48 protein-coding genes, 1 tRNA gene and 1 pseudogene are annotated in these 57,671 nt (G+C 52.3%); 25 read left to right on the top strand and 25 right to left on the bottom strand.

Annotated elements, in window-relative coordinates:
• The first annotated feature begins 254 nt into the window (after nucleotides 1-254).
• Complete coding sequence (locus tag CSE01S_RS21940; protein WP_052406283.1) at nucleotides 255-3,248, top strand: autotransporter outer membrane beta-barrel domain-containing protein; 2,994 nt, start codon at nucleotides 255-257, stop codon at nucleotides 3,246-3,248.
• Nucleotides 3,249-3,400: 152 nt separating this feature from the next.
• Here the strand turns inward: CSE01S_RS21940 and CSE01S_RS09020 are convergent, their stop codons facing one another.
• The 4 genes and pseudogenes from CSE01S_RS09020 to CSE01S_RS09010 all read right to left on the bottom strand — a co-directional run bounded on the left by CSE01S_RS09020 (nucleotide 3,401) and on the right by CSE01S_RS09010 (nucleotide 8,207).
• Nucleotides 3,401-6,247 carry an autotransporter outer membrane beta-barrel domain-containing protein gene (locus CSE01S_RS09020; RefSeq protein ID WP_233422696.1) on the bottom strand — a complete coding sequence of 949 codons (2,847 nt, stop codon included), beginning with the start codon at nucleotides 6,245-6,247 and terminating at the stop codon, nucleotides 3,401-3,403.
• 183 nt (nucleotides 6,248-6,430) lie between these two features.
• Nucleotides 6,431-6,976: a hypothetical protein gene (locus CSE01S_RS09015; RefSeq protein WP_042287095.1), complete on the bottom strand. Its 546-nt coding sequence runs from the start codon at nucleotides 6,974-6,976 to the stop codon at nucleotides 6,431-6,433.
• A gap of 700 nt (nucleotides 6,977-7,676) precedes the next feature.
• A pseudogene (locus tag CSE01S_RS22740) lies at nucleotides 7,677-7,814 on the bottom strand (Arm DNA-binding domain-containing protein); the annotation flags it as partial.
• A 298-nt stretch (nucleotides 7,815-8,112) separates the two neighbouring features.
• Nucleotides 8,113-8,207 (bottom strand) — tRNA-Sec (locus tag CSE01S_RS09010).
• A 278-nt stretch (nucleotides 8,208-8,485) separates the two neighbouring features.
• Between CSE01S_RS09010 and CSE01S_RS09005 the strand changes: the two genes are divergently transcribed.
• Together CSE01S_RS09005 and yicI are read left to right on the top strand one after the other, a co-directional pair.
• A complete protein-coding gene (locus tag CSE01S_RS09005; RefSeq protein ID WP_042287092.1) occupies nucleotides 8,486-9,877 on the top strand; it encodes a glycoside-pentoside-hexuronide family transporter in 1,392 nt (463 codons plus the stop codon).
• 2 nt (nucleotides 9,878-9,879) lie between these two features.
• On the top strand, nucleotides 9,880-12,198 hold the full coding sequence (gene yicI, locus CSE01S_RS09000) for an alpha-xylosidase (RefSeq protein ID WP_042287089.1): 2,319 nt from the start codon (nucleotides 9,880-9,882) through the stop codon (nucleotides 12,196-12,198).
• A gap of 48 nt (nucleotides 12,199-12,246) precedes the next feature.
• Here the strand turns inward: yicI and CSE01S_RS08995 are convergent, their stop codons facing one another.
• Nucleotides 12,247-13,935 carry an AsmA family protein gene (locus CSE01S_RS08995; protein ID WP_042287086.1) on the bottom strand — a complete coding sequence of 563 codons (1,689 nt, stop codon included), beginning with the start codon at nucleotides 13,933-13,935 and terminating at the stop codon, nucleotides 12,247-12,249.
• Between the two features lie 120 nt (nucleotides 13,936-14,055).
• Nucleotides 14,056-15,447, bottom strand: coding sequence for a xanthine/proton symporter XanP (xanP, locus tag CSE01S_RS08990; RefSeq protein WP_042287083.1), 1,392 nt, complete (start codon nucleotides 15,445-15,447; stop codon nucleotides 14,056-14,058).
• A 220-nt stretch (nucleotides 15,448-15,667) separates the two neighbouring features.
• On the opposite strand from xanP, the gene gltS reads away from it, so the two are divergent.
• The gene (gene gltS / locus CSE01S_RS08985) at nucleotides 15,668-16,873 is read left to right on the top strand and encodes a sodium/glutamate symporter (RefSeq protein WP_042287081.1); all 1,206 of its coding nucleotides are present in this window, start codon (nucleotides 15,668-15,670) and stop codon (nucleotides 16,871-16,873) included.
• 40 nt (nucleotides 16,874-16,913) lie between these two features.
• Here the strand turns inward: gltS and recG are convergent, their stop codons facing one another.
• Genes recG through gmk form a run of 5 tightly spaced genes read right to left on the bottom strand, consistent with a single transcriptional unit; the run spans nucleotide 16,914 to nucleotide 22,784 of the window.
• Complete coding sequence (gene recG, locus CSE01S_RS08980) at nucleotides 16,914-18,995, bottom strand: ATP-dependent DNA helicase RecG (RefSeq protein ID WP_042287078.1); 2,082 nt, start codon at nucleotides 18,993-18,995, stop codon at nucleotides 16,914-16,916.
• Nucleotides 18,996-19,000: 5 nt separating this feature from the next.
• Nucleotides 19,001-19,690 carry a tRNA (guanosine(18)-2'-O)-methyltransferase TrmH gene (gene trmH, locus CSE01S_RS08975; protein ID WP_042287075.1) on the bottom strand — a complete coding sequence of 230 codons (690 nt, stop codon included), beginning with the start codon at nucleotides 19,688-19,690 and terminating at the stop codon, nucleotides 19,001-19,003.
• A 4-nt stretch (nucleotides 19,691-19,694) separates the two neighbouring features.
• Nucleotides 19,695-21,812: a bifunctional GTP diphosphokinase/guanosine-3',5'-bis pyrophosphate 3'-pyrophosphohydrolase gene (gene spoT, locus CSE01S_RS08970; protein ID WP_042287072.1), complete on the bottom strand. Its 2,118-nt coding sequence runs from the start codon at nucleotides 21,810-21,812 to the stop codon at nucleotides 19,695-19,697.
• 18 nt (nucleotides 21,813-21,830) lie between these two features.
• Entirely contained in the window at nucleotides 21,831-22,106 is a 276-nt protein-coding gene (gene rpoZ / locus CSE01S_RS08965; protein WP_000135058.1) for a DNA-directed RNA polymerase subunit omega, read from the bottom strand.
• Between the two features lie 54 nt (nucleotides 22,107-22,160).
• A complete protein-coding gene (gmk, locus tag CSE01S_RS08960) occupies nucleotides 22,161-22,784 on the bottom strand; it encodes a guanylate kinase (protein WP_042287070.1) in 624 nt (207 codons plus the stop codon).
• Between the two features lie 255 nt (nucleotides 22,785-23,039).
• Here gmk and ligB point away from each other — a divergent pair, with 255 nt between their 5' ends.
• Complete coding sequence (gene ligB, locus CSE01S_RS08955) at nucleotides 23,040-24,725, top strand: NAD-dependent DNA ligase LigB (protein WP_042287066.1); 1,686 nt, start codon at nucleotides 23,040-23,042, stop codon at nucleotides 24,723-24,725.
• Here the strand turns inward: ligB and CSE01S_RS08950 are convergent.
• Entirely contained in the window at nucleotides 24,719-25,336 is a 618-nt protein-coding gene (locus CSE01S_RS08950; protein WP_042287064.1) for a trimeric intracellular cation channel family protein, read from the bottom strand. The two genes, ligB and CSE01S_RS08950, sit on opposite strands and share 7 nt — an antisense overlap.
• A 251-nt stretch (nucleotides 25,337-25,587) precedes the next feature.
• On the bottom strand, nucleotides 25,588-26,451 hold the full coding sequence (locus CSE01S_RS08945) for a YicC/YloC family endoribonuclease (RefSeq protein ID WP_042287061.1): 864 nt from the start codon (nucleotides 26,449-26,451) through the stop codon (nucleotides 25,588-25,590).
• A gap of 125 nt (nucleotides 26,452-26,576) precedes the next feature.
• Between CSE01S_RS08945 and rph the strand changes: the two genes are divergently transcribed.
• Both rph and pyrE read left to right on the top strand, forming a co-directional pair.
• Entirely contained in the window at nucleotides 26,577-27,293 is a 717-nt protein-coding gene (gene rph / locus CSE01S_RS08940) for a ribonuclease PH (protein ID WP_042287059.1), read from the top strand.
• A gap of 89 nt (nucleotides 27,294-27,382) precedes the next feature.
• Nucleotides 27,383-28,024, top strand: coding sequence for an orotate phosphoribosyltransferase (pyrE, locus tag CSE01S_RS08935; protein ID WP_042287057.1), 642 nt, complete (start codon nucleotides 27,383-27,385; stop codon nucleotides 28,022-28,024).
• A gap of 86 nt (nucleotides 28,025-28,110) precedes the next feature.
• On the opposite strand, the gene slmA is transcribed toward pyrE, so the two are convergent.
• From slmA to coaBC, 3 genes are all read right to left on the bottom strand, one after another.
• Complete coding sequence (gene slmA / locus CSE01S_RS08930) at nucleotides 28,111-28,707, bottom strand: nucleoid occlusion factor SlmA (RefSeq protein WP_042287055.1); 597 nt, start codon at nucleotides 28,705-28,707, stop codon at nucleotides 28,111-28,113.
• A gap of 108 nt (nucleotides 28,708-28,815) precedes the next feature.
• The gene (dut, locus tag CSE01S_RS08925; RefSeq protein WP_042287053.1) at nucleotides 28,816-29,274 is read right to left on the bottom strand and encodes a dUTP diphosphatase; all 459 of its coding nucleotides are present in this window, start codon (nucleotides 29,272-29,274) and stop codon (nucleotides 28,816-28,818) included.
• Nucleotides 29,252-30,472 carry a bifunctional phosphopantothenoylcysteine decarboxylase/phosphopantothenate--cysteine ligase CoaBC gene (gene coaBC / locus CSE01S_RS08920; protein ID WP_167333854.1) on the bottom strand — a complete coding sequence of 407 codons (1,221 nt, stop codon included), beginning with the start codon at nucleotides 30,470-30,472 and terminating at the stop codon, nucleotides 29,252-29,254. Before coaBC ends, dut begins: the two co-directional genes overlap by 23 nt.
• Nucleotides 30,473-30,644: 172 nt before the next feature.
• Here coaBC and radC point away from each other — a divergent pair, with 172 nt between their 5' ends.
• The 4 genes from radC to mutM all read left to right on the top strand — a co-directional run bounded on the left by radC (nucleotide 30,645) and on the right by mutM (nucleotide 32,862).
• Complete coding sequence (gene radC / locus CSE01S_RS08915; RefSeq protein WP_042287048.1) at nucleotides 30,645-31,310, top strand: RadC family protein; 666 nt, start codon at nucleotides 30,645-30,647, stop codon at nucleotides 31,308-31,310.
• A gap of 217 nt (nucleotides 31,311-31,527) precedes the next feature.
• Entirely contained in the window at nucleotides 31,528-31,764 is a 237-nt protein-coding gene (rpmB, locus tag CSE01S_RS08910) for a 50S ribosomal protein L28 (RefSeq protein WP_003024071.1), read from the top strand.
• Nucleotides 31,765-31,786: 22 nt separating this feature from the next.
• Nucleotides 31,787-31,954 (top strand): 50S ribosomal protein L33, encoded by a 168-nt coding sequence (gene rpmG, locus CSE01S_RS08905; protein ID WP_001051798.1) that lies wholly within the window; start codon nucleotides 31,787-31,789, stop codon nucleotides 31,952-31,954.
• Nucleotides 31,955-32,052: 98 nt separating this feature from the next.
• On the top strand, nucleotides 32,053-32,862 hold the full coding sequence (gene mutM, locus CSE01S_RS08900) for a bifunctional DNA-formamidopyrimidine glycosylase/DNA-(apurinic or apyrimidinic site) lyase (protein WP_042287044.1): 810 nt from the start codon (nucleotides 32,053-32,055) through the stop codon (nucleotides 32,860-32,862).
• A gap of 40 nt (nucleotides 32,863-32,902) precedes the next feature.
• On the opposite strand, the gene coaD is transcribed toward mutM, so the two are convergent.
• Nucleotides 32,903-33,382 (bottom strand): pantetheine-phosphate adenylyltransferase, encoded by a 480-nt coding sequence (coaD, locus tag CSE01S_RS08895; RefSeq protein ID WP_042287041.1) that lies wholly within the window; start codon nucleotides 33,380-33,382, stop codon nucleotides 32,903-32,905.
• Between the two features lie 8 nt (nucleotides 33,383-33,390).
• Nucleotides 33,391-34,668 carry a lipid IV(A) 3-deoxy-D-manno-octulosonic acid transferase gene (gene waaA / locus CSE01S_RS08890; RefSeq protein ID WP_042287039.1) on the bottom strand — a complete coding sequence of 426 codons (1,278 nt, stop codon included), beginning with the start codon at nucleotides 34,666-34,668 and terminating at the stop codon, nucleotides 33,391-33,393.
• A 410-nt stretch (nucleotides 34,669-35,078) separates the two neighbouring features.
• Here waaA and rfaQ point away from each other — a divergent pair, with 410 nt between their 5' ends.
• The 10 genes from rfaQ to CSE01S_RS08840 all read left to right on the top strand — a co-directional run bounded on the left by rfaQ (nucleotide 35,079) and on the right by CSE01S_RS08840 (nucleotide 45,065).
• Nucleotides 35,079-36,149, top strand: coding sequence for a lipopolysaccharide core heptosyltransferase RfaQ (gene rfaQ / locus CSE01S_RS08885; RefSeq protein ID WP_072014975.1), 1,071 nt, complete (start codon nucleotides 35,079-35,081; stop codon nucleotides 36,147-36,149).
• Nucleotides 36,146-37,270, top strand: coding sequence for a glycosyltransferase family 4 protein (locus CSE01S_RS08880; RefSeq protein WP_042287037.1), 1,125 nt, complete (start codon nucleotides 36,146-36,148; stop codon nucleotides 37,268-37,270). The genes rfaQ and CSE01S_RS08880 overlap by 4 nt, the downstream gene beginning before the upstream one ends.
• Nucleotides 37,263-38,060, top strand: coding sequence for a lipopolysaccharide core heptose(I) kinase RfaP (gene rfaP, locus CSE01S_RS08875; RefSeq protein WP_042287032.1), 798 nt, complete (start codon nucleotides 37,263-37,265; stop codon nucleotides 38,058-38,060). The genes CSE01S_RS08880 and rfaP overlap by 8 nt, the downstream gene beginning before the upstream one ends.
• Nucleotides 38,061-38,095: 35 nt before the next feature.
• Nucleotides 38,096-39,031 carry a WaaS/CpsH family glycosyltransferase gene (locus CSE01S_RS08870; RefSeq protein ID WP_042287030.1) on the top strand — a complete coding sequence of 312 codons (936 nt, stop codon included), beginning with the start codon at nucleotides 38,096-38,098 and terminating at the stop codon, nucleotides 39,029-39,031.
• A gap of 39 nt (nucleotides 39,032-39,070) precedes the next feature.
• Complete coding sequence (gene waaB, locus CSE01S_RS08865) at nucleotides 39,071-40,150, top strand: lipopolysaccharide 1,6-galactosyltransferase (protein WP_042287027.1); 1,080 nt, start codon at nucleotides 39,071-39,073, stop codon at nucleotides 40,148-40,150.
• Between the two features lie 5 nt (nucleotides 40,151-40,155).
• Entirely contained in the window at nucleotides 40,156-41,169 is a 1,014-nt protein-coding gene (waaO, locus tag CSE01S_RS08860; protein ID WP_042287024.1) for a lipopolysaccharide 3-alpha-galactosyltransferase, read from the top strand.
• Nucleotides 41,170-41,189: 20 nt separating this feature from the next.
• Complete coding sequence (locus tag CSE01S_RS08855; protein ID WP_042287021.1) at nucleotides 41,190-42,206, top strand: glycosyltransferase family 8 protein; 1,017 nt, start codon at nucleotides 41,190-41,192, stop codon at nucleotides 42,204-42,206.
• A 13-nt stretch (nucleotides 42,207-42,219) separates the two neighbouring features.
• Nucleotides 42,220-42,918: a lipopolysaccharide core heptose(II) kinase RfaY gene (rfaY, locus tag CSE01S_RS08850; protein ID WP_042287017.1), complete on the top strand. Its 699-nt coding sequence runs from the start codon at nucleotides 42,220-42,222 to the stop codon at nucleotides 42,916-42,918.
• A 178-nt stretch (nucleotides 42,919-43,096) separates the two neighbouring features.
• Entirely contained in the window at nucleotides 43,097-43,951 is an 855-nt protein-coding gene (gene waaZ, locus CSE01S_RS08845; RefSeq protein WP_042287014.1) for a 3-deoxy-D-manno-oct-2-ulosonate III transferase WaaZ, read from the top strand.
• A 37-nt stretch (nucleotides 43,952-43,988) separates the two neighbouring features.
• Nucleotides 43,989-45,065, top strand: a complete 1,077-nt coding sequence (locus CSE01S_RS08840) for a glycosyltransferase family 9 protein (protein WP_042287009.1) — start codon at nucleotides 43,989-43,991, stop codon at nucleotides 45,063-45,065.
• Nucleotides 45,066-45,097: 32 nt separating this feature from the next.
• Here the strand turns inward: CSE01S_RS08840 and CSE01S_RS08835 are convergent, their stop codons facing one another.
• From CSE01S_RS08835 to rfaD, 4 genes are all read right to left on the bottom strand, one after another.
• On the bottom strand, nucleotides 45,098-46,369 hold the full coding sequence (locus CSE01S_RS08835) for an O-antigen ligase family protein (protein ID WP_042287005.1): 1,272 nt from the start codon (nucleotides 46,367-46,369) through the stop codon (nucleotides 45,098-45,100).
• Between the two features lie 10 nt (nucleotides 46,370-46,379).
• Nucleotides 46,380-47,342, bottom strand: a complete 963-nt coding sequence (gene rfaC, locus CSE01S_RS08830; protein WP_042287002.1) for a lipopolysaccharide heptosyltransferase RfaC — start codon at nucleotides 47,340-47,342, stop codon at nucleotides 46,380-46,382.
• Between the two features lie 3 nt (nucleotides 47,343-47,345).
• Nucleotides 47,346-48,392 (bottom strand): ADP-heptose--LPS heptosyltransferase RfaF, encoded by a 1,047-nt coding sequence (gene rfaF, locus CSE01S_RS08825; protein ID WP_042286999.1) that lies wholly within the window; start codon nucleotides 48,390-48,392, stop codon nucleotides 47,346-47,348.
• Nucleotides 48,393-48,471: 79 nt separating this feature from the next.
• Nucleotides 48,472-49,452 (bottom strand): ADP-glyceromanno-heptose 6-epimerase, encoded by a 981-nt coding sequence (gene rfaD / locus CSE01S_RS08820; protein ID WP_042286996.1) that lies wholly within the window; start codon nucleotides 49,450-49,452, stop codon nucleotides 48,472-48,474.
• A 214-nt stretch (nucleotides 49,453-49,666) separates the two neighbouring features.
• Here rfaD and kbl point away from each other — a divergent pair, with 214 nt between their 5' ends.
• From kbl to CSE01S_RS08805, 3 genes are all read left to right on the top strand, one after another.
• Complete coding sequence (gene kbl, locus CSE01S_RS08815) at nucleotides 49,667-50,863, top strand: glycine C-acetyltransferase (protein ID WP_042286993.1); 1,197 nt, start codon at nucleotides 49,667-49,669, stop codon at nucleotides 50,861-50,863.
• Nucleotides 50,864-50,872: 9 nt separating this feature from the next.
• Entirely contained in the window at nucleotides 50,873-51,898 is a 1,026-nt protein-coding gene (tdh, locus tag CSE01S_RS08810; RefSeq protein WP_042286991.1) for an L-threonine 3-dehydrogenase, read from the top strand.
• A 235-nt stretch (nucleotides 51,899-52,133) separates the two neighbouring features.
• A complete protein-coding gene (locus CSE01S_RS08805) occupies nucleotides 52,134-53,168 on the top strand; it encodes a glycosyltransferase (RefSeq protein ID WP_042286989.1) in 1,035 nt (344 codons plus the stop codon).
• On the opposite strand, the gene CSE01S_RS08800 is transcribed toward CSE01S_RS08805, so the two are convergent.
• The 3 genes from CSE01S_RS08800 to gpmM are packed head-to-tail and all read right to left on the bottom strand — an operon-like array spanning nucleotide 53,155 to nucleotide 56,955.
• Nucleotides 53,155-54,114, bottom strand: coding sequence for a divergent polysaccharide deacetylase family protein (locus CSE01S_RS08800; RefSeq protein WP_042286986.1), 960 nt, complete (start codon nucleotides 54,112-54,114; stop codon nucleotides 53,155-53,157). The genes CSE01S_RS08805 and CSE01S_RS08800 overlap by 14 nt on opposite strands.
• A gap of 3 nt (nucleotides 54,115-54,117) precedes the next feature.
• Entirely contained in the window at nucleotides 54,118-55,401 is a 1,284-nt protein-coding gene (gene envC / locus CSE01S_RS08795) for a murein hydrolase activator EnvC (protein ID WP_042286984.1), read from the bottom strand.
• Between the two features lie 9 nt (nucleotides 55,402-55,410).
• On the bottom strand, nucleotides 55,411-56,955 hold the full coding sequence (gene gpmM / locus CSE01S_RS08790) for a 2,3-bisphosphoglycerate-independent phosphoglycerate mutase (RefSeq protein ID WP_042286981.1): 1,545 nt from the start codon (nucleotides 56,953-56,955) through the stop codon (nucleotides 55,411-55,413).
• A 244-nt stretch (nucleotides 56,956-57,199) separates the two neighbouring features.
• Here gpmM and CSE01S_RS08785 point away from each other — a divergent pair, with 244 nt between their 5' ends.
• The gene (locus CSE01S_RS08785) at nucleotides 57,200-57,631 is read left to right on the top strand and encodes a rhodanese-like domain-containing protein (protein ID WP_042286978.1); all 432 of its coding nucleotides are present in this window, start codon (nucleotides 57,200-57,202) and stop codon (nucleotides 57,629-57,631) included.
• Nucleotides 57,632-57,671: the final 40 nt, after the last annotated feature.

Raw genomic sequence — 57,671 nt, 5'->3', positions numbered from 1 at the left:
TTTTGTTTTTGTGGTTTTTTATGTCGAATGCAGCGTGGTGTTATTATTTTGTGAAGACATGACGTTTTTATCAATAATCTCATCCCTGAGTGGCAATTTTCGATTGTTGTGTCAATGTTTATTTCTGCTTATGATGACTGTTATCTCAGTAGCATGAGAATGTTTTCTTTGCGGTATTATTTTGTATTTATAAAAACAGCGCCAGATTCGCGCGTCGTGTTGTTAGTATTAGCTATTAACAAGGATTGTCATATATGAATATCTCTTTTAAACCGAATAAGGTAGCCCTGTTTGTTAGCGCTATTCTTTCCTCTGCCGTTTATTCCGCTGCCGCAGCTCCCGTCAGTACCGTTATTGATGCATCTACGGCCAGCGATAAGCGTACCGTAACCCTTCCAGACGGCAATGACGTCTCATTTATCGATGTGCGCGTTGCGGATGGTAGGGTAATCCTGGCAGATAATAGCGTTATCACCAGTGCCGGTAATTACCCGGACGATTCGCTGACTTTTAATCCTGGTTATATTGTAAAAGCAACGGCCGGTACGGTGGATTTAGGTAATAATGCCACGCTTAATTATACATTTGATTATCAGACCAACGGTAATAAGCGAGGAACAGCCATTTATATCTATGGTACCGGAGTCCTGAAAGCCGAGAACCTGACCATTAATGCAGAAAATACCCGGGTGAATGATTACGATCTGGTCAACGCAATATTGCTTAATGGCAGTTCACAGGCTGATTTAAAAGGTACCACCAACATCGTCCTGGGTAATATCGAGACGGCTCAGGACAGCATTTTAACTGCGGAGAATGTCAATATTAATTATCACGATGCCAATCCCCTCTCAACGCGCGGCCACCATGCGGCGCTGGATCTGGCGGGTAAAACATCGACCTTTACTGGCGATGTGCATATCGCCATGTCTGAGGCAAGTACGGGGTCGCTTGAAGGTATTAATATTGGCGGTAATAGCGCTCGGTTCGACGGAAAAACGGTGATGGACCTGGCGAGCGCCAAAGGGAGCGTTAGCGGGCTTAAGCTGACAGATTCTTACTATCGTATTAACGTCATCACGGGGACCAAAACGCCGGTGGTTCTGAGCAATGCCGTTACGTTTGAGGATTTGACTATCGCAGGCGTCAGCCACGGCAGCGCGTCGGACAACGGCAGGGTCGTAGGTCTTCACAGCGCCAGCGTGGAGGGTGACACCCAGTTGTCCATTAAAAAGCTTACTGTCGACGTCGCCGGGAATAAGGCGGTTTACGGTGTCCGCCTGAGTGACAATGGGACACTGGGGTCGACAAAATACCGTATTGATGATGCCAGCATCCACCTGCAAGGGGGAGATGAGGCGGCCTTAACCGGTTATCTCAGCGAACGCGATTCCGGCGCGCTGAATTATGACACGGTGATTCATCATCTTAATGTTCAGTCTGAAGGCGGTAAGGATGTGTATTTACTGCACCAGTCAGGGACAAACGATCGCTTTACGGGCGATATTACGCTCGGTAGTCAGCGTGCTTATGAATCCGCCGCAGGAACGCTGTATGCGATTTATGGCTACGGGAGTCATGCTGACAGTTCCACCAATATTGCGGATAACAATACGCTGAAGGCGTGGGGGAAAATACGCGCCGCCGGCAGCCATAGCATTAATATCGTTACGGGCGATAGCTCCTATATGTATGGCGACACGGAGATCCAGGATACGGCAAGCATTAACCTTGCCTTAAACGGCAGTAACAGTCGCTGGGATATGGTTGCCGACTCTACCCTGACCACGCTGACCCTGAATAGCGCCACGCTGAACTTTATGCCCGCCAGCGCCACAACCCGTACGCAGGCCCGTAATGCGGCGACATTTAAAACCCTGACGGTCAGCGGCGATTATATTGGCAATAATGGCAACATCATCATGAACACCCAACTGGGTGACGATACATCGCTGACCGACCGGCTGATCGTTAATGGCAACACCAGCGGTAACACGTATGTGACCGTACTGAACGCAGGTGGCGCAGGCGGCCTGACCACCAACGGTATCGAACTGATCAGCGTGGCGGGAAATTCCGACGGCGTGTTCACTCAGAAAGGACGTATCGTCGCAGGGGCGTATGATTACACGCTGCAACGCGGCGCGGGCCAGAACGACAAGAACTGGTATCTGACCAGCGCATTATCCCCTGATCCACAACCAGAACCGCTTGATCCTGTTGTGCCGATTGATCCGACCGACCCGCAGACGCCATCCCCGACCCCGCGCGAAAATGCGGTGCGTCCGGAAGCCGGTCTGTACGGCATGAACCTGCAGGCGGCGAACACGATGTTTAACACCCGTCTGCACGACCGCCTGGGCGAAACCCACTACGTCGACGCCCTGACCGGCGAGAAAGCGGTGACCAGCCTGTGGCTGCGCAACGTCGGTGGTCACACCCGCCAGAAAGACAGCAGCGGCCAGCTGGAGATGCAGGCCAACCGCTATGTGATGCAGCTAGGCGGCGACATCGCTCAGTGGTCTTCCGACAACACCGACCGTTTCCACCTTGGTCTGATGGCGGGCTATGCCAACCAGAAGGCACGGGCGGAAAACCAGCGTAACGGCAACCGCGCCGACAGCCGCATCAGCGGTTACAGCGTCGGTCTGTACGGCACCTGGTTACAGGACAACGAAACCCACGAAGGCGCGTATGTTGACACCTGGGCGCAGTACAGCTGGTTTGACAACACCGTTTCCGGTCGCGGCGTCGAATCCGAAGAGTACGACTCAAAAGGCTTCACCGCGTCGGTGGAATCCGGCTACACATGGAAACTGGCGGACATCAGCGAGCGTAACGCGCTGTATATCCAGCCGAAAGCGCAGGTCACCTGGATGGGCGTGAAGGCGGACGAACACCGCGAAGCCAACGGCACCCGCGTGGAAGGCCACGGCGACGGCAACGTGCAGACCCGCGTCGGCGTGCGTCTGTTCGGCAAGGGCCACAACAAACTGGATGACGGCAAAGACCGCACCTTCCAGCCGTTTGTGGAAGCGAACTGGATCCACAACAGCAAAGACTTTGGCGTGTCGATGAACGGTGACAACGTGGATCTGGACGGCGCCCGCAATATCGGCGAGCTGAAGGCCGGTGTGGAAGGCCAGCTGACGAAGAACGTCTCCCTGTGGGGCAACGTCGGCCAGCAGGTCGGCGATAAAGGCTACAGCGACACCTCGGCGATGCTCGGCATTAAAGCGTCGTTTTAACGGAACGGCCCGGTGGCGTTGCGCGACCGGGCTTACGGAGATAGTTGTAGGCCGGATAAGCGTAGCGCCATCCGGCAAGGGTCGAAAAGCTTTCGTGTTGGAAGGGATATTGAGTAAGCCCGTGGCTACACGGGCTTTTATGAAGCGTTTTATCAGAAGCTGTAACGGATACCGAGTTGACCACTGTAAGGCGTCTCGATATGTTCACCTTTTTCGTAGTTCACTTCTCCCCAGGCAGACCATCGATCGTTTAGCTTCGCTGTCATCCCAAGACCGTATTTGCCGCTGGTGCCGGACATATCGTTACTAAACCGCTCTGTATGGTTGATAATGACGTCGTTGTTCTTCATAAACTCATGTCGAACGGCTAGTCGCGCATAGGGCTGAAGCAATGTCCCATCCGCCAGCGTCATGTTTTTACCAAAGGTTAAGCCAGCCTCCCCTTTTAACGAGCGGGCCGCATCTGCTTTAACCGACATCCCGCTGTCGAGTTTATAATGCGTCTTATCGCCCATAAACCACGAAACCTGCGCATAAGGCTCAACAAACCAGTCCTCAAGCGTGATATGTTTCCCGGCTTCAACAGAAAGACCACCGCCCACGGTATTATCTTTGGCATGAGTACGCCCGCCATTGAAGTAAGGATTATTCTCGGTACGGAAATAGTTGGCTTTTAATACGCCATCCACGTAATAGCCGCTGTTATGTAACCAGGTAGCATACAGACCGACGCCATAGCTATCCGCTTTACCCTGCGTACTGGATGAGTCCAAATCGGAACGCGTATAAGAGACCATACTGCCCATAATCAGGGCGCTGCTTTCCAGACTGAAACGCTTATCGCCGCCTAACATCACGCCATTCATATCCTGACGATAACCTACATGCTCTGTTGAAACACGGTAACGGCTGCTGATGTATTTACCCCAGGCGCCGTCATCGTGATCGCCCATCTGGCGTATTTCACCGAGACGGGTACGTAGCGTTGACAGCTCGGCGTCCCAGAGGGTTGGCGTCACGTTAGCCATCGCAATAACGGCTTTGGCGCTTTCCGACAAATCCGGTTTTGTGCCTGGCGTTGGGCCTGGTTCGGGCGCAGGGTGAGGGTCCGGTTCGGGGGCAGGATTCGGATCCGGATTGGGCGCCGGTTCCGGATCGGGGCCAGGCTCAGGCATTGGTTCCGGGTCCGGATCTGGACCCGGTTCCGGCGTTACCGCCACAGGCGATAAATACCAGTTGTCCTTATCGCTATCCGCACCATGCACAAGATAGTATTTATAAGCCCCCAGATCGACGCTACCGTTTGTCATCGAGAAGGTATCTGTCGCGCTGCCGTTGGCATAAATCAGATGATAAGGCGAAACGCTGCGGCTACGTAGCTCGCTGCCTGAATCCCGCACGGTGACATGAAATTGCCCGGTAACAGCGTCAGAAACGTTCAGGAAATCGCCCACTCCGCCGGAAAGGTTGGTATTCATGATGAAGGTGCCGCTACCGTCCAGCGTGGTAAGTTCAAGGCGATTAAACTGGCCGGCAGTGTGCCCGTCAGGGCCGCTAAAATTGACCACGCCGTTATTGGTTAACGCTTTAATCGTCGCGACGGATTCAACGTCATCAGCATTATGTTTGAGATATAAAAGCGAAGAGGGGCTCTGTAAGTCCACTGCTGCCGCCCATGCGCCTTTGCCCAGGTTGCCCGTCCAGTCATGGACGCTTCCCCCTTCCATCGTCAGAGAGCCATCTTCTACCGTCAGGGCGTCTGATGAATAGCCGCCATAGGCGATCAGGCTGCTCCCGCCGTTGCGAACGGTGGTATTCGAGATATGCCCCAACGCGAGCACTTCCTGGCGTCCGCCATCAATAAGCGTATCGCTGGCTTCACCGTACCAGGCGAGTTGCTGGAGTCCTCCGGCATGCACCGTCGTATTGGTCGCGTTGGCGCGAATACCGCCAGTCCAGCCCTCCTGTTCAACCCATTGTCCGCCAGACCAACCGCCTTTCTGACCGTTAACGAGCTGGGTGCCATATACCTGCGTCCCGTCTGCATTGCCGGTCTGAATACGTTGCAGGCCGCCGGCATAAATCGTTGCATCCTTCGCCTGTTGACCGTTTATGCGCACTTTGGAATCGCTGTCGGAAGCCCAGTCGCCGTCAAGCCATTCGCCGCCGACGCCAGTAATAACCTGGGTGCCATAAACCCGGGCGTTTTCAGACACTCCTGAGGTCACCGTTTGGCGCGCCCCGGCGTAGACGGTGGTATCGCGATCCGCGACGTTATCTCCCCCTTGTCCGGCATAGACCTGCTGAAATGCGCCGTTATACAGGAACGTGTTCAGAGCCAGGCCGCTGGTGAGTTGATAGCTGCCTGCGCCGATGTGCGAGTTTTTCGCCGTGCCGGCATAAATGATCTGCTGGCCGCCATTTTGCACAATGGTGTCTTCCACCACCGCAGTGCTGGTGACGGACAGCACCTGAAGCCCGCCATCAATAAGGTTTGCCTGAGCATAGGCGCTGCCGCCAACGGTTTGCCTTCCGCCTGTTTTCACAACGGTGTCGTAGGCTTCAGACCTGCCGTTTAGCGTCAGGGCGCCGTAGTTTTCCACGATCGTATGATAAGCTTTACCGCCGTTATTCAGTTGTAAAACCCCGGTTTCGATGTTGCCCCTGCCATTGAGGTATTCCCCTTTTACCGTGGTGTTTACCGCTTCAGAACCTGCCGCCTCATACAGTCCGTCACCGATACTAAGCTGAACAGAGTTGAGCGTATTATTATAACTGTAAGACTCGTTTAATAAGACGACGTTCTGCTTATAAAAATCGGGATTAATCAGAACAATTTCCTGATTTGCAATATATTTTTTATCTTTAATCGTAAGTGCAGGATATTTTTCTCCCCATTTTTGTTCCACCCAGGCCCAGTGGTTAGCGTAAGCCGGATTGTTCAGCAGGTCGCCGGGCATGGCGGTGGATTGGGTGGGCAGAAAAGGAGAAGGGAGCATTTCCGCAGCCGTCAGCGGATATGCTGTTAAGCATAATGCTGGAAATACAGAATGGTAAAAAATGCGTTTCATGTCTAAATCCATGGTTAATAAATTCCATATTTAACAAATGTTACTATCAGCCCCGTAAGATATTGCTGGGGGAAGATTTTGGGGGAAGCGATTGTGGCGAAGCGAGTTTATTCAGTGCAGAACAAGTAGGTGCTCAATTTTTTTTACTTTAAATTTACGGGCGACGGAAGCTTTCCAACCCTGTAGGGTGGAATAGGCGCGACTATGTTTTTCCTGTAAATAGTCCATGCTTCCGCCTTCCAGATAATGTCTCAGAAGTAAAACATCTCTTGAAGAGAGTAAACGCGCAGGTCCCGGATGCGGCCACGCAATCTGACGTCCACTCGCCACGGTATCCATACCTCGAATGAAGTCATTTAGTGAGCATCGCGATTCAAAGATAGCGCTGACGGTTTTGTATTTTAAAAACCAGAAAAAGGCCAATGGCAGAAGGCGATGGCTCGAAATTATTATCAGTTGATAGCCACTTTTACTTAATTGCGAAAATGAGCGAAAAAAAGAAGCCAGTGTATAATTATCGAGGTTGATGAACAGATAGTCCACGCCGGGTTCAAGCTTGATAAAAAAACGGGTCAGCACCGAAATGCCTTTGGAAAAATAAATGTCATCCTCAGGCCAGCTGGCAATAGCCTGCTTCTTCACAAATTCCTTTGTCATACAGCCTGTACTCCCTGTCTCATAGCAACCCCGTCAATTCTTTTTCCGGGGAGATCGTATTAGCCGGTGAGTTGATTCTTTCAAATATTGCCCGGCAGGCTCATTTAGCTGTTGTTAATATATATGAGTTAAATCTGAATATTACATAAGCAAAATTGATTGTCAAACCTGATGGGTGGGCCTTAATTGATAGTTTAAGACTATTATTAATGGGGAAATGAATGCTTCTGTCGATCTTTTTTTCGGATTTCTTCTGATGAGGTGCAGAGAAAACAAACACATACAAAAAATTTATGTTTTTGGTAAAAATCCTATTTTTCAGATATCTACGATAATGCGCAAAAAAATAAAGAAACATTTTGTTACAGAAAAATGCGAATACTCTGTATCGTGTGAGAATACTTCTCAATACATGATTTAATGACGATAAATTCGCGCTGAGATGAGCATCGGACATCACGAGGTTATCTGCCCCGTTATCAGTATATGTGTATATACTGCTACATGTTGTGCCCTTTTTTATTTATTTTAAAATTCAATTTTAACTTACTTGTTGTCATTTTCAATAAACGATAAATGCAACCATAATCTGCCATCAGAAAATAATTAAAATTAGTAAAGGAATTATTATTTCAAAAATTTAGTAAAAGAATTTAACGGCATTGAGCCGGAAACGTGGCTACGTCACGTCATCAGCGTCACCGGCGAAGCGGTACTTCATTTGCCAGTATTTGCAACCATTTGCGTTAATCAGCAGATACATACCGCTGCCATCAGCCAGTTTATAGGGCTTTTCTTTTGGCTTCGCGGTTTTTACTTTAACATCGGTTAGCGCCATGACATTCTCCGGCTTTTGATGAATTCCTCCTCCTGTGGGAATTTCCGCCTGTAACTAATCTGACACCTCAATGAATCTCTTGTATAACAAATCTTTCGTTGAAAGCCATTGTTATAACTCACATTTTTACCATTATGGAGTGCTTGTCTTTTAAAGGTGGAGTAGTACCCCCCGAATGCACCCCCAAAAACAATTTGATGCAGGTTGACGTCGATTGACCTCGGGATACAAGGAAAGCTTGATATATAAGTGCTTGGAAGGGGGTCGTTGACGTCGGCAGAGTTCAGTAGAGGCTAATTGGCGGAAGATCACAGGAGTCGAACCTGCCCGGGACCGCTGGCGGCCCCAACTGGATTTGAAGTCCAGCCGCCTCACCGGAGACGACGATCTTCCGCGCCTGCATTGCTACATGGAGGCGGGCGCATTATAGCCACTTTCGCAAGGTTTCCACATCCCCCCGCGTCATTTTTTAATTTACCTTTCGCCTTACCATGATCGGTTTCATATAAAACCTCTTAAATTCCGTTAGTTACAATTTTTCACATCTTCTGGCGCAACCGCGATCACAGAAAAGAAGAATCGTAATTTGATAACAAAATATCGGAATACCCGCCCCCAGGAGGATGGTTTACAAAAACTGTAACCGGTATCAGCGCGTCAGGGGATGCAAAATGAAGAATCCTGTGTTGTCCGTTAAAGAGAAGATTGGCTATGGGATAGGTGATGCCGCCAGTCATATTATTTTCGATAACGTAATGTTGTACATGATGTTTTTCTATACCGATATTTTTGGTATCCCCGCAGGGTTCGTCGGTACGATGTTTTTACTGGCGCGGGCGCTAGATGCTATTTCAGACCCGTGTATGGGGCTATTAGCTGACCGCACGCGTTCTCGCTGGGGGAAATTTCGCCCATGGGTGCTGTTTGGCGCGCTGCCGTTTGGTTTGGTGTGCGTACTGGCATACAGTACGCCGGAGCTCAGCCTCAATGGCAAAATGATTTATGCCACGGTGACTTATACCCTGCTGACCCTGCTTTATACCGTGGTAAATATCCCCTACTGCGCGCTGGGCGGTGTGATAACTAACGACCCGGCGCAGCGTATTTCTTTGCAATCCTGGCGTTTTGTGTTGGCGACGGCAGGCGGCATGCTCTCCACCGTGTTAATGATGCCGCTGGTGGACTTTATCGGCGGTGGCGATAAAGCGCTCGGTTTTCAGGGCGGGATCGCGGTGCTGTCCGTCGTGGCGTTCCTGATGCTGGCGTTCTGCTTTTTCACCACCAAAGAGCGCGTGGAAGCGCCGCCTAACAGCACTTCAATGCGTGAGGATCTGCGCGATATCTGGCAAAACGACCAGTGGCGGATTGTCGGCCTGCTTACCATTCTTAACATTCTCGCCGTCTGCGTCCGCGGTGGCGCCATGATGTATTACGTCACCTGGATTATGGGGACGCCGGGCGTGTTTGTCGCCTTCCTCACCACCTACTGCGTCGGCAACCTCATTGGCTCTGCGCTGGCGAAACCGCTCACCGACTGGAAATGCAAGGTCAGCGTATTCTGGTGGACCAATGCCGCGCTGGCGGTGCTTAGTCTGGCGATGTTCTTCGTGCCGATGCACGCCAACATCACCATGTTTGGTTTTATCTTCGTGATTGGCGTACTGCACCAGCTGGTGACGCCAATCCAGTGGGTGATGATGTCGGATACCGTCGATTATGGCGAATGGTGCAACGGTAAACGCCTTACCGGTATTAGCTTCGCGGGCACGCTGTTCGTACTGAAACTCGGCCTTGCACTGGGCGGAGCACTCATTGGCTGGATGCTGGCGGGCGGGGGCTACGATGCCGCAGCGAAAGCCCAAAACGGCGCGACAATCAGCATCATCATTGCCCTGTTCACTCTCGTCCCGGCTATCTGCTACCTGCTGAGCGCCGTGATTGCCAAACGCTATTACACCCTGAAAACGCCGTATCTGAGAACAATCCTCGACCAGTTGGCACAGGGCGCGCGCCGCAATCAGCACGAATTTACGCATAAAGAATTTCAGAACTTAAGGAACTGAGCATGAAAATTAGCGACGGTAACTGGCTGATCCAGCCTGGTCTTAACCTGATTCATCCCATCCAGGTCTTTGACGTCGAACAGCATGGCAATGAACTGGTGGTATATGTCGCGCCGCGTGACGTTCGCGAACGTACATGGCAACTGGATACCCCCCTGTTTACCCTGCGCTTTTTCTCGCCGCAGCAAGGCATTGTGGGGGTGCGCATGGTGCATTTTCAGGGCGCGCTGGACAACGGCCCGCATTACCCCCTGAACGTGCTGGATGACGTGAAGGTTGAGATTGAAAATAACGATGAATACGCCGAGCTGAAAAGCGGCGATCTGAGCGTTCGCGTAACCAAAGGCGAATTCTGGTCGCTGGATTTCTTGCGCAACGGCGTGCGCATTACGGGCAGCCAACTGAAAAATAACGGCTACGTGCAGGATACCTATACCCAGCGTAACTACATGTTCGAGCGTCTCGATCTCGGTGTGGGCGAGACGGTATACGGGCTGGGTGAGCGCTTTACTGCGTTGGTGCGCAACGGCCAGACGGTTGATACCTGGAACCGTGACGGCGGCACCAGTACCGAGCAGTCCTATAAAAACATTCCTTTTTACCTGACGAATCGCGGTTATGGCGTGCTGGTAAACCATCCGCAGAACGTGTCGTTTGAAATCGGCTCAGAGAAAGTGTCGAAAGTGCAGTTCAGCGTGGAAAGCGAGTATCTGGAATACTTCGTCATCGACGGGCCGACCCCGAAAGCGGTGCTGGACCGCTATACCCGGTTTACCGGGCGTCCGGCGCTGCCGCCAGCGTGGTCCTTCGGGCTGTGGCTGACCACCTCGTTCACCACCAACTACGATGAAGCCACGGTAAACAGCTTTATTGACGGCATGGCGGCGCGCAACCTGCCGCTGCACGTCTTCCATTTTGACTGTTTCTGGATGAAAGCCTTTCAGTGGTGCGATTTCGAATGGGATCCGGTAACGTTCCCGGACCCGGAAGGAATGATTCGTCGCCTGAAAGAGAAAGGGCTAAAAGTCTGCGTCTGGATCAACCCGTACATCGGGCAAAAATCGCCAATATTTAACGAGTTGAAAGAGAAAGGCTATTTGTTGAAGCGCCCGGATGGTTCCTTGTGGCAGTGGGATAAATGGCAGCCCGGGCTGGCGATTTATGACTTCACCAACCCGGAAACATGCCGGTGGTATGCCGACAAATTGAAGGGGCTGGTGGATATCGGCGTTGACTGTTTCAAAACTGACTTCGGCGAGCGCATTCCGACAGATGTTCAGTGGTTTGACGGCGCCGATCCGCAGAAAATGCACAACCATTACGCCTATCTCTACAACAAACTGGTGTGGAACGTGCTGAAAGAGACCGTGGGCGAAGAAGAGGCGGTACTGTTTGCCCGTTCAGCCTCCGTCGGTGCGCAACAGTTTCCGGTGCACTGGGGCGGAGACTGCTACGCCAATTACGAATCGATGGCGGAGAGCCTGCGTGGCGGCTTGTCCATCGGTCTGTCCGGCTTTGGCTTCTGGAGCCACGATATTGGCGGCTTCGAAAACACCGCCCCGGCGCACGTTTACAAACGCTGGTGCGCGTTTGGGCTGCTTTCGAGCCACAGTCGCCTGCATGGCAGTAAATCTTACCGGGTGCCGTGGGCCTATGACGATGAGTCCTGCGATGTAGTCCGTTTCTTTACCGAACAGAAATGCCGCCTGATGCCGTATCTGTATCGTGAGGCAGCGCGGGCGAACGAACGCGGGACGCCGATGATGCGCGCAATGATGCTGGAATTCCCGGACGATCCGGCGTGTGATTATCTCGATCGCCAGTACATGCTCGGCGATTCGGTGCTGGTGGCGCCCGTGTTCAGCGAGGCGGGGGATGTTCAGTTTTATCTGCCGGAAGGCCGCTGGACGCATCTGTGGCGTAACGACGAAATTCAGGGGAACCGCTGGCATAAACAGCAGCACGATTTTCTCAGCCTGCCGGTTTATGTGCGCGACAACACACTGTTAGCACTGGGCAACAACAGTCAGAAGCCGGACTACCTATGGCATGAGGGCACAGCGTTCCAGTTATTCCACCTTGAGGATGGGCGTGAAGCGGCTTGCGAAGTGCCTGCGGCGGACGGTGCTGTGATGTTTACGCTTAAGGCGTCACGTCAGGGCAATGTTCTGACCATGACGGGCACAGGCAAAGCGCGGAACTGGTCCGTCTGCTTGCGCAACGTGCAGACGCTGAGCGGCGTTAAAGGCGGCTCACATGAGGGTAGCGAGTGGGGCGTAGTGGTGAAAGCAGAAGGGGATGAGATTGTCATCTACCTTTGAGCCGTAAGAGAAAGAACCCGATGGCGCCAACGCCGCCATCGGGCTTGTTTACTGGGCAGTCGTCGACACGACTCCGCCGGTCATGGTCTGCGTCACCTGTTGTTGCTCGGCGTTTACCGCATACAACTGTCCGTTGACCGTGGGTTTCAGCGGCACGTCCGCCTGTATGCTGCCGCTGGCGGTTAGCTGAATATTTCCGTCGCCAGCGAGGGGCAGCGCAGGCCATCCCCATTGCTGCAGCACGTTAACCGGTACGCCGCGTCCGGTCAGGCTAATTTGTGTCTGGCGCTGCGAAAGCTGCGATACGCTGGCAGTTGCCTCCAGCAGTCCTTTTTCTGTAAATGCGCTCAGTTCGCTGATATTCACCGTACTGGCGTTGGCTGTCAGCGACAGTGACGGTCGGCGCACGTCTACCCGGTTGAAGGTTGCGGCCGCCGCATTCAGCGTTGCGTTTCCGCTCCAGACACCCCATTTGCGATCCTGTACCAGACCGAGGTTCGCGCCGTAGCCATCCAGCGCGGTCAACTGCCAGGGAAAGGCCGGGTCGATATCGATCAGCAAATTGCGGCTGGCGCTCAATTTTTTCAGCGTCAGGCTGTTCAGCCAGGCGGGTAGCGGTTTCATCCACTGCTTTTTCCAGTTTTCCGGCAGGGTGTACTCCACTCCAGCCAGCGCGGCGTCATCCAGCACCAGCGCTTTGCCGTCGCGCAGCCAGTTGCCCGACGTTCTGATCATCCCACCTTCCCAGCGGGAGGTGAATTGGCGCAGCGCAATGCCCTGGGGTGAAAACTCCGCGTTCAGGATAGGATCAAACAGGTGTAGCGAACCGAAGATGAATTCGCTGGCGTTCATCGACAGCTTACCTTCCTGACTTTGCCAGTCGTCCTTGCTGAAGGTCAGATTGCGCAGACTGAGATCAAGGTCGGTTACCGCCCAGTCCGGTCCTTGCAGGCGGGCGTCGGTCACTTCGAGACGGCCAATCTGCAAGGAAGGAACGGTTGTCAGCGGGGCAAAAAAGTCGCTGAGCGACTTATCGCTTTGTAGCCGGATATCGTTCAGGCGCAGATTTTCCACTATCCAACTGCCGTCGGCATTGCGCCTCGCCACTCCGGTTAATGCGCCGCGGGCCACGTCTGCGCCAATGTTGCTTAAGTTCACCTGCTCGTTATCGATGCTGCCTTCAATCAGGACGTTGGTGGCAGGAACGTCGTTCAGGGTCAGTGAACCCGCGCTCAGTTGAATTTGCGCTTTTTTGCCAAGGACGTGACCGGCTTCCGGCAACCACGGGATCACGCCGCCATTTACCCGCTGGGCGCTCAGATCCCATTCGCTGCCCGGGCTGTTAAACGCCATCCCCTGTAACTGCAGGCGATCGGCCTGGAAGGGGAAGGGCGCCGTCTGGAGCGAAATGTTCAGCGTGCCGTCTTTTAGCAAGATGGTGTCGACATGAAAGGGATCGGTGAGCTGGCGGCTGCTCAGGCCAATATCGACAGCTTTCGCCACCAGCGTGGCCGGTTGACCGTCGCGACCAAAAGTAACGTTTTCCAGCAGAACATGCGTAGGCGAGGAAAAGCGATGATCCATCGCATCAAAGGCCAGACGATACTGACTGTTCTCTGATACCCAGGCGCTGACGTGCTCTGCTCCCCAGCGGGTTTGCAGCAGAAAATAGAGGCCGAGAATCACCACCAGAAGGGCGATGAGCAGATAGAGAATCAGCTTTCCAATAAATTTCATGGTCTTCCATCCCGCGAATACACATAGCTGAGTTATGCACGATTTACGCGCGATCCTCAAGGCAGGAATCGTGAAAGAGTATTATAGCGACGGTGAATTGAACTCACCGTCGCATAAAGCTTACTGCTTTTCAGGCGGGAAAATCAGATTCAGAACGATAGCGGTAATCCCTCCGGCGGCGATACCGGAAGAGAGCAGGTTTTTCACCCAGTCTGGCGCAAATTGCAGGATCAGCGGCTGCTGAGACACGCCAAGACCGACCGCCAGTGAGAGTGCGATGATCAGGATAGCGCGGCGGTTCAGCGGCTCGCGGGACACAATGCGCACGCCAGAAGCGGCGATGGTGCCGAACATCACCAGCGTTGCGCCACCCAGCACCGGCTCCGGAATATGCTGTACAAAACCGCTTACCGCCGGGAACAGACCGAGCAGGATCAGCATCAGCGCCACTACGAAACCAACGTAGCGACTGGCCACGCCGGTCAGTTGAATCACGCCGTTATTCTGGCCGAAGCAGGAATTCGGGAACGTGTTAAAGACGGCAGAGACGAAGGAGTTCAGGCCGTTTGCCAGTACGCCGCCCTTCAGGCGCTTCATATACAGCGGGCCAGAGACCGGTTGTTCAGAAACGTCGGATGTGGCGGTGATGTCGCCGATAGTTTCCAGTGACGTGATCATAAAGACCAGCATCAGCGGCAGCAGCAGGCTCCAGTCGATACCCAGGCCATAGTACAGCGGCGTTGGCACCATGATCAGTTCCTGGGAGGCGGTCGCGGTGTTTTCCGGCAGCATCCCCATAAACCACGCCAGCGCGTAACCCGCCGCCATCGCGATAACCAGTGAGGCGACGCGCAGGTACGGGTTGCGTTGACGGTTAAGCAGAATAATCAGCAGCAGCACCACGCCTGCCAGCAGCAGGTTTTTCGGCGCGCCGAACGTATTGTCGCTCATGGCGGTATAACCACCGCCAATAGACGTCAGACCGACCTGAATCAGCGACAGGCCGATAATCATCACCACGACGCCTGAAACCAGCGGTGTAATGATGCGGCGCGCGAGGTGCAACACACGGGAAATTACCATTTCGGTGCAGCTTGCCAGCATTAGCGTACCAAACAGCGCGGCCATCATGGTTGGGACGTCTGCGCCGCCGGTCTTCAGCGCGGTGCCGCCCATGATCAGCGGCGCCACGAAGTTAAAACTGGTTCCCTGAATCGATAACAATCCCGAACCGACCGGCCCCCATGCTTTAATCTGAATAATCGAGGCCACGCCGGAGGCGAACAGCGACATGCTGATGATGTGTTGCGTATCCTGTGCCGGTAACCCGAGCGCCTGACAGATAAGCAGCGCCGGGGTAATAACCGCAACAAACATCGCCAACAGGTGCTGGCAGGCGGCGAAAAGGGTTTGCGGTAGCGGCGGGCGATCTTCCAGACGATAAATCAGTTCACTGTTTTGATTATGCGCAACCGGTTGCGCACTTTCTGATTCAAGGGTGTTAACAGACATCAGAGGCAATCCCGTGGTGGAAAAGCGGGCATTTTAGCTGACCAGAAGGTAAAAGCAAACGATTGCCACTTGCTAATCCTAATATTTAAAACAACTAACCTCACCTTTTTATATAACTTTTACTGCTTTTCTGCTTAAAATCCATGCCGATTACTCATGAAGAGCAGAAATTTCAGGAAACCGTGCATGTACGAACCATGCACACAACAGGAGCTAGTCTATGTTTCATCTCGATACGTTATCGACACTTGTTGCCGCAACGCTAACGCTTCTACTGGGGCGCAAGCTGGTCCAGTCAGTCTCCTTTCTGAAGAAATACACCATTCCGGAACCCGTTGCCGGTGGCTTACTGGTCGCGCTGGCTTTGCTGGTGCTGAAAAAGAGCATGGGCTGGGAAGTTGACTTTGACATGACCTTGCGTGACCCGTTAATGCTGGCCTTTTTTGCCACCATTGGTCTAAACGCGAACATCGCCAGCCTGCGCAAAGGGGGCCGCGTCGTTGGTATCTTTTTGATCGTGGTGGTTGGTCTGCTGCTGATGCAAAACGCTATCGGCATCGGAATGGCAAGCCTGCTGGGACTGGACCCGTTAATGGGGCTGATTGCCGGGTCAATTACGTTGTCCGGCGGTCACGGCACCGGCGCGGCGTGGAGTAAGTTGTTTATTGAGCGCTACGGTTTTGCGAACGCCACGGAAGTGGCAATGGCCTGCGCGACCTTTGGTCTGGTGCTTGGCGGGCTGATCGGGGGGCCGGTTGCCCGTTATCTGGTGAAGCATTCCACCACGCCGGATGGTATCCCTGACGATCAGGAAGTGCCGACAGCGTTTGAGAAACCGGACGTTGGACGCATGATCACCTCGCTGGTGCTGATCGAAACCATCGCCCTCATCGCCATCTGTCTGACCGTGGGGAAAATTGTTGCCCAGCTGCTGGTGGGTACGGTGTTTGAACTGCCTACCTTTGTCTGCGTACTGTTTGTCGGCGTGATCGTCAGCAATGGTCTGGCGCTGCTGGGCTTTTACCGCGTCTTTGAACGTGCCGTGTCCGTTATGGGCAACGTCAGTCTGTCGCTGTTTCTGGCGATGGCGCTGATGAGTCTGAAGTTGTGGGAGCTGGCTTCGCTGGCGCTGCCGATGCTGGCTATTCTGGTGGTGCAGACGATCGCCATGGCGCTGTACGCTGTGTTCGTGACCTGGCGCATGATGGGTAAAAACTACGACGCGGCGGTGCTGGCGGCAGGACACTGTGGATTTGGCCTGGGCGCCACGCCGACGGCAATTGCCAATATGCAGGCAATTACCGACCGGTTTGGTCCGTCGCATATGGCATTTCTGGTGGTTCCAATGGTTGGCGCGTTCTTCATTGATATCGTCAACGCGCTGGTAATCAAACTGTATCTGCTGCTGCCGATTTTCGCGCAGTAAACCTGGGGGCGGCGTAACGCCGCCACGACATCGGGAACGGTCAGGCGTTGGAATAGCGCTCCGTTTCCGGCATCCAGCGTTCGATAAGCGCTTTTGCCTGCTGCGGATACCTTTCATGAATATGACGCGCAATGCGCTGAACTTCGGGAATAATGGCCTGATCGCGCAGTAAATCCGCTACTTTAAACTCGGCATTGCCCGTCTGGCGTGTGCCGAGCAGTTCGCCGGGACCGCGAATTTCTAAGTCTTTTTGCGCAATCACGAAGCCATCGTTACTGTCGCGCAGCACCTGCAGTCGTTTCTGAGCCGTCTTCGATAGAGGAGACTTGTAAAGCAGTACGCAGTGAGAAGCAACCGCGCCGCGACCAACGCGCCCACGAAGCTGATGCAACTGCGCCAGCCCCAGACGCTCCGGGTTTTCGATGATCATCAGGCTGGCATTAGGGACATCCACACCCACTTCAATGACTGTCGTCGCAACCAGCAGATGCAGTTCACCTTGCTTAAACGCCGCCATCACAGCCTGCTTCTCCGCTGGTTTCATCCGGCCATGCACCAGGCCGACGTTCAGCTCCGGTAGGGCCAGCTTCAGCTCTTCCCACGTCGCTTCTGCGGCCTGCGCTTCCAGCAGGTCCGACTCTTCAATCAGCGTGCACACCCAGTAAGCCTGACGCCCTTCCTGGGTACAGGCGTTGCGCACCCGGTCAATAATGTCACTGCGCCGGGTGTCCGGAATGGCGACGGTGGTGACGGGCGTACGTCCTGGCGGCAGTTCATCGATAACGGACGTGTCGAGATCCGCATAAGCGGTCATCGCGAGGGTGCGTGGGATCGGCGTGGCGGTCATGATTAGCTGGTGTGGATGGAAACCCTGCTGCTCGCCTTTTTCCCACAGCGCCAGACGCTGATGCACGCCAAAACGGTGCTGTTCGTCGATAATCACCAGGGCAAGGCCGTTAAACTGCACCTGCTCCTGGAAAATAGCGTGTGTCCCCACCACCATTTGCACCTGTCCGCTGGCGATCGCCTCCTGCTGGGCCAGACGCGCCTTCCCTTTCTGCTTGCCGGCCAGCCAGCCCACTTCCACGCCAAGCGGCGCAAACCAGTTACGGAAGTTATTGGCATGTTGTTCTGCCAGCAGTTCGGTGGGCGCCATCAGCGCGACCTGCTTGCCGTGCGCAATCGCCCGCAGTGCGGCAAGCGCCGCCACCAGCGTTTTACCGGAGCCAACATCGCCCTGCACCAGACGCATCATCGGAACGTCCAGCGCCATATCTCGTTCGATTTCCGCGACAACGCGCGCCTGTGCGCCCGTGGGTTTAAACGGCAGCGACGCTAAAAGTTGGTTTTTGAGCGTGTCGTTGGCGCTCAGCGGTTGCGCATGGAAACGCTGCGCTCCGGCGCGAAGCGCCAGCATACTCAGATTATGCGCCAGTAATTCTTCAAGGATCAGTCGTCGCTGCGCCGGATGCTGACCGGTTTCCAGATCGCTCAGTAGTAGCGTCGGCGGCGGACGGTGGAGGGTACGCAATGCTTCCGGCAGGCTCATCATGCCCTGCGCGAGTTCCGGCGGCAGCAGTTCGGCAATGGCGCAGGTATCCAGCAGGTCTAACGCCTGGTCGGTCAGCTTGCGCAGCGTCGCCTGCTTGACGCCTTCAGTGGTCGGATAGACAGGGGTCAGGGTTTCCTGTAACTCAGGGGTGCTGAGATCGCCCTGGATACGGTATTCCGGATGGATCATCTCAGCACCGTATTTCCCGCGCTTCGCTTCGCCATAAGCCAGCACCCGACGTCCGCTGGCAAGGCTGTTTTTCATTGCTGCGCTGAAGTTGAAAAAGCGCAGGGTGAGAATGCCGGAGCCGTCGCTTATCTGGCATGTCATCATCCGGCGACCGCCAAAAGTGATGTTGCAGTTCAGCACTTCGCCTTCGACCGTGGCATACATGCCCGGCAACAGTTCGCCGATGGGATAAAGATGGGTGCGATCTTCATAGCGCAGAGGGAGATGCAAAAGAAGATCCTGCACGGTGTGCAGGCCGATTTTTGCCAGTTTGCTGCTTTGCGCCGCGCCAACGCCCGTTAAGGAACTGAGCGGGACAGCGTCTAACAAGCGGCCCGACACGGGAATTACCCTGCGGCCTGCATGGTGGACCACCAGGAGGCATCCGCCTCGATCTCACCCTGCTGGTTCACCCGCGGGTAGGGCAAGCCTTTACGCCTGGCGACTTTCGCCAGCACCGGATAGCCGCCCTCAAACAGCAGACGCTGCTGTTCGTCCTCAGGCAGCATACTGTTTTCGCGCAGGTACATACCCGCGTTCTGTCGTTGACGCTGGGCTTCGTAAAGAATCAGCGCGGAAGCGACGGAGACGTTCAGTGATTGCACCATGCCGATCATCGGAATAATAATATCCTGATCCGCAAGGTCTAATGCTTCCTGGGTAATACCGGTTTTTTCCTGCCCCATCAGGATGCAGGTGGGACGGGTATAATCAATGTCGCGAAAATCGACCGCTTTGTCAGACAGATGGGTCGCCAGAACCTGCATGCCCTGACCTTTCAGATGGTTGACCGCCTCGCCAATGGTGCGGTGCGTTTTTACCTGCACCCAACTGTTGCTACCCGCTGCCGCGGAGGCCATGGTGCGCATGCGGCTGCCCGGCCAGACGGCGTGGACTTCATGGACGCCAACAGCGTCTGCGGTACGAATGATCGCAGAAACGTTATGAGGTTTATGAACCTGCTCCATGCAGACGGTCAGATCAGGCTGCCGCCTGGCGAGCATTTCACGGATACGCGCATAACGTTGTTCATTCATAAAACTAGTTTCGGTTACGGGTGACTTTAATCACGTCCGGCATGACGCGGATTTTGCGCATGATATTCGCCAGATGTACGCGATCGCGTGCGGTAAGACGAATAAAGGCGCTGTAGACGCGACCATCTTTTTCTTCTGTATTCAGGCTTTGAATATTGGAGGTCGTGGTGTTGATTGCCGCCGTCAGGTTAGCCAGCGCGCCCTGATGGTTAAACATATCCACTTTGATCTCGGTGATAAATTCCTGCGCCGTCTCTTTGTCCCACTCAACGGCCATAAACTTCTCTGGCTCTTTCTGGTAGCCGCGGATGTTACGGCAGGACTCGTGGTGAATCACCAGGCCTTTACCGGGGCTGACGTGGGCGATGATCGGGTCGCCAGGGATCGGACGGCAGCATTTGGCGAAGGTAATCAGTACGCCGTCTGCGCCTTTGATCGGCAGATGTCCGTGGCCCGTTGCGGCAGGCTGCGCCGTCGTGGTAGACGCCTCACCCTGCTGCAGGTTTTTCGCCACCACCACGCTCATGGCGTTACCGAGGCCGATTTCCGCCAGCAGGTCGTCAAGCGTGGCCAGTTTCATACGTTCAAGCTCGCGCTGGATATTCTCCTGCGGAATTTCAGCCAGTTTACGGCTACCGCCCAGGGCATGGTTGAGCAGGCGGCGTCCGAGGCTAACGGAATCGTCACGTTTAAGGTTTTTCAGCAGTTGACGAATCTTGGCGCGGGCTTTTGAACTGACAACGAAGTTAAGCCACGCGGCATTGGGACGAGCGCCCGGCGCGGTAATGATCTCCACCGTCTGACCGCTGGTAAGCGGCTGTGACAGCGGGTAAGGCTGTCTGTCGACGCGAGCGCCCACGCAGGCGTGACCGATGTCGGTGTGCACGGCGTATGCGAAGTCGACCGGGGTGGCGCCGGCTGGCAGTTCGACAATGCGGCCTTCCGGGGTGAAAACGTAAATCTCATCGGGGAAAAGATCGGATTTAACGCTTTCAATAAACTCAAAGGAGCTGCCTGCGCTTTGCTGTAGCTCAAGCAGACTCTGCATCCAGCGCTGAGCGCGGATTTGCGCGGTGGTGCTGGTCTCGCCATGCTCTTTATAAGCCCAGTGCGCCGCAACCCCCATCTCCGCCATCTGATCCATATCTTCAGTGCGGATTTGCACCTCAACAGGAACGCCGTGTGGGCCGATCATTGAGGTATGCAGCGACTGATAGCCGTTCGCTTTCGGAATGGCGATATAGTCCTTCACGCGGCCAGGACGCGGCTTGTAAAGGCTGTGCATCTGGCCGAGCACGCGGTAGCAGGTATCGGCGTCATGAACGATGACGCGGAAGGCGTAAATGTCCATGATCGAATGAAAACGCTGCTCTTTAAGCACCATTTTGCAGTAGATGGAATAGAGATGCTTCTCGCGTCCACTGACGCGACAGGGAATCCCTGCTTCCTGTAGCCGTCCTTCAATTTCAGAGAGGATTTTCTGGATCATCTCTTTACGGTTGCCGCGAGCGGCTTTGACGACTTCTTTAATTACCCGATAGCGGTTGGGATACAGCGCCTCAAAACCCAGCTCTTCCAGCTCGGTTTTAATGTGATGGATACCTAAACGGTGTGCCAGCGGGCTGTAAATTTCAAGCGTTTCGCGGGCGATGCGGCGACGTTTATCCGGGCGCAAAGAACCCAGTGTGCGCATGTTATGGGTACGGTCAGCAAGTTTGATGAGAATGACGCGGATATCCTGCACCATCGCCATAATCATCTTGCGAAAGTTTTCGGCCTGCGCCTCTTTCTTGTCGCGGAACTTAAGCTTATCTAGCTTCGATACCCCTTCGACCAGTTCAGCAACGCTTTTACCAAATAGCTGCTCCATGTCCTGGTAGGTGGCGGGGGTATCTTCAATCACGTCATGCAACAGCGCGGCCATCAGCGTTTCATAGTCGAGCTTCATCTCGGCCAGAATGCAGGCTACGGCAACAGGGTGCGTGATGTAAGGTTCACCGCTTGAACGTGTCTGGCCCTCGTGAGCGTCACGTGCAACGAGATACGCCTGCCGAAGACGTTTGATTTGGTCTTCAGGCAGGTAGGTTTGAATCAGCTGATTCAGGCTTTCAAACAGATACAAGGGCGACCCGCTTTGTGATTAACGACGACCTTCAGCAATCGCGGTAACGGCTTGTAATTCAGCGGCTTCCTGCTCTTGCTGTTCCTGGCGCTCACGTACGTCGAGGATCTGGTTGTTGATCAGACCTTCTTCGATTTCGCGCAGTGCGATTACGGTAGTTTTATCGTTTTCTTCCGGTACGAGCGGATCCTTTCCGCCTACCTGCATCTGACGAGCGCGACGCGCGGCGACCAGTACCAGGTCAAAACGGTTACCAATTTTCTCTACAGCGTCCTGAACAGTTACGCGTGCCATACTTAAAATGCTCCACAGGTGAAGAAATGACTGGGCATAATACTGAAAGTGGGTTCAGTCTGCCAACAGTTTGCTGATTAAAGCGTCATGGCGCTGCTTTTGGCGGCTCATGCGCAGACGTTCGGCGCGAATGATGGTTTTCAGATCGCCCAGCGCGGTGTCGAAATCATCATTCACAATAAGATAATCATATTCGGCGTAATGGCTCATTTCTGCAACAGCCTGCGCCATCCGTTTTGCGATAACGTCTTCGCTATCCTGACCACGACCACGTAGACGACGATCCAGTTCGATTTTGGAGGGCGGCAAAATGAAGATACTCCGCGCATGCGGCATTTTCTGCCGAATTTGCTGAGCGCCCTGCCAGTCGATATCCAGAAAAACATCCACGCCCGTTGCGAGAACTTGCTCAATCGCCTCGCGCGAAGTGCCGTAATAATTACCGAACACTTCGGCGTGCTCAAGGAAGGCATCCTGACCGATCATGGTTCTGAACTCATCGTGGTTGACGAAGAAATAGTGTTCGCCGTGAACCTCACCCGGGCGCGGCGCACGCGTGGTGTGAGAAACAGAAACCTGGGTGTCGTACAACGGTTGGGTTTTCAATAAAGCCTGAATCAGACTGGATTTACCCGCGCCACTGGGGGCAGAAACAATATAAAGCGTGCCTTGAGCCATGAGTATCTTACGTATGTGATTATCAAATTGAACCTACATACGGGCTTATTATACACGTCACCGCAACGCGACGTAGCTTTTGTCACACTTTTTGCGCCAGATTGTTGCGTTTTGCGAGCCTGTTTCCTGATTTAACCGACATTCTCTACAACAACTGCGAATGTCTGGAAGCCCGTGCGCAAAAGAATATATTGCCGCTCGGCTTTACCTGTGTGACGCGCTATACCTGCTCGCCAACAGACACGGGAGGCGGTAATGAAAAGAGGGATAGCGATCATAGTAGGGCTGCTGTGGTGTTCGCAGGTCTGGGGGTTATGCCCGACGTGGTCGGCGGCCAGAGCTCAGGACGAGTTATCCCGTTTACAACAACAGATTTCACGTTGGGACGACGCCTACTGGAAGGACGGGAAAAGCAACGTAGAGGACGGCGTTTACGATCAGATGCGTGCCCGACTGGCTCAGTGGCAGCGCTGCGTTGGCGAAGACGTATTGCCCGGCGACTTGCCGCCCGCTATTGGCGGCGCTGCCTCCCATCCGGTTGCCCATACCGGCGTTAAAAAGCTGACGGATAAGCGCGCGGTGCGACAATGGATGCGTGAACGCGGCGATCTGTGGGTGCAACCAAAAGTGGATGGCGTAGCGATTACCCTGGTGTATCGGGAGGGCGCGTTAACCCAGGCGATCAGCCGTGGCGATGGCCTGAAAGGCGAAGACTGGACCGCAAAAGCGCAGCGAATATCAGCCATTCCCCAGACCGTTACGGGGGCGCTGGCAAACAGCGTTCTGCAGGGTGAAATCTTTTTGCCCCGTGAGGGGCATATACAGAAAAAAATGGGGGGCATGAATGCACGTTCAAAGGTGGCTGGCCTGTTGATGCGCAAGGATAACGCCAGCGCATTACGTTCGCTGGGCGTTTTCATCTGGGCCTGGCCCGACGGACCTGATCGCATGGCTGTAAAACTCAGGCAACTGAGCGCTGCGGGCTTTACGTTGACGGAAAAATATACTCTGTTAGTGAAAAGCGCTGAAGACGTTGAGCGTGCCCGCACGCGGTGGTGGACGTCAGGCTTGCCTTTTGTGACCGATGGTGTCGTTGTCCGGACTGGCGACGAGCCAGCATCACGCGACTGGTTGCCGGGGCAGGGAAACTGGCTGGCGGCCTGGAAATATCCGCCAGTGGCCCAGGTGGCGGAAGTCACGGCGATCCATTTCACGGTCGGTAAGAGCGGAAAAGTTGCAGTGGTGGCGATGCTCGCTCCCGTCATGCTGGATGATAAACGGGTGCAGCGGGTGAATCTCGGTTCGATCAGACGCTGGCAAGAGTGGGATATCGCGCCGGGCGATCATATTCTCGTCAGCCTTGCCGGACAAGGGATCCCGCGCATTGATAAGGTGGTCTGGCGCGTTAGCGATCGGACAAAACCCGTGCCACCGGAAAATCGCTATAACTCGTTGACCTGTTTCTATGCCACCGCTGAATGCCAGGAGCAGTTTCTCTCCCGGTTGGTCTGGATTGGCTCGCGTGGCGCGTTAGGGATAGAGGGGATAGGTGAGTCGGGTTGGCGAGCGCTTCATCAACATCATCATTTTGCGCATATCTTTTCGTGGCTTGCTCTGACGCCTGAGCAAATCAAGAACACGCCTGGGTTAGCGCAGGCCAAAGGCGAGCAGCTTTGGCATCAGTTCAACCTCGTCCGCAAACAGCCGTTTACCCGCTGGCTAATGGCGATGGGAATACCACTGACGCAGACCGCGTTAAATGCCAGTGGGGCGCGTTCATGGCAGCAGATGGTCTCGAACAGCGCACACTACTGGCAGCAACTTCCCGCAACAGGCGCACGCCGTGCTGCATGGGTTATCCAGTGGCTCGCTCACGCAGAAATAAAAGCGCTCAGCCAGTGGCTGGGGAGTCAGCGTATTGATGGCTTTAGCGCTCAGTGACCCTCATGGCGATAATAAAATACCGGCAAACCCAGCTTAAGACGGAGCGCCAGTAAACGTGCGACAAAACCGAACATTAGCGTTGAGATCACAACAACGTCATGGCTGGAGACATAGTGCTGCAAGATAATGTAAAGCACGGCGGAGGCGAAGGAGACGCCAGCGTACAGTTCTTTCTGAAAGACAAGCGGAATGCGTTTGCAGAACATATCGCGTAATACGCCGCCGAAAACGCCCGTTGTCACGGCAGCAACGACGGCAATTATGGGGCCGTGCCCCATATCCAGCGCGACCTGGGCACCAATTATTGAAAAGACGACCAGCCCTAAAGCGTCTAACACCAGAAAGAGTTTGCGCAGGTAAGGCATCACCGGTGCCACAATGGTGGTCAGAACAGCGGCGGTGGCGACGATGATGACGTATTCGGGATGTTTCACCCAACCGAGAGGATAGTGACCAAGCAGAATATCGCGAACGGAACCGCCACCGATGGCTGTCGCGGTAGCAATAATAATGACGCCAAAAGTATCCATACGGCGACGACCCGCGGCCAGCGCGCCCGTCATGGCCTCAGCGGTGATTCCTATCAGGTACAGAATATGTAACAGCATGGCTCTCCCTCATCTTTAGCGCGGTAGAGAGTAGCGATTTGTGCGGTATATCACGATTGAGATTTTCTAACGCAATGGCTTTTTAATAAATTTCGCTCATGCGATTATGCCACTCAACCCATCTTACATAGGGTATTCGATAAAAAGAGGTTGTTATAATGATGAGAAAATATAATGCCTGGGAGACAAATAAGTTGATATTCAGGGAAACGTAACGCCGCCCGAACGCAGCGGGCGACGTTTGTTGGCATTTACTCGATATTCTGGATCTGCTCGCGCATTTGCTCGATCAACACTTTCAGTTCGATGGCGGAGTTAGTGACGTCGGCATTGATAGATTTTGACGCCAGCGTATTCGATTCACGGTTGAATTCCTGCATCATGAAGTCCAGACGGCGGCCCACCGCCTCTTTTTTCTTCAGGATGTTGTAGGTTTCTTTGACGTGAGCTTCCAGGCGATCCAGTTCTTCCGCCACATCAATACGCTGGGCCATCATCACCAGCTCCTGTTCCAGACGGTTATTTTCCAGCTGCACCTGAGCGTCTTCCAGTTTGGCGACCAGACGTTCACGTTGCCATTGCAGGATTTCCGGCATATGGGCGCGAACTTTTACCACTTCGGCGCTGACGCCCTCCAGACGCTGTTCGATGAGCGCTTTCAGTGCTTGCCCTTCTGTTTCGCGGGCAATAATGAAGTCGTCCAGCGCGCCGTCCAGCGCGGTCAGGATTTCAGCGGCAATGGCATCGAGATCCTGCTCCTGAGCTGCCATAACGCCGGGCCAGCGAAGGATATCAACCGGATTGATTTCCCCTTCATCGCTCTGCATTTTGACCCAGTTGGCCGCGTTCACCAGCTGTTTGGCGAGTTTCTCATTGAGAATGAGTTCGCCCTGCGCGCTGGCGTCGGGCTCAAAACGTAGCGTGCATTCGATTTTCCCACGCGTCAGGCGCGTACGGATACGTTCGCGAACAACAGGCTCAAGGCTACGGAACTGCTCCGGCAGACGAAAGTAAGTTTCCAGATAACGCTGGTTTACCGAGCGCATTTCCCAGGTCGCGCTACCCCATTCACCCTTGATTTCACGCCGGGCGTAGGCGGTCATACTGCGGATCATAGACGTTCCTGTTTTTAAAGGAGAGATGGGACGATTATAGCCATCCCGGCCTTGTCAGGATAGGAATAAGAGCGGGAAGTCCGTATAATGCGCAGCCACATTCGTTTCAAGCCGGAGATTTCAATATGCGTCCAGCAGGCCGTAGCGCTAATCAGGTGCGTCCCGTAACCCTGACCCGTAACTATACAAAACATGCTGAAGGCTCGGTGCTGGTCGAATTTGGCGATACTAAAGTGCTGTGCACCGCCTCGATTGAAGAAGGCGTCCCGCGCTTTCTGAAAGGGCAGGGCCAGGGCTGGATCACGGCGGAATATGGCATGCTGCCGCGCGCGACCCATACCCGTAACGCTCGTGAAGCGGCGAAAGGTAAGCAGGGTGGGCGCACGATGGAAATCCAGCGTCTTATCGCCCGCGCGCTGCGCGCTGCGGTGGATCTCAAAACGCTGGGCGAATTTACCATCACGCTGGACTGCGACGTGATCCAGGCCGACGGCGGTACGCGTACGGCATCCATTACTGGTGCCTGCGTTGCGCTGGCCGATGCGCTGAATAAGCTGGTGGCAAGCGGTAAGCTAAAAACCAATCCAATGAAAGGCATGGTGGCGGCAGTATCCGTCGGGATCGTCAACGGCGAAGCGCTTTGCGATCTGGAGTACGTCGAAGACTCCGCAGCAGAAACGGACATGAATGTTGTGATGACCGAAGACGGGCGCATCATTGAAGTACAGGGCACGGCAGAAGGCGAGCCGTTTAGCCATGAAGAACTGCTCACCCTGTTGGCGTTGGCCCGGGGGGGAATCGAATCCATTGTCGCGACGCAGAAGGCGGCGTTGGCAAATTGATTTTAAGGCGACCAGTGAGTCGCCTTTTTTTTGTCTGCGGTTTTCGAAACAGATTTCGTAAATGATGAAAGTGAAAGAGGAGCGAATCCATGAAACCATATCAGCGCCAGTTTATTGAATTTGCGCTTAACAAACAGGTACTCAAGTTTGGCGAATTTACGCTGAAATCCGGGCGCAAAAGCCCCTATTTCTTCAACGCCGGGCTGTTTAATACCGGGCGCGATCTGGCACTGTTAGGCCGTTTTTACGCCGAAGCGTTAGTGGATTCCGGAATTGAATTCGATCTGCTCTTTGGTCCTGCTTACAAAGGCATCCCGATTGCGACAACCACCGCGGTCGCGCTGGCTGAGCACCATGACAAAGATCTGCCGTACTGTTTTAACCGCAAAGAAGCGAAAGATCACGGCGAGGGCGGTAGCCTGGTCGGTAGCCCGCTGCAGGGGCGCGTTATGCTGGTCGATGATGTGATCACTGCCGGTACCGCGATACGCGAGTCGATGGAGATTATCCAGGCCAACGGCGCGACGCTGGCAGGCGTGCTGATCTCTCTGGATCGTCAGGAACGGGGTCGCGGTGAAATCTCCGCCATTCAGGAGGTTGAGCGCGACTACGGCTGTCAGGTGATTTCTATCATCACCCTGCAAGACCTGATTGCCTATCTTGAAGAGAAGCCGGAAATGGCAGGTCATTTGGCGGCGGTGCGGGCGTATCGCGAAGCGTATGGTGTGTAATTTACGGACCCGGTAGCGTTGCGCTTACCGGAGCTGTGTTATTTCTTTGTAAGCCGGATAAGGTGAAACCGCCATCCGGCTTTTTGTTATTGCAACTGCGCAGCGAGCAACGGCCAGCGGGCGTCGAAATCGTCCGTAGGACGGTATTTGAATTCGCTACGCACAAAGCGTGAAAGCATGCCTTCACAGAAAGCCAGTATCTGGCTTGCCAGCAGCGTTTCGTCCGTAACGTATCCTTCGCCTTCACGCATACGCTTTTCGCGCAGCACTTGACGCAGCTGCGCCTCAATACGCTCAAACAGTTGATTAATGCGACCCTGCAAACGGTCCTGTTCAAACATCAGCGCATGGCCGGTCAGGATACGCGTCAGCCCAGGGTTACGTTCACCGAATCCCAGAATCAGCAACACAATCAGGCGCAAACGGGTGCTGGTGTCTTTTTCATCTTTCAGTATCAGGTTGATACGCGTGATCAGGCTGTCTTCGATAAACTCTATCAGGCTATCGAACATGCGAGTCTTGCTGGGAAAGTGGCGATACAACGCCGCTTCGGACACGCCGACAGAAGCCGCCAGTTTTGCCGTGGTGATGCGTTGGCTTCCATCGCTGGATTCCAGCATCAGCGCCAGAGACTGAAGTATTTCTTCGCGACGGTTCCTTTTCGCAGTTTGTTTTTCTGCCATGTTACAAAATACCCCTGAAAATAAGCACTTGCCAGGCGAGCATCCACACTATGACCGCAAACCCGGCGTTTGCGGTGATGTTATGACGTTATTGGGATGCGTAATGCCTTACTTACGACCGGAATGGCCGAAACCGCCCTCACCACGATCGGTGGCGTCAAAATCTTCTACCAGATTAAATTCAGCCTGCACAACCGGCACGAAAACCATCTGCGCAATACGTTCGCCTGGCTCAATGGTGAAGCTGTCCTGCCCACGGTTCCAGACAGAAACCATCAACTGCCCCTGATAGTCGGAATCGATCAGGCCCATCAGGTTGCCCAATACGATACCATGCTTATGGCCCAGGCCAGAACGCGGCAGGATAACGGCAGCCAGAGACGGATCGGCGATATGAATCGCCAGACCGGTTGGCAGCAGAGTGGTTGCGCCCGGTGCCAGTTCTACGGCGTCATCGAGACAGGCTCGCAGGTCAAGTCCGGCAGAACCGGAGGTGGCATAGGTCGGCAGCGGGAATTGCTTGCCAACACGCGGGTCCAGAATCTTAACGTCGATTTTTTTCATCATAACGGGTCACGATCTCGTCGAGTAATAATTGGCCCAGGAGTGCTTTGCGCTCAAGCGGTAAGACTTTATCTCCATCCTGCCAGAAAAGGTGTAACGCATTGCTGTCGCTATTAAATCCTTGATTAGAAAGCGAAACGTCGTTAGCGCAGATCAGATCAAGGTTTTTACGGATACGCTTTTGCCGGGCGTATTCTTCCACATTATTTGTTTCCGCGGCAAACCCAACGACAAAGGGGCGAGAATCTTTCAGCGCGGCGACCCCGGCGATAATGTCAGGGTTTTTGACCATTTTTACTGTTAATTCATCTCCCTGCGTGGCCTGTTTTTTTATTTTTTCACTGGCGACGGCGGCGGCCCGATAGTCTGCCACCGCCGCACAGCCGATAAAAATATGCTGTTGCTTAACGGCGGACTGAACCGCAGCTTCCATCTCCAGTGCGGTCATGACGTCTACACGCTGTACAAAAGGCGGCGTGGGTAATGACACCGGACCGGAAACCAGCGTGACGTTTGCGCCACGGCGAGCGGCAGCGGCGGCGATAGCAAAGCCCATCTTACCGGAGCTGTGATTGGAAATATAACGCACCGGATCGAGCGGCTCGCGCGTCGGGCCCGCGGTAATCATGATGTTAAGATGTTGCAGGTCGTTGACAGGCAAAAAATGCGCCGCGGCCATATCAACGATAGTCAGGGGATCCAACATCCGCCCCGGACCGACATCGCCGCACGCCTGGCTACCGCTATCCGGTCCCCAGATTATCAGGCCGCGAGAGGCGAGCACCGCCAGATTATGCTGTGTGGCGGCAGCGCGGTACATTTGCTGGTTCATCGCCGGTAACACGGCAACGGGCGCCGGTGTCGCCAGACAAATAGTGGAAACCAGATCGTTGGCCATCCCCGCGGCAACCCGTGCGATGAGATCCGCCGTGGCGGGGGCAAGAATCACTAAATCAGCCCATTTTCCCAGCTCAATATGACCCATTGCGGCTTCCGCTGCGGGATCAAGCAGGCTGTCCGAAACAGGATACCCGGAAACCGCCTGTAGGCTCAGTGGGGTGATAAAGGCTTTTGCCGCTTCGGTCATTGCCACACGGACATCAGCGCCGCGTTCGCGCAGGCGACGCACCAGTTCAGGGGTTTTGTAGGCGGCTATGCCGCCGCTGACGCCGAGAACGATCTTTTTACCGGCCAGGCTCATCATGATATTTCCTGTTGGGTGACACCAGAAGGCGGACATTTTATCACAATCCTTAAACTGCCGTGTGCTCGCTCATGAATCACTTTGCGAGGCGCTACGCAGGCGTGAAAACTCACCGTCGAATCCCCAAAAGCGCTATGCCAACATGCCCGCTGGCAGAGGGGAGAGAAAAATGGAAACCGTTGAGTGCAGATGGCCGAGGGAAAAATTGTTGGCGCAGGGGGTTGAGACGCTCACGGATGCCGAGCTGCTGGCGCTCTTTTTACGTACGGGAACGCAGGGGAAAGATGTTTTTACGTTGGCGAAAGAGATCCTCAACCATTTTGGGTCTTTGTACGGCTTGCTGACTGCCGACTACGCCCAGTTCGTTAAGGTCACAGGGATTGGCGTGGCAAAGTATGCGCAGTTGAAGGGAATTGCGGAGCTGGCGCGGCGCTTTTATGACGTTCGGCTTAAAGAAGAAAATCCGTTACTGAGTCCGGAAATGACGCGAGCGTTTCTGCGCAGCCAGTTCGCCGGCGAAGAACGTGAGGTGTTTATGGCGATTTTCCTTGACGCTCAGCACAAGGTTATTAAACATAGCCGCCTTTTCTCGGGGACGCTGAGCCATGTTGAGGTGCATCCACGTGAAATTGTTCGGCAGGCGATCAAAATTAACGCTTCAGCGGTGATCCTTGCCCATAATCACCCGTCGGGGTGTGCAGAGCCGAGCAAAGCGGATAAACTCATCACCGAGCGTGTGGTAAAATGCTGCCAGTTCATGGACATCCGTGTGCTTGATCATCTTGTTATGGGGCGCGGCGAGTACGTTTCTTTTGCGGAACGCGGTTGGATTTGACCGACTTTGCGCGATCCATCGGGATCTTTGTCTGTTCGGGACTTGAGCACATCGCTGACTCAGCGTATACTACGCCACCTTTGAGAATCTCGGGTTTGGCATTTGGGCCTGGCAATCGAGAGTTCAATAGAACTATGCGATGACCGGGCTGTAAAGCCTGACGAGGCGCCGATACCCCATACGAAGCTCGAGCTAATTTGATTTTTGGAGAATAGACATGTCCCGAGTCTGCCAAGTTACTGGCAAGCGTCCGGTGACCGGTAACAACCGTTCCCACGCACTGAACGCGACTAAACGCCGCTTCCTGCCTAACCTGCACTCTCACCGTTTTTGGGTTGAGAGCGAAAAGCGTTTTGTCACCCTGCGTGTATCTGCTAAAGGTATGCGTGTAATTGATAAGAAAGGCATCGAAACAGTTCTGTCCGAACTGCGTGCCCGTGGCGAAAAGTACTAAGTACTTAAAGAGGAAATAAATCATGGCTAAAGGTATTCGTGAGAAGATCAAGCTGGTTTCTTCTGCTGGTACTGGTCACTTCTATACCACTACGAAGAACAAACGTACTAAGCCGGAAAAACTGGAACTGAAAAAATTCGATCCAGTTGTTCGTCAGCACGTGATCTACAAAGAAGCGAAAATTAAATAATTCTCGCTTTGCTGTAACGAAAAACCTCGCTCAGGCGGGGTTTTTTGTTTTCTGGCTGTCCCCATATAAGTGAGAGCGGAAACACAACCGGAGACGCTATGCCTGAATTACCTGAAGTCGAAACCAGCCGCCGCGGTATTGAGCCGCATCTGGTCGGGGCCAAAATTCTGCATGCTCATGTGCGTAATGGCCGTCTGCGTTGGCCAGTCTCTGAAGAGATCTATCGTCTGAGCGACCAGCCGGTGCTCAGTGTTCAGCGCCGTGCCAAATATCTTCTGCTGGAGCTTCCTGACGGATGGATCATTATCCATCTGGGAATGTCGGGCAGCTTGCGTATCCTTCCTGAAGAACTTCCTGCTGAAAAGCATGATCACGTCGACTTAGTGATGAGCAATGGTAAAGTTCTACGCTACACCGATCCTCGTCGTTTTGGCGCCTGGCTGTGGACGAAGGTGCTGGAAGGGCATAACGTGCTGGCGCATCTGGGGCCTGAACCGCTCAGCGACGATTTCAACGGCGAGTATTTGCATCAGAAGTGCGTGAAAAAGAAAACGGCGATTAAACCCTGGTTGATGGACAACAAGCTGGTGGTGGGCGTCGGGAATATTTACGCCAGTGAGTCTCTGTTTGCCGCAGGCATTCATCCTGACCGCCTGGCATCGTCGTTGTCTGAAGCGGACTGTGAACTGTTGGTGCGGGTGATTAAGGCTGTTTTACTGCGATCCATCGAGCAGGGTGGGACGACGCTAAAAGATTTTCTGCAAAGTGATGGCAAGCCGGGCTATTTTGCTCAGGAACTGCAGGTATATGGCCGTAAGGGCGAGCCGTGCAGAGTATGCGGTACGCCGATTATCGCGACGAAGCACGCCCAGCGCGCGACGTTTTACTGTCGCCGCTGTCAGAAGTAAAACGTAAAGAGATGGCCGGATGACATCCGGCATTAGCCGTTTAGTTAAGCTTATCCATTAACGCTTGATGGATATTGTCTGGCAGGAAGTGGGTGACATCGCCCGCATGGCGCGCGACCTCTTTAACCAGCGACGAAGAAATAAAAGACCACTCCTTCGACGGCATTAAAAACACGCTTTCCAGCTCTGGCATCAGATGACGGTTCATGTGCGCCAGCTGCATCTCATATTCAAAATCCGCCACGGCGCGGAGTCCGCGAATCAGGATAGTCGCCTGCTGTTCGCGGGCAAAATTCGCCATCAAATCACTGAACCCCCGCACCTCGACGTTGGGCAAGTGCGCAGTAGCCTGGCGCGCGAGGGCGACGCGCTCGTCCAGCGAAAACAGGGGTTTTTTACTGGGGCTGGCGGCAATCGCCAGAATGACGTGATCAAACATCTGCGTGGCGCGCGTGATGATATCGATATGGCCGTTGGTCAGCGGATCAAACGTGCCCGGATAGATTGCCCGTTTTTGCATAACAGCCCTCAATGCGTTTTCGGTGGCAGATAAGGTTCCAGCAGTTGTAGTAAGCGCTGGAGCGCGCCCTGGTTTTGATACAGCACTTCAACTGCGTGACGACCATAAAAATTACGATAATCGGCGTCGGTCAGTAAAGAGGAAACTTCTTTGGCGAGGCTGGTGGCGTCGGTGACGGTAATCAGACCGCTGGCTTGCTCCAGACGAGCGCAGATATCTTTAAAGTTAAAGGTGTGAGGACCCATCAGCACCGGGATCGCGTGCGCGGCAGCTTCCAGCGGGTTATGCCCACCTCGCTCAACCAGCGATCCTCCGACAAAGGCGAGATCCGCAATGCCGTAAAGCAGCATGAGTTCACCCATTGTATCGCCAACCACCACCTGGGTACTGGCCGAGGGCACCTCGCCAGAAGAGCGTGTGGTGTAACTGAGACCTGCCTCACGAACGAGATTAATCGCATCCGGGAAGCGCTCCGGATGACGGGGCACTAGGATCAGCAGCAGGTTGGGGAACTGGTGGAGCAATGCCTGATGCGCGGCGATGACAATACTCTCTTCGCCATCATGAGTGCTGGTGGCGATCCACACCGGGCGGTGGGGGGCCCACTGACGGCGCAGCGTAACCGCTTTTGCCGCAAGCTGCGGCGTAACGGAGATATCAAACTTCAGGCTGCCGGTTACGGTGACCTGATTATTCTTCGCGCCCAGCGTCACAAAGCGCTGACCATCTTCTTCATTTTGCGCCGCAATTAGCGTAATACGGCGAAGGATTCGGCGGATAAATTTCCCCAGCTTCGCGTAACCGTTGGCAGAACGGGCGGAAAGACGCGCATTGGCGATGACCAGCGGGATGTTGCGCTTATGCAGCGCGGCGATCAGGTTCGGCCACAGTTCGGTTTCCATAATCAATACCAGTTTGGGGTCGACCTTATTGAGGAAGCGGCCAAGCGCATCGGGTAAATCATAGGGAAGATAGACGTGCTGGACATCGCTGCCGAAAGCGGACTGAACCCGCTCAGAGCCGGTTGGCGTCATGGTGGTGACGGTAATCGGCAGATCAGGATAGCGATGCCGTAACGCGCGAACTAAAGGAATAGCCGCCAGCGTTTCGCCGACGGAGACAGAATGAAGCATGATCCCGCCCGGCTTAAGAGGGCGGCGGTAAAAGCCGTAGCGTTCACCCCAGCGTTTACGGTAGGCCGGGGCCTTACGTCCGCGCACCCACAGCCGTATCCAGATCAGCGGCTGAATCAGGTAAAGAAGGGCGGTGTAAAGCAATTCGAGCATAGTAAATAGCTGACTTATGGATGTGCTGGGGATTCTATGTATTTAGCCAGGGCTTTACCATTACTTTTCCTGTTTTTGACTTAAATAGCCTTAAGTCTGGCTAATAAAGCCTGTCAGACACAGAATTTTTGCATTTTTATGCGATTTATTGATTTTTGCGCCCTGAAGCGGGCATCGTGCGTTTGATAAGCCGTTAAGAAAGCCCAGATAAATTAATTATCAATATGATTTAAAAAACAAAAAATCGCTAACTGCTTAAAGTTTATTCGTGTCGGATCGCAGCGAAAGAAGTGATACACTAGCGGATAAAAGTCAGTGCGGTATCAGTAATCAGGTAGCTGTTGAGCCTGGGGCGGTAGCGTGCTTTTTTCTGCTTAAATTACCGGATAATCACAACAAAAGAGTCGCGTGTGGAAAAGCCTTTTCGAAAAATTCTGGTTATCAAGATGCGTTTCCACGGGGATATGCTTTTAACCACTCCCGTTATTAGTACGCTGAAAAAAAATTATCCTGACGCCAAAGTCGATGTGCTTCTTTACCAGGACACGATACCTATTTTGTCTGAAAACCCTGAGATAAATGCGCTTTATGGCATCAGTAATAAGGGGGCGGGAACGGCAGATAAAATCAAAAATGCGCTTTCGCTGATTAAGACTTTACGCAGTAATCAGTATGACCTGGTCATTAATCTTACCGACCAGTGGATCGTGGCGCTGATAGTCCGGTGCCTGAATGCCAGGGTAAAAATATCCCAGGACTTTGCCAACCGTCAGTCCGTCTTCTGGAAAAACAGTTTTACGCACCTCGTTCCCTACCGCGGCGAACATGTTGTTGAGCGGACATTGTCTGCGCTCTGCCCGCTTGGGCTGGAGCATGTGGTAACGGAAACGACGATGAGTTATCTGCCAGAGCACTGGGAAAACATGCGTCAGCAGCTGGCGAAACTCGGCGTGACGCGCCAGTATGTGGTGATTCAGCCAACTGCAAGGCAATTATTTAAGTGCTGGGATAACGAAAAATTTTCCCGCGTCATTGATGCCCTTGAACGTCGTGGTTATCAGGTTGTGCTGACGTCCGGCCCGTCCGCAGACGATTTAGCCTGCGTAGAAGAAATCGCCCAGGGGTGTGAAACCAAACCGGTTACTGGCCTTGCGGGAAAAACCCGCTTCCCTGAATTAGGCGCGTTGATCGACCATGCCGTGCTCTTTATTGGCGTCGATTCTGCACCCGGACACATTGCCGCCGCGGTTAAAACACCGGTGATATGCCTTTTTGGCGCGACAGACCACGTTTTCTGGCGTCCCTGGACTGACAATATTATTCAGTTTTGGGCGGGAGATTATCAGACAATGCCTCAGCGACGTGAACTGGATCGAAATAAAAAATATATGTCCGTTATACCTGCAGAGGACGTGATTGCGGCGACGGAAAAAATGTTGCCACAAAATGCGCAAATTATTGGGATGGATGCGTCGGTATGATCGTTGCTTTTTGTCTGTATAAGTATTTTCCGTTTGGCGGATTACAACGTGACTTCCTGCGTATTGCTCAAACCGTCGCTGCGCGTGGACATCAGGTTCGCGTTTACACTCAGTCCTGGGAAGGGGAATATCCCGAAGGATTCGAACTGATTCACGTGCCGGTAAAATCACGGACCAACCACGGACGTAATGCAGAGTATTACGCGTGGGTGCAGGCGCATCTCCGAGCGCATCCGGTGGATCGGGTCGTCGGCTTTAACAAAATGCCGGGTCTGGATGTCTATTTTGCCGCTGATGTCTGTTATGCCGAGAAGGTTGCGCAGGAGAAAGGTTTTTTCTATCGCCTGACATCCCGTTACCGCCACTATGCGGCGTTTGAACGGGCGACGTTCGAACAGGGTAAGCCCACGCAACTGATGATGCTGACCGATAAACAGATTGCTGATTTCCAGAAGCATTATCAAACCGAAGCGGAACGTTTCCATATCCTCCCGCCAGGGATCTATCCGGACAGAAAATACAGTGCGCAAATCCCGGACGCTCGCGAGGTTTATCGTCAGAAGAACGGGATCGCCGGACAGCAAAATTTGTTGTTGCAGGTGGGGTCCGACTTTACGCGTAAAGGCGTGGATCGATCGATTGAAGCGCTGGCTTCCCTGCCGGAGGCGCTGCGCCACAATACGCTGCTGTATGTTGTTGGCCAGGACAAGCCCAGAAAATTTGAAGCGCTGGCGGAAAAACGCGGCGTACGGGGTAATGTGCATTTTTTCTCCGGGCGTAATGATGTGGCAGAGCTGATGGCCGCCGCTGATATACTGCTGCACCCTGCTTACCAGGAAGCGGCAGGTATCGTTTTGCTTGAGGCGATTGCCGCCGGGTTGCCGGTCCTCACGTCGGCGGTATGTGGTTTTGCCCACTATATTGAAGACGCTAACTGTGGTGTTGCCATCACTGAGCCCTGGAAACAAGAAGCACTAAACGACATTTTACGTAAAGCGCTGACGCAGCCATCATTGCGCAACGCATGGGCTGAAAACGCACGCCATTATGCGGATACGCAAGATTTGTACAGTCTGCCGGAAAGAGCGGCGGACATCATTACAGGTGATCTGGATGGTTGAACTGAAGGAACCGTTAGCCACGTTATGGCGCGGTAAAGATGCTTTTGAGGAAGTTAAAACGCTGCAGGGAGACGTTTTCAGGGAACTGGAAACCCGCCGTACGCTGCGATTTGAACTGGCGGAGAAAAGCTATTTCCTTAAATGGCATCGGGGCACTTCGCTCAAAGAGATCGTCAAAAATTTACTTTCGCTACGCATGCCGGTTTTAGGGGCCGACAGAGAGTGGAACGCCATCCATCGTCTCCGGGATGTGGGGGTGGATACTATGCACGGAGTGGGTTTTGGTGAGAAAGGTTTAAATCCGCTGACCAAAACTTCGTTTATTATTACCGAAGATCTAACGCCCACTATCAGCCTGGAAGATTACTGCGCGGAATGGGCGTCAAACCCGCCTGACGTAAAGATTAAGCGAATGCTTATTCACCGCGTCGCAACGATGGTTCGTAAAATGCACGCGGCCGGTATCAATCACCGCGACTGCTATATTTGCCACTTTCTCCTGCACCTGCCCTTTTCGGGGCATGAGAGCGAGCTTAAGGTGTCCGTCATCGATCTCCATCGTGCGCAAATTCGAAGCAAAGTGCCTCGCCGCTGGCGCGATAAAGATCTGATCGGCTTGTATTTCTCGTCCCTGAATATTGGCTTGACGCAGCGGGATATCTGGCGGTTTTTGCAGGTGTACTTTGAGGCGCCATTAAGCGCGATTTTACGGGATGAAACTAAGTTATTAAGTGCAGCAAAAATTAAAGCAGAAAAAATAAAAGAAAGAACAATAAGAAAAGGGTTGTGATTTGTATGAAATTGATGAGCCACAGTTAACAGCAAATGAAAATATATTTTATAAACTGGAAAGCTGATTATGAGACTCACATGATTAGCTATTTACATAAACATTACCCGGTTACAAATATTGATGTCCCATCACGATATGTCTGGTGGGGTAAGAAATTAACAAAAATTGGTATTCAACCTGATTGGCTTGGTAAAAAATTTATTCATAAAAGCATTGCAGATTTAAAGCCAACGGATGTTGCTGTCTTTAATGATAGCGTAATAAATAAAGGCCTGACTCCTTATATTATCAAAAATTTGAATTGTCGAAAGGTGCTATTATTAAGGAATACCGTAAGCATTCCTTTTTTGAAGGAGTGGAGTCATGCTTTTGATATTATTTATGATTTTGAAAATCGCGGTCACTTTAATGACAAATTAAAATATATTGGCCAATTTTTTCCTGTTGGTTTGAAAGAAATTGATAAATATGTTTTGGCGAATAAGAAAACAAAAAAACCTGTATGCTTTTTTTTAGGTAGAGATAAAAAAAGGCTACCGGAAATAATTAAATTGGCAGACAAACTTACATCCTTTAATCTGCAATTAGATTTTAATGTGGTTAAAGACTATGAAACGAATGATGACTCTGGATTTCTGATCGACGAACCATTATCTTATAAAGAAAATTTAGCGCATGCTCTTGCTTCAGATATCATTGTGGATATTACTCAGCAAAACCAGTCGGGTTGGACACTTCGGGTTCTCGAAGCACTATATTTTAATAAAAAAATAATTACAAATAATCTCAGCGTGCTGGATTCAGAGGTATTTTCAAGGGATCGTTTTTTTGTTCCTGGATATCACTCGTGGGGTGATTTTGAATGGTTTTTACAGTCATCGATTGCACCGTTGTCACCAGAAGTCCTCTATTCTTACAGCCCTGACCGTATGATTGAAAAAGTTATTGAAGACTTCCAGGCGTTGTAAATTAATCACATTCAATAGTGACAGTTAATCTGGAAATTTATGAAAGTAGCATTTATTGGTGAAGCTGTTTCAGGTTTTGGTGGCATGGAAACGGTTATCCGGGATGTCATTAACCACTTACAAGAAAAACCCTTCGGGCATACGTGCGACATGTTTTTCTTTTGTCGAAATGACAAAATGGATAAAGCATGGTTGAATAATATCAACTATTCATGCTCTTTCTCAAACACCCGACTCGGTTTTTTGCGTCGCGCAAAGCATATTAATGCATTTAACAAGTGGCTAAAAGAAACACGGCCTGATGTTGTGATTTGTATTGACGTGTTATCTTGTCTTTTTGCCAGTAAAGCGCGAAAAAAATCGGGTGTGGATTTCACCCTTTTTTCCTGGCCACATTTTTCGCTTGATCATAAAAAACATGCTGAGTGTATCATCCATGCAGATTACCATCTGGCAATAAGCTCCGGGATTAAAGAGCAGATGATAGCGCGTGGTATAGAGCAAAGTCGAATCAGCGTTATTTTTAATCCGGTATCAAGAAAATCGACTATCGTTTATCCACCTGAGCCGGGTCAGCCTGCGGTATTCCTTTACGTTGGGCGTATGAAGTTCGAAGGGCAAAAAAGAATCAAGGACTTGCTCGATGGGCTGTCTCGAGCGGAAGGGGATTGGCGACTACATGTGATTGGCGATGGTTCTGATTTTGAGAAATGTCAAAAGTACGGGCAGGATCTGGGGATTGGCGAACGTATTACCTGGCATGGATGGCAGGGTTCACCGTGGGATGTGGTAAAGAAAGAAATAAAAAACGTGACGGCGTTATTACTGACGTCCTCTTTTGAGGGTTTTCCAATGACGTTACTGGAAGCAATGTCATATGGTATACCCTGCATCAGTTCTGACTGTATGTCGGGTCCGCGAGATATGATTCAACCGGGTATAAATGGTGAGCTTTTCCCTCCTGGGGATATCAAGCAATTCGTTAACCTGCTAAATCATTCTATTGCAGGCAGTGTGATATATAATAATAATCTGATTCCAGCGTCCATCGATAACTTCTATAATGATATTTATTTTGAAAATTTAGAAAGTACAATTTCTGCTAAAAATAATAAGTGATCACTATGACGACAAAGTACTTTGACGAAAAAGTCATTCAGCAAACTTTAGATTATAATTATACAGAGCATAGTGATGTTGAATGTTTTAACATTGCCTATGGCATCGACAAGAACTTTCTGTTTGGCTGTGGCGTATCCATTGCTTCTATTCTGATCGCTAACCCAGAAATACCGCTGGCATTTCATGTCTTCACAGATTTTTTCAGCGATGACGATCGTGCGCGTTTTCATGCGCTGGCTGAACAATATTCTACTCGGATCGCTGTCCATTTAGTGGATTGCGAGCAACTCAAATCATTACCCAGCACAAAAAACTGGTCCTACGCGACATACTTTCGATTTATCATCGCCGATCGCTTTGCGGGTAAAACCGATAAGGTGCTGTACCTGGATGCGGATATTGCCTGTAAAGGAAGCATTCAGGAACTGATTGATCTGCATTTTACCGAGCACGAAATTGCAGCAGTTGTTGCCGAAGGAGAAACCGAATGGTGGACGAAACGTTCGGTCAGTCTGGCAACGCCGGGTCTGGTGTCCGGTTATTTCAATGCAGGCTTCTTACTTATCAATATTCCTCGCTGGGCGCAGGAAGATATCTCGCGTAAAGCCATTGAAATGTTGCGCGATCCGGATGTTGTTCAGCGCATAACGCACCTGGATCAGGATGTACTCAATATGCTGCTGGTGGACAAGGCGCGTTTTGTGGATAAAAAGTTCAATACCCAGTTCAGCATTAACTATGAATTAAAGGAAAGGGTGTTAAACCCTGTCAATGAAAGCACCGTGTTTATACATTATATCGGTCCGACAAAACCATGGCATCAGTGGGGAAATTATCCTGTTGCTCAAAGCTTTTTGAATGCGAAAAAGCTGTCACCCTGGTCTAGTGTTGACTTGCTAAAACCTAAAAATAGCCATCAGTTGCGCTATGCAGCAAAGCACATGTTTAACCAGAAAAAGTACGTTGCTGGTGTGATGGATTATTTATATTACTTTAAAAGTAAGCTTGTTAAATAAATATAACTATAGGTGATGCAGTGAACTCATTTCCTGAAATAGAGATAACAGAGTTTAAAGTTTTTGATGAACGCTTAAATGACTGCGATGAAACGTTACATATCTCTTATGGCATTGATGAGAATTATCTTGATGGCGTGGGTGTCTCCATTTCTTCTGTTCTCCTGCATAATAAAATAAATGTCGAATTTCATATTATCTGCGATCGTTATGTCCAGAGTTTCATTGAAAAAATTGCCTTACTTGCGAATCAGTATCACGTTAAAATTTCGCTTTACACCATTAACGTGAGCTGCCTTGAAGTTTTGCCAAGAACAAAGGTCTGGTCCAGGGCAATGTATTTTCGCCTGTTTGCATTTAATTATCTTCGTCAAAAAATGGATAGATTACTCTATCTTGATGCCGATGTTGTCTGCAAAGGATCGCTTGAGGCGCTTTTAGCGATAGATCTGACAGATAAAATTGCTGCGGTTGTTAAAGATGTTGATTCTATCCAGGCAAAAGTTGATGAGCGCTTACCCGCTTATCATCTACAGGGGCGCTACTTTAACTCTGGTGTTGTGTTAGTCAATCTCCAGCAGTGGACGGCGCAGTGTTTAACAGAACACGCGCTTTCATTGTTAACCGGAGAAGAAGGTCAATCTCCATTTTTCAAATATCCCGATCAGGATGTGTTAAATATCCTGCTAATTGATAAAGTGGTCTTTTTACCACGCGAATACAATACTATTTATACCATTAAAAGTGAATTGAAAGATAAAACACATCTGAATTATTTAAACGTCATTACAAATAATACAAAATTGATTCATTATACCGGGGCAACTAAACCCTGGCATGCTTGGGCAAAGTATCCTTCTGTTATTTATTTCACCACTGCGCAGGTTAAATCACCATGGCAGACTGTCCCGGCTAAAAATGCAAAAACCATGGTGGAGTACAAAAAAAGATATAAACACCTTCTGGTTCAGAAGCATTATTTACAAGGAATAATCGCAGGCGCCGCCTATCTCTATCGAAAAATTTTAGCGAAATAAATTTCCCACAATTATGATTACTGAAACAAAAATAAAAAATTATACTGTCTTCGTTAAACAAGACGGGCAAAAATACATCGATATTTTCACTGATTTTCTTAACCACAATCTTAGCGTATTAAAAGTCTTTCGTAGTATTGAAGATACCAAGGTCGTATTGATCGATACCGAGCATGGTAAATATATTCTGAAGATTTTTCACCCTAAAGTAAAAAACACTGAGCGATTTTTCAAATCGCTGGTGAAAGGGGACTACTACGAAAAACTTTTCTACCAGACGGATCGTGTTCGCCAGGAAGGGTATGATGCGTTAAATGATTTTTATCTGTTGGCAGAAGTGAAAACGCTGCGTTATGTCCACACCTATATCATGATTATTGAGTACATCGAAGGTGTGGAACTGGCCGACATGTCTGACATCTCTTCTGACATAAAGAGCAAGATTAAGCATTCGATCGAGGGACTTCACCAACATGGTATGGTCTCAGGCGACCCGCATAAGGGTAACTTTATATTACAGGATGGTGAGATAAGGATCATTGACCTGTCCGGAAAAAGACCCTCTCGTCAACGGATGGCTAAAGACAGAATCGATTTAGAACGTCATTATGGCATTGAAAACACGAGCAAAGATCTGGGTTACTATCTTTTGGTCTACAAGAAAAAATGGCGTAATTTTTTGCGTCGTCTGAAAGGCAAAAGTGTGCGCTAAGTTTGACTGTGATATCCCGGATATTGCAATTGGCAGGTCTAAATGCAAAAATGGCGTTGTATATTTTATGAGCAGGTTCAGTACTCTATTTCGATTACCCTCGCTAAAGATAAGCTATGAACACTTACCTCAAAGATTCATCGTGATTTAAGTTGCATGATTAACATACAGGTTTTATATGAGTAATGTTAAGTTTTTAACTCGCGCCGGTGTTCAGCAGCTTACTGAAAGCAGAACATCTGAAAACGTTATCATTTTCTTGTCGGGTCCTACGTCCCGAGGGACGCCACTGTCTCTTTTACGCAACAATGATGTCATCACCGTTAACGGCGCGGCGGAATACTTGCTCAGTAATGGTATTACCCCTTTCATTTATGTCTTAACAGACGCACGCTTTCTGCTGCAACGGCGTGAGGACTTTTATAAGTTCAGCCGCGGCAGTAAATTTACCTTCGTCAATATGGACGTTTATGAGGCCGCATCGGAAGAAGACAAGTGCTACATGCGCGCTCATTGCTTCATTTTGCGCGCGTTTTATAAGCGTGAAAAAGGCGGACTTTTCAAGAAGTTGAAGCTGGAAACGCTGTCTCGATGGAACAAGAAACTGTTGATCAACGTCCCTGTCTCTAAGCGCGGAAGGCTGGTTGGCTTTAGTAAGGATATCAGCTTCGGCTATTGTTCATGCCATACCGTGGCGTATACCGCAATGCAAATAGCATATTCGCTGGGGTACGATAACACTATCTGTTCCGGGCTGGACATTACCGGCAGTTGCGCGCGTTTTTATGACGAAAGCAATAACCCGATGCCGTCAGAGCTCAGCAAGGATCTGGTCAAAATCTTGCCCTTCTTCAAATTCATGCGTGCACAAGTGCCAGACTTTCAGATTTACAACCTCTCTGACGACACGGCGATCGGCTACGACATCATTCCTTTTATCAGACCTGCTGATGTCGCTACCCTTGCGCCTAAGAAAAGCGTATTGAAAAAAACGCTTGGACTGCACGATCATGCGGATTCTTATGTAGGCTAATTTCAATCCTGTTTTTTATTGTAATGTGGTAATTAGCATGGGCTTAGGTGCTTTCCATAAGAAAAAAAGATATTTTTTTAATAAAATCAAAATTAACGCTTTATCTTTCTTCTTTCCCCAAAATACAACGCCAAAAATCAACGCGCCAGCAATCCGGTCATGTTTGCTTATTCATGACAACAACAAGTTAGGCGATTTAATTGTCCTGAGTTCGCTTTACCGGGAACTGACCACTCGTGGCGTTAAGCTCTCTATCTTAACGACCGCCGCAGGAAAAGACTTTCTCGCGGGTAATAACAAGATACATCGTTTCTTTATCAAAACCTCATCTAAAATCAGCGATGTACTGGCCCTACGTAAGCAGCTGAAGCAGGCGTCTTTCGATATCGTTCTCGATCCTTTCGAAACAATGCCTTCTTTTACTCATGCGTTACTCTTATCTGGCGTCAGGCGCTCGCATGTTCTTGGCTTTGATAAATGGTATAAGCGTTACTACACCGTGTATCATCCGCATGACGAAAAACTCGCTGCGCATATGTGTACGCGGGCGAGTGAAATACTGCGTTATTTTTATCCCGATACCGATAATTCGTTCGATGTTAGTTATGATCTGCCGCTCACCGCAGAGGTCGAAAACGCGGTCGTGAATTTCATCGGCGATACAAAGATTATTATAATTAATGCTCTGGGCGCGAAGAAAATCTGCCGTTTAACAGCGGAGCAGATTGCAACGATCTATTCCCGTATTCGTGAACGGCATCCTGAGTTTCGGGTGATTTTTACCGGCCTGCCGCAAGATGTGCGCTCTATTGCGATACCGGACATTGAAACGCTGCCGTTTAACGCGTTTATTTATACCGTTGCCCTGACAAAATTCAGCCAGTACGTTATTTCTGTGGACACCGCGCTGGTTCATATTGCTTCGGCTTATCAGATCCCTACGCTCGCGCTCTACCCCAACGCGCGACACGACGCTTATCCCTCGCACCTAATCTGGGCGCCGAATAATTGCAACGCATTGCAGGTAGTCTCTCCCACCTGTACGGTGAAAGATATCCGTTCCGATGTATTGATTGATTCAGTGGACGCGTTATTTGACCGCCATCCAAAGTGAGCGGATGCCCGCTTTGGATGGCGTGAAAGGAATCACTGCTGAACACGTCTTTCTGGCGGGCGATTTTTCTTGATAAGCAGCATCAGTGCGACAGCCGTGATCAAAATGATCGGGATACTGCGTGACCAGAGAATCACATCGCTCATTCCCGTGCCAATAATCGCTAACGTCAGGGCAAACAGCCCTAAAGAGCGGTGATAGTACACCGTATAAAACAGCGCGGCGTAAAACAGCAAAGTCGATAGAATCCCGGCAATACCTTTCAGCGAGGCCGCTTCAACCAGCTCATTGTGCAAGTGAACGTTGGAAAATTCTAAAGCCCCGCGAAGATAAGGATGCGCATTCGCCAGCTCTTCCATACGCTGCGCCCGAACATCTGCCGAGCGTGCGGCAAGCGGTGATTCTTTGAAAATATCAAAACCAATCTCATACATCGCCAGGCGTGCGCCAAGCGAACTGACACTGTTGCCATTGTTATATTGCGCCAGGTCCGCAACCGCTTCATGGTAGCGGCTATAAATCGGCTTGCTAAAGACCGCAACAAGGACAACGAAGGCAACCAAAAAACCAATCACCGAAAAGAACAATTTTTTGGGGGTCTTAAGATAGCCCGCCACCAGTGCCAGCGCGCATATCACCGGAAAAATAAGCAGCGCTGAACGCGTCTGGGTGAGGGCAAGCGCAAAGAACACGGCAGCTGCGTTAAGCAGAAACAGCACCGGGTGCTTGCGCTGGGTATACAGTATTGATATCGCGCTGACGATGCCGACAAACATGATCGAATATGCTGCGCCTGTTGCCGTACCAATACCAAAATCCAGACGGGAGATACCGGTTGTGGTTTTTACATAGTAGCCATAACCGGCAATGAAAAACGACAGCAAATACAGAATATACAGCGGCCACTCTTTATTCATCTTTATTTTCGAGGTCAGCGCCAACAGTATGAGAAAGGCCCCAAAGATAAAGATTTTCGCCGTATTCAAATAACTATGGTACGTCGCCCGAAAGGGTGAATTATCTACTTTAAAGGCGGAATACCAGCTGACGTCGATGACGCCGATAAGCAGAACAGAAAGGGGTAACAGCCAGTATCGCGGCGAATAACTTTCCGGCTTGCCGCGTAAAATAAGCGCCAGCAGACCGAGAATCGCCGTAATATTATACAGCTTCATACTCAAATTATTATTGAACAGCGCGACGACAAGGGTGACGAAGCAAAGTAACCAGGTAGTCAACTCCAGCACTGTGGACATCTTCCTGGCACCGGTTTGCCAGGAATGTAAAGAGTTCAAGGCTAACATTCATGTACCTTTAGAATAATGATGATATTCCGTTCAGAACGGTGTGGGCATCAAGCTTGGCTAAATTATTTTCGGGTGAACGACACGCTATCTGGTTTTTCCCGTACCCCCCAATTAACCCCGGATCCGTTGGGCCATACAGCGTAATATTCGGTCGATCGAGCGCCGCCGTCAGGTGGCTAAGCCCCGTATCGACGGAAACCACATATTTTGCGCCTGCCAGTACGCGCGCAACTTCTTCCAGACTCATCCTCGGTAAGACCTCAACGTGAGCGAACCCTTCGGCAAGTCTTCTCGCCCGTGCTTCTTCATGAGGCGCGCCCCAAGGCAATTTGATGCTGATTTCGTTGTCAGCCAACAAACCAATTAGCGCTCGCCAGTTTGCTTCCGGCCAGTGTTTATCATCGCGTGTGGTTGCGTGCAAAAATACCGCGTAGGGTTGCGCAGTATCCTGTTCAGATGTCAGGAAATGCCGCGCGATAGCATAATCGCCTTGCGAGGATGGTTTGGAATAATTCAGGCTTTTTGCGAACAGTTCGCGGGTACGCTCTACGGCATGCTGCTGCCTGGCAATGTGATGGCGGCGATGATAAAACAGAGCGGCCAGCGGCTCGCGTGCGCTCTGCCAGTCCATACCATGCTTTACGCCATGTGCGAGGCGAGTCACCAGCGCAGCGCTTTTAACCAATCCCTGGGCGTCGATAACGGCATCATAGCGTTCTGCCTGTACCGCCTCGCGGAAAGCGTTACGCTCCGCTTTAACCGACGCGGAAAACCAGGCTTTACGCCAGCGACGAATCGCAACGGGAATGACGCGGTTTACCGCCGAATGCCACGAGGGGATCTGCGCGAATCCTTCTTCGACCACCCAGTCAAACTGAATACCCGGTATCGCCTGTTGTGCATCGGTGAGCGCCGGAAGGGTATGCAACACATCACCCATTGAGGATGTTTTGACGATCAGAACCCGCATTCGTCAGGCTTCCTCTTGTAATAACAGCGCGTTCAGGGCTTCCAGCACCTGCGCTGGTGTAATGTCGATCAGACTCTGATGGTACCCTTCTGCCGCATCGCCTTTGCGCACTTTGTGATAGCCGGTAATCAGGCGAATCACCCGCGCTTTATGTGAAAGCGGCGGCGTGAAGTCAGGGCTGCTGGGGCCGTAGAGGGCAACCAGCGGGCGGTTAAGGGCTGCGGCGACGTGCATCAGCCCGGAGTCATTGCTGACGACGGCTTTACAGGCGCCGATCAAAATGACGGCCTGCTCCAGTTGGGTGTCGCCTGCCAGATTGCGGCACCACGCCTGCTGCTCATCGTTTAAGGACGCTAAAATCTCGTTCCCGGCTTCGTGATCTTTCGCCGAACCGAACAGCACAACCTGATAGCCTTCGTCTATCAGCTGTTTCGCCAGTTCCGCGTAATGATAGTGTGGCCAGCGTTTGGCAGGTCCAAATTCCGCGCCAGGGCAAAAGCCGATCATGGGCCGCTCATCTGAAAGCGAAAATTCACAACAGGTCAGGGATTTTTCACCTTCGCTCACCTGCAACTGCGGCCACAGCAGCGGCTGCGGCAGATCTTTCGCGCTGTGCATTACGCCCTTGTCGTAAGCCAGCGCGACATAGCGTTCCACCATCAAGGGCCAGGCCGCTTTGTCCAGCACACGCGCGTCGTTTAGCAGACCGTAACGCATCTCGCCGCGCCAGCCTGTGCGCTGCGGTACGCCCGCAAAGAAGGGCACAAGGGCTGATTTGAAGGAGTTGGGCAGCACATATGCGCGGTCATAGCGTTTCTCGCGCAGGCTATGGCCGAGCCTGCGGCGTTCGCCGAGCGCCAGCGTCCCATGGCCGAGTGGCATTGGGATCGCTTCGTTCACTTCCGGCATTCGCGACAACAGCGGACGGCACCATGCGGGCGCCATCACGTCGATTATCGCCTGGGGATAGCGCGCCTTGAGCGTGCGGTAGAGACTTTGCGACATCATCATGTCGCCCACCCAGGACGGGCCGATCACCAAAATTTTCATTCACTTCATCCTTCAAGCTGTCTCTGCGTTGGCTGCCTGCGTTCACTCCGGTCACTTACTTTAGTAAGTGACCGGAGATTCACTTAGTTGCCGCCTTGATACCGCTCGAATGATTTTGTGAATTTGTATCGCTGTCGCGGTTCAGCCAGGCCATATACTCCGTTACGCCTTCGGCAACGGTCTTAAACGGCTTGTCGTAGCCCGCAGCGCGCAGATTCGTCAGATCCGCCTGGGTGAACGCCTGGTAGCGGCCCTTCAGTTTTTCCGGGAACGGGATGTACTCAATCTCGCCTTTTTTATGGAAAGCCAGCGTCGCGTCAGCCACGGCCTGGAAAGATTCTGCACGACCGGTGCCGAGGTTATAGATACCGGACACGCCGTTTCCCCAGAACCACAGGTTCACATCCGCCACATCGCCCACGTAAACAAAGTCACGCTTGAAGCCGTCGCTGCCTTCAAACAGTTTCGGGCTTTCGCCATTATTCAACTGGGTGTTCAGGTGGAACGCCACGCTCGCCATGCTGCCTTTGTGGCCTTCGCGCGGACCGTAAACGTTGAAGTAGCGGAAGCCAACAATCTGGGAGTTCGCTTCTGGCAGGATCTGGCGTACGTACTCATCAAACAGGAACTTGGAATAGCCGTAAACGTTCAGCGGCTGCTCATATTCGCGGGATTCGATGAAATCAGAGGTGCGTCCGCCGTAGGTGGCGGCGGAAGAGGCGTACAGGAACGGAATTTCACGCTCCAGGCAGTAGTGCAGCAGCTCTTTGGAGTACTGATAGTTATTGTCCATCATGTACTTGCCGTCCCACTCGGTCGTGGAGGAACACGCGCCTTCGTGGAAAATGGCCTCTACCTCGCCAAACTCTTCGCCCGCCATAATCTGGATTAAGAAATCTTCTTTATCCATATAGTCGGCAATGTTCAGATCCACCAGGTTCACAAACTTGGTGCCGTCTTTCAGGTTGTCCACCACCAGGATATCGGTGATGCCTTTATCATTCAGGGCCTTAACGATGTTGCTGCCGATAAAACCCGCGCCGCCGGTAACGATGATCATAACTGTAACCTATGAATTATGGAGTCAGAGACTATCTCGGACACGAATACTTCTATCATATCACTACCTGGCCCTGGCTTCAGCCATTCACCGATTACGCGTGTGGGTACGCGTGATTTATCCTGCATTTTAAAGAAGTGCTAATGCGTCATCTCGTATCAGCGTCCAGGGTTAGGTAAGATGTGCTGAAATTTGCCCAGTCTGGAGAATCGCAATGCGTGGGGATTTTTACAAACAGTTAACCAACGATCTGGAAACCGCCCGGGCGGAAGGATTGTTTAAAGAAGAGCGCATTATCACGTCTGCTCAGCAGGCAGATATCACTGTGGCGGATGGAAGCCACGTCATTAACTTCTGCGCCAACAACTATCTCGGGTTGGCTAACCACCCTGAACTGATTGCGGCGGCAAAAGCAGGAATGGATTCTCACGGGTTTGGTATGGCCTCGGTGCGCTTTATTTGCGGTACCCAGGACAGCCACAAGCACCTTGAGCAAAAGCTGGCAAACTTCCTGGGAATGGAAGATGCCATCCTCTACTCCTCCTGCTTCGACGCCAACGGCGGCCTGTTCGAAACGCTGCTGGGCGCAGAAGACGCGATTATCTCCGACGCCCTGAACCACGCCTCTATTATCGACGGCGTGCGTTTATGTAAAGCGAAACGCTTCCGCTATGCCAACAATGATATGGCCGAACTGGAAGCTCGCCTGAAAGAAGCGCGTGAAGCCGGGGCCCGTCATGTACTGATCGCTACCGACGGCGTGTTCTCGATGGATGGTGTGATCGCCAACCTGAAAGGCGTCTGCGACCTGGCGGATAAATACGACGCGCTGGTGATGGTTGATGACTCTCACGCGGTGGGCTTCGTGGGTGAAAACGGGCGTGGCTCCCATGAGTATTGCGACGTGATGGGACGCGTGGACATCATCACCGGGACGTTGGGCAAAGCGCTCGGCGGCGCGTCTGGCGGCTACACTGCGGCGCGTAAAGAGGTGGTGGAATGGTTGCGTCAGCGCTCCCGTCCGTATCTGTTCTCCAACTCTCTGGCGCCGGCGATTGTCGCCGCCTCCATAAAAGTACTGGAGATGGTGGAATCCGGCGGCGAGCTGCGCGACCGCCTGTGGGCGAACGCGCGCCAGTTCCGCGAGCAGATGTCTGCGGCAGGTTTCACCCTTGCGGGCGCCGACCACGCCATCATTCCGGTGATGCTGGGCGATGCGGTGGTGGCGCAACAATTTGCCCGTGAGCTGCAAAAAGAGGGTATTTACGTAACAGGATTCTTCTATCCGGTGGTGCCGAAAGGCCAGGCGCGCATTCGTACCCAGATGTCCGCCGCCCATACGCCGGAGCAAATCACGCGCGCGGTTGAGGCGTTCACGCGCATAGGTAAACAACTGGGCGTTATTGCCTGAGGATCAAAGATGAAAGCGTTATCCAAACTGAAAGCGGAAGAGGGCATCTGGATGACCGACGTTCCTGAACCGGAAGTCGGACACAACGATCTGCTGATTAAAATCCGTAAAACAGCCATCTGCGGCACTGACGTTCACATCTACAACTGGGATGAGTGGTCGCAAAAAACCATCCCGGTACCTATGGTTGTCGGGCACGAATACGTCGGCGAAGTGGTCGGTATCGGTCAGGAAGTCAAAGGCTTTAAAATTGGCGACCGCGTCTCTGGCGAAGGACACATTACCTGTGGGCACTGCCGTAACTGCCGCGGTGGCCGTACGCACCTGTGCCGCAACACGACCGGCGTGGGCGTGAACCGCCCAGGCTGCTTCGCCGAATATCTGGTGATCCCGGCATTCAACGCCTTCAAAATCCCGGACAATATTTCTGACGATCTGGCGTCTATCTTTGACCCGTTCGGTAATGCGGTGCACACGGCGCTGTCGTTCGATCTGGTGGGCGAGGATGTGCTGGTTTCCGGCGCGGGTCCTATCGGGATTATGGCGGCAGCGGTGGCGAAACATGTCGGGGCACGCAACGTCGTCATCACCGACGTTAACGAATACCGTCTGGACCTGGCGCGTAAAATGGGTATTACCCGTGCGGTTAACGTGGCGCAGGAGAGTCTCACCGACGTGATGGAAGCGTTGGGGATGACCGAAGGCTTCGATGTGGGGCTGGAAATGTCTGGCGCGCCGCCGGCGTTCCGCACCATGCTTGATACCATGAACCACGGTGGTCGCATCGCGATGCTGGGGATCCCGCCCTCTGACATGTCAATCGACTGGACGAAAGTGATCTTTAAAGGGCTCTTCATCAAAGGCATTTATGGCCGCGAGATGTTTGAAACCTGGTACAAGATGGCGGCGCTGATCCAGTCGGGTCTGGATCTTTCTCCTGTCATCACCCACCGTTTCTCGATTGATGACTTCCAGAAGGGCTTTGACGCGATGCGTTCAGGTCAGTCGGGGAAAGTCATCCTGAGCTGGGATTAATCGTCAAAAGGCCGGTGTTTTCCGGCCTTTTTATTCGGCAATATCTGAAATCCTGTAAAGTTTTGTCATTGTCATAAATATTACGTAATTACTCACTAGTCTGATTTTGCTGTTCATTCCAACGCTTTATTCTGCCGTTACCGTCAACGTTTAAAAATAGTATGCACCAGCCTTAATTGTTTCTTAACACTAAGGCTGTACAAAGGCGGGTAACTTCAGAGGTAATCGGTAATTTATGATGAATAGTACAAACAGACTCAGCGTCATTATCCCGCTTTATAATGCGGGTAATGATTTCAAAGCCTGCATGGAATCACTCATCGCGCAAACATGGACTGCCCTGGAAATAATTATTGTTAATGATGGTTCAACGGATAACTCTGTTGAAATAGCAACGCATTACGCCGAAAACTACCCACACGTTCGCCTGCTGCATCAGGCCAATGCCGGGGCGTCGGTCGCACGTAACCGGGGAATGGCCGCCGCCACCGGGCAATATATCGCTTTCGTCGATGCGGATGATCTGGTTTATCCTCACATGTACGAAACGCTGATGACGATGGCGCTGGAAGATAATCTCGACGTCGCGCAATGTAATGCGGACTGGAGCGAACGTTCCTCCGGCGACACCTGGCAATCTATTCCCACCGATCGTATTCGCTCAACAGGTGTATTAACGGGTCCGGACTGGCTCCGTATGGCGCTGTCTTCTCGGCGCTGGACGCACGTGGTATGGATGGGGGTTTATCGCCGCGACGTGATTGAAAAAAATAACATCAGATTTATTCCGGGATTACATCATCAGGATATCGTGTGGACCACAGAGTTTATGTTTAATGCCCGTCGCGCACGCTATACCGAAGAGTCATTATATAAATATTTCCTGCATGATAATTCCGTTAGTCGTTTAAAACGACAGGGCAATAAAAACCTTAATTATCAGCGCCATTATATTAAAATCACCCGCTTACTGGAAAAGCTGAATCGCGATTATGCCGACCGAATTACCCTTTATCCGGAGTTTCGTCAGCAAATAACGTATGAAGCATTACGCGTGTGTCATGCTGTACGCAAAGAGCCGGATATATTGACGCGTCAACGCATGATTGCCGAGATTTTCACCTCGGGCATGTATAAACGGATGATACTGAACGTGCGTAGCGCGAAGGTCGCGTATCAGGCGCTGCTGTGGTCTCTACGACTTTATCGCTGGCGCGACAAAACACGCTCGCACCATCGCACCGCCCGTCAAGCCCTTAACCTGGGTTAACGCCACCCTTGCTGGGGGCCTTCCCCCAGCCCTGCCACTGATGCTGGTACCAACTGACCAGCGTGCTCTGACGAATGCTTTCGCTTATGACGCTGAAGAATCGGTCGGTATAAACTGGTTCGGGTGCCTTCTTCGCGTTACACACCTTCACTCCGCGGAATGGATTACGCGGCGCGTCGTTGTTTTTCGGCGGGGTCAGGTTCGGCGTCGAAGTATCCACCTGCGGTTCGTGAAGCAGGGTGCTTGGACGCACCAACGTGATATCGGCTGGCAGGTTATACACCATCTGTTGGAGCACACGCACCGTTGACGGATGCGGATGTCCGATCGCGATCGCAGACCCGTTTCGACGAGCCAGAGCGACGGCGCGGTTAAACTGGCGGCGAATGTCCGCTTCGTTTTGCGTGTCGTCGAGAAACACTTTGCGCTTGATAACCTTCACACCCGTACCGGACGCTGCGCGCATGGCCTGGCTATTGCCGATGGTCATGCTGTCGAGAAAATAGAGATCGTAGCGTTCCAGCGCCTGCATCACTTTCTGCATGCCAAACAGGCTGGAGGTCATCGCGCTGCCCATATGGTTATTCAGCCCGACAGCGTAGGGAACTTTGCTGACCGCCTCGCGCACAATACGTTCGATCTCATTGCTGCTCATCTCCGGGCGCAGCGTGTCTTTTTCCAGCGGCTGCTTACTGAGAGGGGCCATCGGCAGGTGAATCAACACCTCATGACCGCTGTTGTGTGCTTTGGTCGCCATTTCGCGGGCGTGAGGCGCATTAGGCAGTACCGCAACGGAGATTGCGTCTGGCATCGCCAGTACCTGATTTTCATAATGCGGACGGTAGCCGAAATCGTCGATCACGATGGCGAGTTTGCCAGCAAAAGCGGGGGAGGCGAAGGCCAGCAGGCTGGCGAATGAAAGAACAGTACGACGAAAGTGAGGCAAAACTTATCTTCCCAACCACGGCTGTGGATTGACGGCCTGACCCTGGCGACGGATTTCAAAATAGAGCGACGGTCTGCCCTGACCCCCGCTGCTGCCGACCAGCGCAATGGGCTGACCGGCGCGAACCTGTGTCCCCACGCTGACCAGCGCGCTCTGGTTATAGCCGTAAAGGCTCATGTCGCCCTTGCCGTGTTCGACGACGACGACCAGCCCGTAGCCCTGCAGCCAGTCCGCCAGAATCACCCGACCATCGGCAATGGCTTTGACTTCAGTGCCTTCAGACGCACCGATAACCATCCCTTTCCAACGTAGCTCACCTTGCAGCCGTTCGCCATATCGATGCAGCGTTGGCCCGCGAACCGGCCAATAAGCCTGACCGCGCGGCGAGCCTAAACCGCCGGTGCGCGACATCAGCGATTTCTCGCTTTCGGTCGGTTTATAGGTGGTGCCTTTACGGGTCGCCTCTTTCTGTCGATTACGTACTGCTTCCGCCTCGCGCGCTTCGCGTTCCGCCCGCGCTTTGGCGGCGGCCTCCGCTCGCGCAATGCTGTTACGCAGACGGGATTCGTTAGCGCGCAGTTCGCTCAGCTGCTGCTGGCCTTGCTGGATGGAAGACTCCAGTCCGGCGAGCGTTTTTTTCCGTTCGTTACGCGCCTGCTCCAGCTTCGCCTGCTGGGCGCGCTGTTCGTATAACAGCGTCTGTTGCTGGCTTTGCTTCTCTTCCAGCTCGGCGCGTTGTGCGGCGACCTGCTCGCGGGTTTGCTTCAGCTCGGTAATGGTTTCTTGCCGCGCCTGGTTCAGATAGCCGAAATAGGCCTGTAAACGCTGGCCGCGCTGGCTCTCTTCACCACTGAGGATAAGCTGAATGCCGGTATGCTCGCCCTGACGAAACGCCGCATCCAACTGTGCGGCGAGGCTGCGTTCCTGGCTGGCTTTTTGCTGCTCCAGCTTCGCGATAGAGGCGTTCATCTCATCAATTTGCTTGTTGAGCTGAGCGAGAGTGTTTTGGGTTTCGCGCAGTTTACGCGCGGCGACGGAAATCGCTTCTTCTTGTGCTTTCAACTGCGCTTGCAGGGTTGCGCGCTGCTGCTGCTGCTGGCGCACGGCGCGCTCTTTGGCGGCGATATCCGCCTGGATGGATTTGAGCTGATCGCGGTCATCCGCGTGGGCGGAAAAGGCGCACAACAATACGCCAGCGCTCAACACGCTGGCGTAAATCAGGGGCCTGACTGAAAACCGTTGCGTTTTCATGACCCCTTGTTTGGTATTCATCGCCTTTCCCCTCATGGGGAGGGATTATTCCACGATGAACAGCGGCTTACCAGTCATCTCTTGCGGGATTTCCATACCCATCAGCGTCAGCATGGTCGGCGCGATATCGGAAAGTTTACCGCCTTCCACCGCTTTTACGTTTTTGTCACCCACGTAAATCAGCGGAACCGGCAGGTTCGTGTGCGCCGTGTGCGCCTGACCCGTCGCCGGATCGCGCATCTGCTCGGCGTTACCGTGGTCCGCAGTGATCAGCAACTGTCCGCCAACGGATTCAACGGCTTTCGCGACCTGCTCAACGCAGTGATCCAGTGCTTCCACTGCTTTCACGGCTGCTTCCATCACCCCGGTATGACCGACCATATCGCCGTTCGGGTAGTTACAGATGATGGTATCGTACTTCCCGCTTTCGATAGCGGCGACCAGTTTTTCAGTCAACTCCGCAGAGCTCATTTCCGGCTGAAGATCGTAGGTCGCCACTTTCGGTGAATTAATCAAAATGCGTTCTTCACCGGCAAATGGCTCTTCCACGCCGCCGTTGAAGAAGAAAGTCACATGCGCGTATTTTTCCGTTTCGGAGATACGCAACTGGGTTTTGTCATTCTTCGCCATCCACTCGCCGAAGGTGTTTGCCAGAGAGGCTGGTGGGTAGGCGACGGCCGTTTTGATGTCCGCCGCGTATTCGGTCAGCATGACAAAATTCAGGTTAACCACTTTCTTACGCGCAAAGCCGTCGAAGTCAGTGTTAACGAATGCCCGTGTGATTTCACGCGCGCGGTCGGCACGGAAGTTCATGAAAATCAGCGCATCGCCGTCTTCCAATGCCGCATCGGCCTGGCCTTCCGCACGAATCACGGTCGCTTTAACGAATTCATCGTTTTCGTCGCGGGCGTAAGCGGCCTGCAGGCCTTCAACCGCGGTTGCGTACTGGAATTCGCCTTTTGCCAGGGTCATCAGATCATAAGCCTGTTCAACGCGATCCCAGCGGTTGTCGCGGTCCATGGCGTAATAACGTCCGATAATAGAAGCGACGCGGCCTTTGCCCAGCGCGGCAAACTTGTCTTCGAAGGCTTTCAGTGAGGATTCAGCGCTGCGCGGCGGGGTGTCGCGACCGTCGAGAAACGCATGCAGGTAGATTTTCTCCGCGCCGCGTTCAGCGGCCAGTTCCACCATCGCCATGATGTGGTCTTCGTGGCTGTGTACGCCGCCCGCCGAGAGCAGGCCCATGATGTGAACCGCTTTACCCGCGTTTTTCGCCTGGTCTACCGCCGCGGTCAGCACCGGATTGGCAAAGAAGGTACGTTCTTTAATTTCGACATCCAGACGCGTCAGGTCCTGATACACGATGCGGCCCGCGCCCAGGTTAACGTGACCTACTTCTGAGTTACCCATCTGACGGTCAGGCAGACCCACTTCCAGACCGGACGCGTCAATCAGCGTATGCGGACGTTGCGCCCACAGCGCGTCCATGACGGGCGTTTTCGCAGAGAAAATGGCGTTATCCTGGCTCTCTTCACGGTAACCATAGCCATCGAGAATGACCAGCACCATAGGTTTTTTCGAAACCGACATTGTGAAACCTCACACTAAAGAAACAAAAATTTTGCGTAATTTTACTACAGCTGAATCGATAAAATAGCCTCAGAAGATCAAATAATAGGGCCGTGCGGCGCATGGACGGCGCGGTTTTACGCTATTTTTTCCATTGCGCCCCGCAAAAATGCAATCCAGTGCACGCGCTGGCTGTATTTGCGCCATCGCGCAGGTATACTCCTTCCCTGGTTTTTAATCACTGAGTCGGGAGTTGTTACCCCCCATGCAAGAAATTATGCAATTTGTTGGTCGCCATCCCATACTGAGTATCGCCTGGATTGCGTTACTGGTGGCGGTTTTATTCACCACGTTTAAAGGCCTGACCTCAAAAGTGAAGGTCATCACCCGTGGTGAAGCCACGCGTCTTATCAACAAAGAAGACGCCGTTGTTGTCGATTTACGTCAGCGTGACGATTTCCGTAAAGGCCATATCGCAGGCGCTATCAACCTGCTGCCAAGTGAAATCAAAGCGAACAACGTGGGCGAACTCGATAAGCACAAAGACAAACCGGTGATCGTGGTCGACGGTTCCGGCATGCAGTGTCAGGAAGCGGCAAACGCGCTCATCAAGGCAGGCTTTGAAAAAGTGTCCGTGCTGAAAGAAGGCGTTGCTGGCTGGAGCGGCGAGAATCTTCCGCTGGTTCGCGGCAAATAAACTCGCCGCTGGCACGAAATCCACAGATAAAGCGAATATC

The organism is Citrobacter sedlakii NBRC 105722, from assembly GCF_000759835.1.
In the GTDB taxonomy this organism is placed as follows: domain Bacteria; phylum Pseudomonadota; class Gammaproteobacteria; order Enterobacterales; family Enterobacteriaceae; genus Citrobacter_A; species Citrobacter_A sedlakii.
Note: the sequence above shows the minus strand (reverse complement) of the source record. Positions and strands in the feature narration are given on the sequence as shown.

Bases quoted from the DNA above. Each gene is read 5' to 3' on its own strand.
- CSE01S_RS21940 (WP_052406283.1), top strand. From the start codon at position 255: ATGAATATCTCTTTTAAACCGAATAAGGTAGCCCTGTTTGTTAGCGCT.
- CSE01S_RS09020 (WP_233422696.1), bottom strand. From the start codon at position 6,247: ATGCTCCCTTCTCCTTTTCTGCCCACCCAATCCACCGCCATGCCCGGC.
- CSE01S_RS09015 (WP_042287095.1), bottom strand. From the start codon at position 6,976: ATGACAAAGGAATTTGTGAAGAAGCAGGCTATTGCCAGCTGGCCTGAG.
- CSE01S_RS09005 (WP_042287092.1), top strand. From the start codon at position 8,486: ATGAAGAATCCTGTGTTGTCCGTTAAAGAGAAGATTGGCTATGGGATA.
- yicI (WP_042287089.1), top strand. From the start codon at position 9,880: ATGAAAATTAGCGACGGTAACTGGCTGATCCAGCCTGGTCTTAACCTG.
- CSE01S_RS08995 (WP_042287086.1), bottom strand. From the start codon at position 13,935: ATGAAATTTATTGGAAAGCTGATTCTCTATCTGCTCATCGCCCTTCTG.
- xanP (WP_042287083.1), bottom strand. From the start codon at position 15,447: ATGTCTGTTAACACCCTTGAATCAGAAAGTGCGCAACCGGTTGCGCAT.
- gltS (WP_042287081.1), top strand. From the start codon at position 15,668: ATGTTTCATCTCGATACGTTATCGACACTTGTTGCCGCAACGCTAACG.
- trmH (WP_042287075.1), bottom strand. From the start codon at position 19,690: ATGAATGAACAACGTTATGCGCGTATCCGTGAAATGCTCGCCAGGCGG.
- rpoZ (WP_000135058.1), bottom strand. From the start codon at position 22,106: ATGGCACGCGTAACTGTTCAGGACGCTGTAGAGAAAATTGGTAACCGT.
- gmk (WP_042287070.1), bottom strand. From the start codon at position 22,784: ATGGCTCAAGGCACGCTTTATATTGTTTCTGCCCCCAGTGGCGCGGGT.
- ligB (WP_042287066.1), top strand. From the start codon at position 23,040: ATGAAAAGAGGGATAGCGATCATAGTAGGGCTGCTGTGGTGTTCGCAG.
- CSE01S_RS08950 (WP_042287064.1), bottom strand. From the start codon at position 25,336: ATGCTGTTACATATTCTGTACCTGATAGGAATCACCGCTGAGGCCATG.
- CSE01S_RS08945 (WP_042287061.1), bottom strand. From the start codon at position 26,451: ATGATCCGCAGTATGACCGCCTACGCCCGGCGTGAAATCAAGGGTGAA.
- rph (WP_042287059.1), top strand. From the start codon at position 26,577: ATGCGTCCAGCAGGCCGTAGCGCTAATCAGGTGCGTCCCGTAACCCTG.
- pyrE (WP_042287057.1), top strand. From the start codon at position 27,383: ATGAAACCATATCAGCGCCAGTTTATTGAATTTGCGCTTAACAAACAG.
- slmA (WP_042287055.1), bottom strand. From the start codon at position 28,707: ATGGCAGAAAAACAAACTGCGAAAAGGAACCGTCGCGAAGAAATACTT.
- dut (WP_042287053.1), bottom strand. From the start codon at position 29,274: ATGATGAAAAAAATCGACGTTAAGATTCTGGACCCGCGTGTTGGCAAG.
- coaBC (WP_167333854.1), bottom strand. From the start codon at position 30,472: ATGAGCCTGGCCGGTAAAAAGATCGTTCTCGGCGTCAGCGGCGGCATA.
- radC (WP_042287048.1), top strand. From the start codon at position 30,645: ATGGAAACCGTTGAGTGCAGATGGCCGAGGGAAAAATTGTTGGCGCAG.
- rpmB (WP_003024071.1), top strand. From the start codon at position 31,528: ATGTCCCGAGTCTGCCAAGTTACTGGCAAGCGTCCGGTGACCGGTAAC.
- rpmG (WP_001051798.1), top strand. From the start codon at position 31,787: ATGGCTAAAGGTATTCGTGAGAAGATCAAGCTGGTTTCTTCTGCTGGT.
- mutM (WP_042287044.1), top strand. From the start codon at position 32,053: ATGCCTGAATTACCTGAAGTCGAAACCAGCCGCCGCGGTATTGAGCCG.
- coaD (WP_042287041.1), bottom strand. From the start codon at position 33,382: ATGCAAAAACGGGCAATCTATCCGGGCACGTTTGATCCGCTGACCAAC.
- waaA (WP_042287039.1), bottom strand. From the start codon at position 34,668: ATGCTCGAATTGCTTTACACCGCCCTTCTTTACCTGATTCAGCCGCTG.
- CSE01S_RS08880 (WP_042287037.1), top strand. From the start codon at position 36,146: ATGATCGTTGCTTTTTGTCTGTATAAGTATTTTCCGTTTGGCGGATTA.
- rfaP (WP_042287032.1), top strand. From the start codon at position 37,263: ATGGTTGAACTGAAGGAACCGTTAGCCACGTTATGGCGCGGTAAAGAT.
- CSE01S_RS08870 (WP_042287030.1), top strand. From the start codon at position 38,096: ATGAAAATATATTTTATAAACTGGAAAGCTGATTATGAGACTCACATG.
- waaB (WP_042287027.1), top strand. From the start codon at position 39,071: ATGAAAGTAGCATTTATTGGTGAAGCTGTTTCAGGTTTTGGTGGCATG.
- waaO (WP_042287024.1), top strand. From the start codon at position 40,156: ATGACGACAAAGTACTTTGACGAAAAAGTCATTCAGCAAACTTTAGAT.
- rfaY (WP_042287017.1), top strand. From the start codon at position 42,220: ATGATTACTGAAACAAAAATAAAAAATTATACTGTCTTCGTTAAACAA.
- waaZ (WP_042287014.1), top strand. From the start codon at position 43,097: ATGAGTAATGTTAAGTTTTTAACTCGCGCCGGTGTTCAGCAGCTTACT.
- CSE01S_RS08840 (WP_042287009.1), top strand. From the start codon at position 43,989: ATGGGCTTAGGTGCTTTCCATAAGAAAAAAAGATATTTTTTTAATAAA.
- CSE01S_RS08835 (WP_042287005.1), bottom strand. From the start codon at position 46,369: ATGTTAGCCTTGAACTCTTTACATTCCTGGCAAACCGGTGCCAGGAAG.
- rfaC (WP_042287002.1), bottom strand. From the start codon at position 47,342: ATGCGGGTTCTGATCGTCAAAACATCCTCAATGGGTGATGTGTTGCAT.
- rfaF (WP_042286999.1), bottom strand. From the start codon at position 48,392: ATGAAAATTTTGGTGATCGGCCCGTCCTGGGTGGGCGACATGATGATG.
- rfaD (WP_042286996.1), bottom strand. From the start codon at position 49,452: ATGATCATCGTTACCGGCGGCGCGGGTTTTATCGGCAGCAACATCGTT.
- kbl (WP_042286993.1), top strand. From the start codon at position 49,667: ATGCGTGGGGATTTTTACAAACAGTTAACCAACGATCTGGAAACCGCC.
- tdh (WP_042286991.1), top strand. From the start codon at position 50,873: ATGAAAGCGTTATCCAAACTGAAAGCGGAAGAGGGCATCTGGATGACC.
- CSE01S_RS08805 (WP_042286989.1), top strand. From the start codon at position 52,134: ATGATGAATAGTACAAACAGACTCAGCGTCATTATCCCGCTTTATAAT.
- envC (WP_042286984.1), bottom strand. From the start codon at position 55,401: ATGAGGGGAAAGGCGATGAATACCAAACAAGGGGTCATGAAAACGCAA.
- gpmM (WP_042286981.1), bottom strand. From the start codon at position 56,955: ATGTCGGTTTCGAAAAAACCTATGGTGCTGGTCATTCTCGATGGCTAT.
- CSE01S_RS08785 (WP_042286978.1), top strand. From the start codon at position 57,200: ATGCAAGAAATTATGCAATTTGTTGGTCGCCATCCCATACTGAGTATC.